The organism is Clostridioides sp. ZZV15-6388 (genome assembly GCF_020657755.1).
Classification (GTDB): domain Bacteria; phylum Bacillota; class Clostridia; order Peptostreptococcales; family Peptostreptococcaceae; genus Clostridioides.
On the sequence record NZ_JAGWCU010000002.1, the window covers coordinates 57,672 to 115,342 of the forward strand.

At 29.2% G+C, this 57,671-nt stretch carries 38 protein-coding genes (2 of these 38 cut by a window edge); 4 read left to right on the top strand and 34 right to left on the bottom strand.

Annotated features, from left to right (window positions below; genetic code table 11):
• From KGF48_RS02170 to KGF48_RS02180, 3 genes are all read right to left on the bottom strand, one after another.
• A protein-coding gene (locus KGF48_RS02170; protein ID WP_227861080.1) for a GGDEF domain-containing phosphodiesterase crosses the window boundary here: on the bottom strand, positions 1-1,191 show its 5' portion. It extends 360 nt beyond the left edge of the window; only the first 1,191 of its 1,551 coding nucleotides appear in the window; it begins with the start codon at positions 1,189-1,191; the stop codon falls past the left edge of the window.
• A gap of 324 nt (positions 1,192-1,515) precedes the next feature.
• Positions 1,516-2,340 (bottom strand): N-acetylmuramoyl-L-alanine amidase, encoded by an 825-nt coding sequence (locus KGF48_RS02175; protein WP_227827533.1) that lies wholly within the window; start codon positions 2,338-2,340, stop codon positions 1,516-1,518.
• A gap of 123 nt (positions 2,341-2,463) precedes the next feature.
• The gene (locus KGF48_RS02180) at positions 2,464-3,108 is read right to left on the bottom strand and encodes an undecaprenyl diphosphate synthase family protein (protein WP_227827534.1); all 645 of its coding nucleotides are present in this window, start codon (positions 3,106-3,108) and stop codon (positions 2,464-2,466) included.
• Positions 3,109-3,246: 138 nt separating this feature from the next.
• On the opposite strand from KGF48_RS02180, the gene KGF48_RS02185 reads away from it, so the two are divergent.
• Complete coding sequence (locus tag KGF48_RS02185; RefSeq protein WP_227827535.1) at positions 3,247-3,717, top strand: DUF4358 domain-containing protein; 471 nt, start codon at positions 3,247-3,249, stop codon at positions 3,715-3,717.
• A gap of 138 nt (positions 3,718-3,855) precedes the next feature.
• On the opposite strand, the gene KGF48_RS02190 is transcribed toward KGF48_RS02185, so the two are convergent.
• Positions 3,856-4,644: an HAD family hydrolase gene (locus tag KGF48_RS02190; RefSeq protein ID WP_227840114.1), complete on the bottom strand. Its 789-nt coding sequence runs from the start codon at positions 4,642-4,644 to the stop codon at positions 3,856-3,858.
• A gap of 368 nt (positions 4,645-5,012) precedes the next feature.
• Here KGF48_RS02190 and KGF48_RS02195 point away from each other — a divergent pair, with 368 nt between their 5' ends.
• A complete protein-coding gene (locus KGF48_RS02195) occupies positions 5,013-5,969 on the top strand; it encodes an LCP family protein (protein WP_227827537.1) in 957 nt (318 codons plus the stop codon).
• Positions 5,970-6,303: 334 nt separating this feature from the next.
• On the top strand, positions 6,304-7,269 hold the full coding sequence (locus KGF48_RS02200; RefSeq protein ID WP_227827538.1) for an LCP family protein: 966 nt from the start codon (positions 6,304-6,306) through the stop codon (positions 7,267-7,269).
• A 241-nt stretch (positions 7,270-7,510) separates the two neighbouring features.
• Here KGF48_RS02200 and KGF48_RS02205 read toward each other — a convergent pair whose 3' ends face one another.
• The 21 genes from KGF48_RS02205 to KGF48_RS02305 all read right to left on the bottom strand — a co-directional run bounded on the left by KGF48_RS02205 (position 7,511) and on the right by KGF48_RS02305 (position 36,000).
• Positions 7,511-9,625, bottom strand: coding sequence for a cell wall-binding glycosyl-hydrolase Cwp19 (locus KGF48_RS02205; RefSeq protein WP_227839532.1), 2,115 nt, complete (start codon positions 9,623-9,625; stop codon positions 7,511-7,513).
• 298 nt (positions 9,626-9,923) lie between these two features.
• Entirely contained in the window at positions 9,924-10,628 is a 705-nt protein-coding gene (locus KGF48_RS02210; protein WP_227839531.1) for an SH3 domain-containing C40 family peptidase, read from the bottom strand.
• 201 nt (positions 10,629-10,829) lie between these two features.
• Positions 10,830-12,743: a nucleoside-diphosphate sugar epimerase/dehydratase gene (locus KGF48_RS02215; protein ID WP_227839530.1), complete on the bottom strand. Its 1,914-nt coding sequence runs from the start codon at positions 12,741-12,743 to the stop codon at positions 10,830-10,832.
• Between the two features lie 84 nt (positions 12,744-12,827).
• Complete coding sequence (locus KGF48_RS02220; protein ID WP_227867701.1) at positions 12,828-13,919, bottom strand: glycosyltransferase family 4 protein; 1,092 nt, start codon at positions 13,917-13,919, stop codon at positions 12,828-12,830.
• 5 nt (positions 13,920-13,924) lie between these two features.
• Positions 13,925-15,292 (bottom strand): UDP-glucose dehydrogenase family protein, encoded by a 1,368-nt coding sequence (locus KGF48_RS02225; protein ID WP_413894728.1) that lies wholly within the window; start codon positions 15,290-15,292, stop codon positions 13,925-13,927.
• Entirely contained in the window at positions 15,246-15,998 is a 753-nt protein-coding gene (locus tag KGF48_RS02230) for a glycosyltransferase family 2 protein (protein ID WP_227839528.1), read from the bottom strand. The genes KGF48_RS02225 and KGF48_RS02230 overlap by 47 nt, the downstream gene beginning before the upstream one ends.
• Positions 15,999-16,045: 47 nt before the next feature.
• The gene (locus KGF48_RS02235; RefSeq protein WP_227827544.1) at positions 16,046-16,954 is read right to left on the bottom strand and encodes a glycosyltransferase family A protein; all 909 of its coding nucleotides are present in this window, start codon (positions 16,952-16,954) and stop codon (positions 16,046-16,048) included.
• Between the two features lie 21 nt (positions 16,955-16,975).
• The gene (locus KGF48_RS02240; protein WP_227827545.1) at positions 16,976-17,725 is read right to left on the bottom strand and encodes a glycosyltransferase family 2 protein; all 750 of its coding nucleotides are present in this window, start codon (positions 17,723-17,725) and stop codon (positions 16,976-16,978) included.
• A 28-nt stretch (positions 17,726-17,753) separates the two neighbouring features.
• Positions 17,754-18,929: a CDP-glycerol glycerophosphotransferase family protein gene (locus tag KGF48_RS02245; protein WP_227839527.1), complete on the bottom strand. Its 1,176-nt coding sequence runs from the start codon at positions 18,927-18,929 to the stop codon at positions 17,754-17,756.
• A 14-nt stretch (positions 18,930-18,943) separates the two neighbouring features.
• A complete protein-coding gene (locus KGF48_RS02250) occupies positions 18,944-19,783 on the bottom strand; it encodes a glycosyltransferase family 2 protein (protein WP_227839526.1) in 840 nt (279 codons plus the stop codon).
• 2 nt (positions 19,784-19,785) lie between these two features.
• Positions 19,786-20,943, bottom strand: a complete 1,158-nt coding sequence (locus KGF48_RS02255) for a polysaccharide polymerase (RefSeq protein WP_227839525.1) — start codon at positions 20,941-20,943, stop codon at positions 19,786-19,788.
• Positions 20,944-20,958: 15 nt separating this feature from the next.
• The gene (locus KGF48_RS02260) at positions 20,959-21,681 is read right to left on the bottom strand and encodes a glycosyltransferase (protein WP_227839524.1); all 723 of its coding nucleotides are present in this window, start codon (positions 21,679-21,681) and stop codon (positions 20,959-20,961) included.
• An 11-nt stretch (positions 21,682-21,692) separates the two neighbouring features.
• Entirely contained in the window at positions 21,693-22,766 is a 1,074-nt protein-coding gene (locus tag KGF48_RS02265) for a mannose-1-phosphate guanylyltransferase (RefSeq protein ID WP_227839523.1), read from the bottom strand.
• Between the two features lie 21 nt (positions 22,767-22,787).
• A complete protein-coding gene (locus KGF48_RS02270; protein ID WP_227827551.1) occupies positions 22,788-24,494 on the bottom strand; it encodes a phospho-sugar mutase in 1,707 nt (568 codons plus the stop codon).
• Positions 24,495-24,539: 45 nt separating this feature from the next.
• Positions 24,540-26,096, bottom strand: a complete 1,557-nt coding sequence (murJ, locus tag KGF48_RS02275; protein WP_227867702.1) for a murein biosynthesis integral membrane protein MurJ — start codon at positions 26,094-26,096, stop codon at positions 24,540-24,542.
• A 114-nt stretch (positions 26,097-26,210) separates the two neighbouring features.
• Complete coding sequence (locus tag KGF48_RS02280; protein ID WP_227827553.1) at positions 26,211-27,266, bottom strand: cell wall-binding protein Cwp7; 1,056 nt, start codon at positions 27,264-27,266, stop codon at positions 26,211-26,213.
• Between the two features lie 94 nt (positions 27,267-27,360).
• Positions 27,361-28,047, bottom strand: a complete 687-nt coding sequence (locus tag KGF48_RS02285; protein ID WP_227827554.1) for a sugar transferase — start codon at positions 28,045-28,047, stop codon at positions 27,361-27,363.
• Positions 28,048-28,266: 219 nt separating this feature from the next.
• On the bottom strand, positions 28,267-30,291 hold the full coding sequence (locus tag KGF48_RS02290) for an N-acetylmuramoyl-L-alanine amidase (RefSeq protein WP_227839522.1): 2,025 nt from the start codon (positions 30,289-30,291) through the stop codon (positions 28,267-28,269).
• 248 nt (positions 30,292-30,539) lie between these two features.
• On the bottom strand, positions 30,540-31,691 hold the full coding sequence (locus KGF48_RS02295; RefSeq protein ID WP_227842585.1) for an acyltransferase family protein: 1,152 nt from the start codon (positions 31,689-31,691) through the stop codon (positions 30,540-30,542).
• A gap of 109 nt (positions 31,692-31,800) precedes the next feature.
• Positions 31,801-33,378 (bottom strand): cell wall-binding repeat-containing protein, encoded by a 1,578-nt coding sequence (locus tag KGF48_RS02300; RefSeq protein ID WP_227867703.1) that lies wholly within the window; start codon positions 33,376-33,378, stop codon positions 31,801-31,803.
• A 210-nt stretch (positions 33,379-33,588) separates the two neighbouring features.
• Complete coding sequence (locus KGF48_RS02305; RefSeq protein ID WP_227867704.1) at positions 33,589-36,000, bottom strand: cell wall-binding cysteine protease Cwp84; 2,412 nt, start codon at positions 35,998-36,000, stop codon at positions 33,589-33,591.
• A 231-nt stretch (positions 36,001-36,231) separates the two neighbouring features.
• Here KGF48_RS02305 and KGF48_RS02310 point away from each other — a divergent pair, with 231 nt between their 5' ends.
• Positions 36,232-36,633, top strand: coding sequence for a GtrA family protein (locus KGF48_RS02310; RefSeq protein ID WP_227867705.1), 402 nt, complete (start codon positions 36,232-36,234; stop codon positions 36,631-36,633).
• A gap of 43 nt (positions 36,634-36,676) precedes the next feature.
• On the opposite strand, the gene KGF48_RS02315 is transcribed toward KGF48_RS02310, so the two are convergent.
• From KGF48_RS02315 to KGF48_RS02355, 9 genes are all read right to left on the bottom strand, one after another.
• On the bottom strand, positions 36,677-38,509 hold the full coding sequence (locus KGF48_RS02315; protein ID WP_227867706.1) for a cell wall-binding repeat-containing protein: 1,833 nt from the start codon (positions 38,507-38,509) through the stop codon (positions 36,677-36,679).
• 32 nt (positions 38,510-38,541) lie between these two features.
• Entirely contained in the window at positions 38,542-39,249 is a 708-nt protein-coding gene (locus KGF48_RS02320; RefSeq protein WP_227867707.1) for a PIG-L family deacetylase, read from the bottom strand.
• Between the two features lie 106 nt (positions 39,250-39,355).
• On the bottom strand, positions 39,356-41,233 hold the full coding sequence (locus tag KGF48_RS02325) for a cell wall-binding protein Cwp2 (protein WP_227867708.1): 1,878 nt from the start codon (positions 41,231-41,233) through the stop codon (positions 39,356-39,358).
• 424 nt (positions 41,234-41,657) lie between these two features.
• Positions 41,658-44,003 carry a preprotein translocase subunit SecA gene (secA, locus tag KGF48_RS02330; protein ID WP_227867709.1) on the bottom strand — a complete coding sequence of 782 codons (2,346 nt, stop codon included), beginning with the start codon at positions 44,001-44,003 and terminating at the stop codon, positions 41,658-41,660.
• Positions 44,004-44,250: 247 nt separating this feature from the next.
• Positions 44,251-46,473 carry an S-layer protein SlpA gene (gene slpA, locus KGF48_RS02335; RefSeq protein WP_227867710.1) on the bottom strand — a complete coding sequence of 741 codons (2,223 nt, stop codon included), beginning with the start codon at positions 46,471-46,473 and terminating at the stop codon, positions 44,251-44,253.
• Between the two features lie 212 nt (positions 46,474-46,685).
• Positions 46,686-48,275, bottom strand: coding sequence for a cell wall-binding repeat-containing protein (locus tag KGF48_RS02340; protein WP_227867711.1), 1,590 nt, complete (start codon positions 48,273-48,275; stop codon positions 46,686-46,688).
• A 218-nt stretch (positions 48,276-48,493) separates the two neighbouring features.
• Positions 48,494-50,095 carry a cell wall-binding protein Cwp11 gene (locus KGF48_RS02345; protein WP_227867712.1) on the bottom strand — a complete coding sequence of 534 codons (1,602 nt, stop codon included), beginning with the start codon at positions 50,093-50,095 and terminating at the stop codon, positions 48,494-48,496.
• A gap of 365 nt (positions 50,096-50,460) precedes the next feature.
• A complete protein-coding gene (locus KGF48_RS02350; protein WP_227867713.1) occupies positions 50,461-52,338 on the bottom strand; it encodes a cell wall-binding repeat-containing protein in 1,878 nt (625 codons plus the stop codon).
• Between the two features lie 223 nt (positions 52,339-52,561).
• Positions 52,562-57,671 carry the 3' portion of a M60 family metallopeptidase gene (locus KGF48_RS02355; protein ID WP_227867714.1) on the bottom strand. 845 nt of this gene lie beyond the right edge of the window, so 5,110 of the gene's 5,955 nt are visible here — the last part of the coding sequence; its start codon lies off the right edge, out of view; the stop codon is at positions 52,562-52,564.

Consider the following 57,671-nt stretch of genomic DNA (forward strand, 5'->3'; position numbering starts at 1 on the left):
TGATATATTCATACCTAGAGATTTAATTTCATAAAGTCTCTCACTAATAAACTTTACATCATTTAAAGCTGTTGTTTCTGTTATTTCTATTTCTACAAGTTTTCTAGGAACATTATATGTATCAAACATTGACTTAAAAAAATCTACTAAATCATTCTTATAAAGTTCTACTCTAGATAAATTTATTGAAACTGGTAAAACATTTATCCCTTCTGAAATCCACTTATCAATAGTAATAAAAACTTCCTCAATCACCCATCTACCAATATTATTTATCAAACCACTTTTCTCAGCTATAGGTATAAAATTATTTGGAGCAACCATACCTAAAGTTGGATGAATCCATCTTATTAATGCTTCTGAACCTATAATTTTATTTGTTCTTGAATCAAATTTAGGCTGGTAGTGAATTATGAACTCTTTGTTTTTAATAGCTAAAAATAAATCTTGTTCTATTTTCATAAGTGATTTTATTTCTTTTTCCATAGCATCATCAAATTCCACATATTCTATATGCTTTAATCCTTTTGATTTAATTCTTGCCATATCAGCATTGTCTATAGCTTTTTTTATGTCAATTTCATTACTATTAAATTTATAAATACCAATAGAAGCTTCAATGTTTATATTCATTTTAAAACTATCTATCTGACTCAAGGTCACAATTTTATTTTTAATAAGGTTTACCAAATTATGAATCTTTTCATCTCTATCTTCAAGTTTTATTATTAATACAAAGACATCGCTTTTTAACTTTCCATAAATAGCTTCATTTCCAAAATAATTTTTTAAGTTGTTTGAGATATTGTCTAATACTTCATCCCCTAGCTTATAACCATATATATCATTTATAAGTTTAAGTCTACATAAATCAAAGCATGCTAACACACAATTTTCTCTCTTATTAGCAAATATATAGCTTTGAATATGTTCTAAAAAATTATCATTCTTAGTAATGTTTATAAGTTTATCTGAATTACTTGTGACATCTAAATTAATTTCATCTTCATATGTCTTAACCTTAAGGTATGAAATAAACATACTTATGCTAAATAAGATTAATAAAATCAAAATTTGACTCTTAATGTCTATTCCAATATGCCTTGTAAGTAAAACTATTCCTAAAATCCCAATTATAATAAAAACTATTTTATTTAACCAACAAATTTTCATTATATTTTTTTTATTCATATAAATTCCCCTATATTATTTTTTAAATTATTTTATGAGCAAACTTTTTCTATATTCTATATTAATTATAAGGCACAATTGATAGTAAATCAATCTAACTTAAAATCACATATAAATAACTCTATTTCTACGATTTTATTTCTCTATTTTTTGCAAATACCAACTAATTTTGACAAAAAAACTATGAAATCAGACATATATAAAGTAGTCTGTAGTTTCATAGTTCTTAAATCTAAATAGTATTTTTAGTATGAAATTATACTTTTAATATAATTCACACCTTTGTATTTTTAATTTAATTTTTACATTCAGATAATAATTAAATTATTTATTTCCCTTAGAATCCAAATATGAAAGTATACCTTGAACAATTCCCTCTGTAAGTTGCTCTTGATATTTCTCATTTATTATTTTTTGCTCTTCTGAAGGCGTTGTTAAAAAACCACACTCTATTAATATAGCTGGCATATTTGATTCTCTAAGTACTTCAAAATTATTTTCAATTATTCCTCTATCCCTTACTTTAACATAAGATACTATTGTACTTTGAACTGTTTGTGCAAGTTCTTTTGAGCCATCTGTAGCTTTATTTCTATACCATGTTTCTATACCTGTTGCTGTATTTCCATTTTTTTCTGCATTTAAGTGTATAGAAACAAGTACATCCGCAGAGCTATTTTTTGCTAAGTTTACTCTATCCATCAATGATACATATGTATCATCAGTTCTAGATACAACTACTTGAATGTCTTTTTGCTTAGCTAATTTATTTGCTAATTTCTTTGAAATTTGTAAAGTGAGGTCTTTTTCATATCTGTTACTAGTTTTACTTTGAGTTCCTTTATCATTTCCTCCATGACCTGGATCTATAAATACAGTATATTTTTTGTTTTTATTTTCATTTTCATCACCAAGGTCAAATTGTTCTGAGTCAACTTTTTGTTGTTGATTTGTTTTATTATTTTTATCCATCCCTTTGACCAAAGCTACTACACCTTGAGTAGCCTTAAATGCAATAAATAAAAATAACACTGTAAAGCAAATCAGTAGTACTAACTTTTTTTTATTTATTTTTCTTTTTTTTCTGTTCAGATGGCTGGTATTTTTAGATTTGTTTCTTGAATTATTGTTATTATTGCTTTTTGACATTTCTTCACCCTTCTTGGTATAGATTTTTACATTTTTTCATATTATTAGTGTTATTTTACCACCAAGAAGTTTTTTTTTCAATAATTTAAAATACTCTACAATCTAAAAACTGAAATTTCTTAATTATCCGCCTAGAGTGACATCTTGTGTATCATACCAACTAAAGGCATCTTTTATATCATCACCTTTGAAATCTGGCCAGTAATTATCTATAACATAAAAGTCTGCATAAATTGATTGCACAGGCAGGAAACCGCTTAATCTACGTCTTCCACCCCATCTAATTATCAAGTCCAGTCTTGACACATCAAATGACTGTATGTAATCTTGTATGTTATTCTTATTTACATTTTCTACTCCTGATATATTATTTAAATCCCAATACCATCCATAATTTACCAGTAAGTTTGCTCTTATCTGTCCTTCTTTAGCTTGAATTCGATTTGTATATGGTAATAATTCTTCTGGGAACATTGGAGATTTTGTGTTTCCAACAACTAGTAAGGCTGCACCTTCTTCTATTAGTATATTTGCTGCATCAATACATGCTTTTGTAAACGCTTTCGTCTGAACTGATGGACGTCTTGTATTATCAGTTGTAAACCCATAAAAAGTTACTTCTTCACAACCTAAATCTCTACATAATCTATAAGATTCTAGTCCAGGATCTATTCCACTTTCATATCCTCTATCCTTTGTCATTCCATTTTGACTTGCCCATCTTCTATTTCCATCTGGTATAATTCCTACATGTTTTGGTACTCTCATTTCTAATCACCTCTTAATAGGTATTATTATCAAAATATTACATTATTAATCAAAACTGTAACATTAAATACATTTATTTTTATATAATTATGTAGTAAACTAAATTAAGATAGAGTTAAAAAAACTTGGAGGTTTCTCATGAAAAAAATTTTAATGTTGTTTTTTTCAATAATCTTATCCTTTGGAATGGTTAGTTGTTCTTCAAGTAGCGATTATAAAAACGTTTCTACATCAAAAATTGAAAAAGCATTAAAGTCTTCTGATTTACTTATAAAAGAATCAAAAATTTTTGATGCAAAAGAATTTAATTATTTTAATGATGTGGAAGAAGACATTACACAAGGTTTTGTAATCAATTCTTCTGAAAAATTATATCTAGAAGATATCATTGTCATAAAGACTGATGATGTAAATAAAATCTATAAAACTCTAGAAAATTATAAAAAAGACATGATTCAAGCACCTTTTGGAGAAGGACATGGAGAAAAAAGCAATTCTGAAATAGCAAACAATACTATCGTTGAAAAAGCAGGTAAATATGTTTATTTGATTTCTGCTGAAAATGCATCTCAAATAGAGGAAAAGATATTAAGTATTATAAAAAAATAGATATTAGTTATCTAATATCTACCAAATATCAATGTAATTTTCATTTTAATAATATTGTTTAATGAAAATTACATTGATATTTCTTTATTTCAATTTCTTTAAAATAATCTTTTTCATTTAGATCCCCATCATAGATGGCTATCCAATTTTTATGACTTCTTTTATCTTATCTACAACACCATTTTCAGTATTTCTTTTTGCTCTAAATCTAGCAATTTCTTTCAAATACTCATTGGCATTCTCCATTGCATAGCTATGATAAGCACTCTTCATCATTTCTACATCATTCAATTGGTCACCAAATACCATAGTTTCTTCATATTTTATATCTAACATTCTTTGTACTTTTTTTATGGCACTTCCCTTATTTGCACCTTTTGCAGTTAAATCAAGCCACTCTACCCCAGAAATACATACTTGAGCTCTATCAGAAAACTTGTCAAAGTAGATACTATTGTTATGTTCTGCACCTTTGAAATCAAATATAGCTATCTTTAATATATCACCTTCTACTTTAGTCAAGTCATCTACAACTTTAAACTTTGCATAGTAAGTACTAACTTCTTCTATAAACGCTTCATCTTTGCTCTCTATATAGGCGTATTGTTTACCACTCATTACAATTTTTTTCCCTTTTATACTTCTTGTTGTCTCTATGATTTCATTTACTAACTCTTTATCCAAGGGATTTGATAATATTTCTTTTCCTTTATATACTACTAATGTTCCATTTTCTGAGATAAACATCATATCATCTTTTATATCTTCAAATTTTTTTATAAGATTTTGATACTGCCTGCCACTTGCAGCAGAAAACATTATCCCCCTCTCTCTTAATTTTTTAAATACTTTATAAAACTCTGGATTTATTTCGCTCTTTTCATCTAACAAAGTTCCATCTAAGTCTGTTGCTATTAATTTTATCATACATTTCCTCCCCCAAATTATACAATTTATAATTATTTTTTATTAATTTTTATCAGTTTAATTTTTCAATTCCTATTATACACCAAAAATTCTAAATTACAATTTACACCTTTTGTAAGATGATATAACTACATTCAGGAAAATATTTTTTTCAATATATACACCAATTTATAAAAATTTAAATCTTTATATAATTATATTCCAAGAAAATTAATAATAACTACACGCTTCCTTCTATAAAATATTATAAAAATAATTATATTATGACAAACTTATGCTAATTTATTGTGTTTTTTATTGCTTATGTAACAATTTTTTAATATAATTAACTATGTGTAATTAAAAAATTTAGAAAGTAGGGGATATTATTGTCAGGACTCAAAAAGTTCGTTATATTTCTAGCCCTTTTAGTCATAGCATTTCCTGTTAGTGTATATGGATATGTTTTTACTAAATTAAAAACTATCCAAGATGATAGTATAAATACAGAGGCTCTTAGCAGTAATGACTATAAAAATGAAGAAGATATTACAAATATATTATTATTAGGTACAGATGCAAGACCAGGTGAAGAAGTTTCTCGTTCTGATGCCATGATGATATTAACTATTGATAATAAAAATAAAAGTCTTAAATTAACTTCATTAAATAGAGATACGTATGTCAATATACCAGGACATGGAGAACAAAAATTAACACATGCTTATGTATATGGTCAAGCTAATTTATTAATAGAAACTATAGAAGAAAATTTCCAACTCGATATACAGAATTATGCTGTAGTTGACTTTTTTTCTTTTATGGATATAGTTGATGCTCTAGGAGGGGTTACTGTTACAGTTGATAAGAGTGAAATAAGAGAATTAAACAAATTTATACCTGAAACTTACAAATGGAATAAAAGCTCTGACAAAGGCTCTCTTGAGTATATAAGAAGTTCAGGTGAGCAAAAATTAAATGGATATCAAACACTTGCATTTTCTCGTATAAGAAAAAATGATAGTACAGATGAGAGAGATAGAAGACAAAGAAGTGTTATACAAAGTTTAATAAATGGTGTTAAGGATTTACCAGTTACCAAATATCCTAATCTAGTTAATACTATACTTCCATACGTTAAAACTAATATGAGTCCTAATGAAATAATTTCTCTAGGAACAAAACTTTTAAGTATTGGAAACTTAGACTTAAAATCAATGGAATTCCCTCTTTCTACTGAAAATGGTAGAAAAATTGGTAGTGCAGGCTATGTAATTCCTTTTGAAGAATATGAATTAGATGCAATGCACGATTTCATATTTGAAGATATTATGGTTGAAGAGTAAAATATTTATTTAAAGTAATAAAAAATCATGTACAGAATTTGACAGTAAGTGCATACCTTTCAAGAAGCAAATTATTTTGTAATTGACAGGTGTGTACTTATTTTTATTGTAAAAAATATACAAACCCTATTTTTCTTTAAAATTTTAATTAATTTTTTACATGATATACTACACATACTTTTAATTATATATAAATTGACAAATTTTCTTATAAATTATATCATTGTCTTTTTTTTGTAACTGAAACAAGTATTGAATATATCTCAATACTTTAATATAATTAAGTGTATGCTATTAAAAAATATACAGGAAAAAGAAGAAAGAAGGGGTACTTTTGTCAAAATTAAAGAAATTTGTTATACTACTGGCTTTTTTGGTAGTAATATTCCCTATAAGCGTCTATGGATATTTTTATTATAAATTATCTACCATTCATGACTCGAGCATAAATAGTGATTTATTAAATAATAATGACCATAAAAATGAAAATGGAATAACTAACATACTACTTATGGGAACAGATGCTAGACCAGATGAAGATTCTTCAAGGTCAGATGCTATGATGATATTAACTATTGATAACAAACATAATGATATCAAACTTACATCATTAGCTCGTGATAGCTATGTAGACATCCCTGGTCATGGTAAACAAAAACTTACTCATGCCTATGCTTATGGACAAGCTGATTTGTTAATACAAACAATTGAAGAGAACTTTAATGTTGATATTCAAAATTATGCTTGTGTTAATTTCGAATCATTTATGTATATAATTGATGCTATTGGTGGCGTTGAAGTTACAATTGAAAAAGGAGAAATAAGTGAATTAAATAAATTTATTCCTGAAACTTATGGTTGGAATAAAAGTGATGATAAAGGTAGCATACAATATATTAGGAAATCTGGAGTACAAACTTTAAATGGATATCAAGCATTATCTTTTGCACGTATCAGACATAATGATACTGCCTTTGCAAGAGATGGAAGACAAAGAGAGATTATACAAGCTATAATCAAGAAAACAGAAACTTTACCTGTTACTAAATATCCAAGTTTATTAGATGCTGTTCTTCCATATGTTAAAACTAATATGAAGCCTAATGCAATACTTTCTCTAGGAGCTCAAGTTTTAAAAATGGGCGACTTAAATATTAAACAATTTGAATTCCCTATTGATGATGAAATTCATAGTACAGGTGGTATATATGGAAAAGCTGGTTGGGTTCTTAGATTTGACCCAGATACTTTAGATATATTACATGATTTTATATTTAATGATATAGAATTTAAACAATAATAACACTAAAAAACATTTAACGCAAATATTGTTATAAAATATAAGATTAAATATATAAAAAGAACTATATTACATAATTATTTTCAAGTTATTATACATACTTGATTATAAAATGTATATAGTTCTTTTTTTACTTTCTACTTTAATTTAATACTTTTTAATTTAACATTTTCCAATTTGATACTTTTATTTTAATTTGCCTTTATAGCATTTATAATATAGTATCTTTATTAAATTCTTACTATTGAACTAGGTTTAATAAACTGTTTAATGCAGTTTGATTTATTCCATCTCCAGCTTCATATACTAGGCTTGTCTTTTTAGGCTCTAGAGCAGTTTTCTGAGCAGATGTTACACTATTTCCAAGCATAACTACTGGTGATTTTAATTTTGCTGCTAAAGGTCCTGATGTTAATGCATCTACTAACTGATTACTCTTACTTACAAATATTGATGAATATTCAGCATTTGGATAGAATTTCTGTATTACTTTTCCATTTGTTTCTTCTCTATTTTCTCCAGCTATTCTATTTTTAGATACATCATTTGTAATAACTTTATCTAATTTATTTATTACTGAATCAGATATACTTAAATTACCACCTATAAAGTATGCATCTTTTACATTTAAGTCTGATACCCAATTATAGATTTCATCACTTACATTATCTTTTGATACTAATACGATTGGCTGTTTTTCTTCTCCTGCTTTTGAAGCTATAGAAAGAGAATCTGCTTCACCTGTACCACTTGTTATATATAGTTTGTCTACTGGATTAGTCTTTGCTAATTCTTTTGCTATTAAAAGAGATGTGCTATATCTATCTGAGCCACCCACTCTGTTTATTGATACATTTGATAATGTATCTTTTATCTCACTTTCAACTTTATCTCCAATAGAATTATTTCCTCCTATTAAGATAACTTTACTTGGATTAAGTCTTTTTATTTCATTTTTAGTAGATGTTGGTATATCACCCTTATTTACTAATAATATAGGTGCATCATTTGCAGTAGCAAGTGGAGTTGATGTTATACCATCGACTATAGAATATCCATTTACTAATACTACTGTATCTGAATTTGTAGCCCATCCTTTTTTACTTATTGCAACTGCTGTATCATATCTTTCAGCACCTCTTAATTTTTCCACCTTGACATTAGATGGTGGAGTCACTGGCTGTTCATTACTGTCAGAGTACAAGCTCTTTAAATCATTTTGTATAGATGTACTATTTGCTATATCTTTAGCTGAAAAATACATACTACCCTTTATTTCACTATATTTTCTATTTAATGTCACTTGCTTCACTATTTCTTTTGCTATGTTTTGCCCATTATAACTTGATTGCCCTTGTTTATATATACCTTGTCCTATGTATAAGTCTACATTTGTTCCTTTTACTTCATTTGCCCACCATGAAACTAATTTAGAGTAGTCTGCGGCTTTAAGACCAATTGGCCAGTAAAGTTGTGGAACTACATAATCAACTAATCCTTGTTTTATCCATGCTCTTGTATCTGCATATGTACCTACATAACTTTCATTACCTGATGTATCTGAACCTGTTGGGTCACTACTCTTGTTTCTCCATATTCCAGCTGGACTCACACCAAATACAACTTCAGGCTTTATACTCTTTATAGATGCCTTTACATCTCTAAGTAGAGTATTTACATTTTCTCTTCTCCAATTGTCTTTGTTTTGTCCTTGTCCATATTTTTGATATGTAGCAGTATCGTTAAAACTTACTCCTGGATAGAAATAATCATCAAAATGAACACCATCTATATCATAATTTTGAACTACCTCTGCTATACTATCAACTATGTACTTTCTAACTTCTGGTAAACCTGGGTCATAGTAATACTTATTTCCATGTTTAACTACCCAACTTGGATTTTTCTTTGCTGGATGGTTTGCTGGCAATTTATCTATGCTCTCATCTGCCATAGTTATTCTGTATGGATTAAACCATGCATGGAATTCCATTCCTCTTTTATGTGCTTCTTCTATTAAAAATGGTAATGGGTCATATCCAGGGTCTTTACCTTGAGTACCTGTAAGATATTCAGACCATGTGTTTATCTTTGATTTATATAAAGCATCTGATTTTGGTCTTACTTGAACCACTGCTGTGTTTATTCCTGCACTTTTTAATTTGTCTAATAAGTCTGTGTATTCCTTTTTTTGCTTGGCTTCATTATTTTTAGTCTTAGGCCAATCTAAGTTATAAACTGTAGATATCCAAGCAGCTCTCATTTCCTTATCATTTGACGAATCAGCAAATGAACTTACACTACACATTGTAAGTGTCATTACCAACGATAATAGTAATATACTTATCTTTTTCATTTCATCCCCCTTAATTTCTTAAATTTATTTTTTTCTACAATATACTCCTTACTAAGTATATCTAAAGTTCATATTATCTGTCAAATATTGAATAATATAGTTAATATTTATATTTAATATTTGATTATAATATGAAATAATTTATTATAAAAAAACAGCAAAGAAATTTATATTCTTTGCTGTTTTTATAACGTTCATCACTATTTTAATATTAATTAATACTTCACTTTCTATGTAAAACATTAAACATAACTATATTTAATGTTAATATTCAATCCTATGTAAATTAAATCTATTATTATTGTAAAACACGTGTAGCAGTTATAAGTCTTCTAGCATAATTAGTTCCTGGAGCCATACTAGTAACTTTTACTACATCTCCTGTTTGTGGTGAATGTATAAATTTAGAATCTCCTATATACAACCCAACATGATTTATTGAACCACCTGAACCAAAGAAAACTAAATCTCCTGCTTTTAATTCTGCTCTAGATACTTTCTTTCCTACTGTTGCTTGTGATCTTGATACTCTTGGTAAATTAACTCCTGCTCCATTTTTGTAAACATACGAAGTGAACCCAGAACAATCAAAAGAGTTTGGTCCAGTTGCTCCCCATCTATATGGTTTACCTTGTTGCTTAAATGCTAAGTTTAAAACATTTTGTACCTTTGCGTCTACATTTCCACCTTCAATAGTTAAATAATCTCCATTTACCCATCCTGTAACGTTGTCAACTGTTCTTATTTTTATCCATCCATTTGAATGTAGTTCTAAAACTTCAACTTTGTCACCTGTGTTTATCTTTCCTACTATTGCATCATTTGCACTAGCTCCACTTCTCATGTTTAAGAAATCACATTGATCTACTGTCGCAGTCATAGGTGAATTAGATAACTCTGCTGCACTAGCTGTTATTGCTCCTGCCTCTACTGTAACAACTCCTGCTATTAACACCATCGCTATAAATTTTTTCAATATATGTTTTTTATTTTTAATATTCATCATAATCTCAAATACCTAATCCTTTCGAAAATTTAACATTTTGTTCCTTCGTTTCCAATTCCTAATTAACATTCTAACTTACATCAAAATAAATTGCAACCTTTTTTGTAATCTTTTTGTAATCTTTTTGTAATCTTTTGTTTCTTTTTAGTATATATTTGTTTCTTTTTGCTCCCCCTGGTTACAAATTAGAAATATATTCTACTTCTCTCGAGTTGTTGCAATTTCTTTGATATTAGCATCTTCTGGTTTAATGTAAGTTGGTACTAATTTTCTCATGACACCATCTATTTTTTCAGTCTCTTCATTGTTTGTAATTTCTTTTAAAAGTTTTAAGTATTTTGTTATTTTTTCTCTATCAACATCTATTGGCCTACCAATAAAAATCTTTTTATGCTCTGTATCTAATAGACCTTCTTCTGACATAAGAAGTTCTTCATACAATTTTTCTCCTGGTCTAAGACCAGAAAATTCAATTTTTATATCAACATCTGGTTCAAGCCCACTAAATTTTATTAAATTTTTTGCTAAATCCAATATTTTTACAGGCTCTCCCATATCAAGTACAAATACTTCTCCACCTTTAGCCATAGCTCCAGCCTGTATAACAAGCCCTACAGCCTCTGGTATTGTCATAAAATATCTAATAATATCTGGATGTGTAACAGTTACTGGTCCACCATCTTCAATTTGCTTCTTAAAAAGGGGAATTACACTTCCATTACTTCCAAGTACATTTCCAAATCTAACTGCAACAAACTCAGTCTGACTTTCATCATTCATTGTCTGTATAATCATCTCGGCAGCTCTTTTAGTAGCTCCCATTATATTTGTCGGATTTACAGCTTTGTCTGTAGATATAAGGACAAACTTCTTAGCTCTATATTTTGAAGATAAACCTGCTATATTTAAAGTTCCAAATATATTATTCTTTATAGCTTCACCTGGGCTTGACTCCATAAGAGGAACATGTTTATGAGCTGCTGCATGGAATACCACTTCTGGCTTATATTTATTAAATATTTCATCCATTCTTTTTTCTTCTCTTATTGAAGCTATTATTGCTTTTAAATCCAACTTGTTTTTATATTTTCTAAGCAATTCTTGTTGTATTGCATAAGCATTATTTTCATAATTATCAACTATAATAAGCTCTTTAGGATTAAACCCTGCAATCTGCCTGCAAAGCTCTGAACCAATTGAGCCTCCTCCTCCAGTTACAAGGATTACTTTTCCTTCAATATAGTTACTTATCTCTTTTAAATTTGTTCTTATAGGCTCTCTACCCAATAAGTCTTCTATTTCTACCTCTCTAATCTGTTTTATATCAACTTTTCCATCTATAATTTCATAAATTCCTGGTATTGTCTTTATTTTACAATTAGTATTCTTACACATATCAATAATTTCTTTTTTTCTGTGTTTTTCTATGTTGGCAATAGAAAAAATTATTTCATCTACTTTATATTCTTCAACTATATCATTTATCTTTGAAGTTGTTCCTACAATCTTTACATTATGAATTATTCTTCCGATTTTATTTTTATCATCATCGATTATAGCTACTGCTACTTTTTTAAGTTCTGGATTTCGCTTTAATTCTTGTATAACCATCTCTCCAGCATCTCCTGCTCCAATTATAAGAATGTTAGAAACCTTCCCTCTAGAGTATGTCTTATTCATGACTATTCTTATAGCCCTGTAGCCTATTCTCACTCCACTTGTAAACATTATAATAAATATCGTATTTAATACATAAAGCATTATAGGATAATCGAGTCCCAATATTCTATTTATCACATAAGCTGGAATTAGATAAGCTAAAGTTGCAATAAAAATCGAAATAATTTCTTCTTCTCCTGCATATCTCCATAATGTATTGTAACACTTAAACAATCTAAATGACACTATATGGAGTCCAATATATATACAAACTGAAATTATTACATTATTAACATTGAATACATCTAAATTGCCTGTCAAACTCAAAGACATTCGAAATGCTACTAGCACGCTACAAATATCTAGAATTAATAATGATAGTTGTCTAAATTTATATTTTTTTAAAAGCTTATTAAAAAAGCTTTCTTTCTCTAAATCTATACTTTCTCGCATAACTAGAAGCCCTCCATTAAACAGCAAAAGCTACGCACCTAAGCATAGCCAACAACATCTATCTTTTGCTGTATTTTTCAATTCTTATTTTTTATATTTATCTAATATAGAGTCGTATATTTTTTCTATATCATTAAAATTTAAATTAACTTCATAATTTTCTCTAACAAACTTACGCCCTTTTTTACCCATATTAAGTCTAAGCTCATCATTTTCCATTAGTTTTATTATAGCATTTTTTATTTCTTCTGGTTGCTTTGGCTCTACAATTAGCCCCGTTTCATTTTCCAATACAGATTCTGGATGCCCACCTACATTTGTAACAATGACAGGAACTTCACAAGACTCTGATTCTATTGCAGCTACACCAAAACCCTCTCTCAAAGAAGGAAATACAGTTACATCAAAAGAATTAAAAGTCTTACTGACATCCTCTGGAGATATTCTACCTAAAAATTGAACATCATCTTCCACGCCTAATTCCTTAGTCAGATTCACTAAGTTATCCATTTGACTTCCAGAACCACCTATTTTTAAAATTATTTTCTTTTCTTTATATTCATCTTTCAACATCTTAAATGCTTGTACTAAATATTCAATTCCATATTTTTTTTCCAAACTCTTTATAATTCCTATTACAAAAGCATCTTCTTTTTCTACTTCCATAGGTTTAAATCTATCCATATCTACTCCGAAAAAGGTTACATCTACATGCTTGGCTGTATATTTATTAGCTTCTTTAGCCATGTCTCTACTATTTGAAAATATATAATCTGCTTTTCTAAAGTTATGTTTTATAATTTGTTTTTGTATAAAACCATTGTTTGGGAAATCATAAATATCAGTACCCCAAACAGAAATAATATATGGATGATACCCAAGTAAACTACCTATAAATCCATAACTACTTGCATATTGTGCATGAAGTATATCTGGCTTTATTTCATTTACTAGTTTCTTTATTTGTTTTATTGAACCTAAGTATCCTGTTTTTTTAGAAATATTTTCATTTTTCAGTTCTTCTACATTAGAACCAAAGTCATAAATTTTAATTCCCTCCATGTGACCTCCATTTAAAGAGATAACATGAATGTCGTATCCTTTATTTTTAAAAAAACTACACCATTTCAAAGTATGAGGATTTGACCCATCAGCCAAATAACAAACAGTCTTCATAATATTTACCTTCCTATCGAATAATACTCAATACCTAGTTCTTTCATATCTTCAAGCTTGTAACAATTTCTTCCATCTAGAACTAAAGGATTTTTCATCTTTTCCTTATACTTATGTATATCATAATTTAAGACATCTTTCCACTCTGTCATTATAAAACATATCTCTGCATCTTCTATTGTATCATCTATAGATTTAGCATAAAGTATAGAATCCCCAAATATTTTCTTAGTATTTTCAACTCCTATTGGGTCAAATGCAGTAACTTTTGCTCCTCTTTCAAGTAAATATTTTATATTTGGAATAGATGGGGCTTCTCTTATATCATCAGTATCTGGCTTAAATGTTAATCCTAAAACAGCAACTTTCATATCTTGAAAGCTCTCTACTAGTTTAGATGCCTTTCTAACTAATTTAAGTTTTTGACTTTCATTCACTTCTATAGCAGCCTTTACTGTTTTTAATTCATAACCGTTGTGCTCAGACAGCCAATGAAGGGCTTTTGTATCTTTTGGGAAACAAGAACCTCCATAACCTATACCTGCTTTTAAGAATTTACTTCCTATTCTATCATCATAACTCATTCCTAAAGCAACATCTTCCACATTAGCACCTGCTATCTCACAAAGATTTGCAATATCATTCATAAAAGATATCTTAAGTGCTAAAAAGTTATTTGATGCATATTTTATCATTTCAGCACTATTTCTATTAGTTACTATTATAGGTTGATTAAAAGGTTTATAAATTTCTTCCAGTATTCCTCTTGCCCACTCACTTTCCACTCCTATAACAATTCTTGAAGCATGTAAAGTATCTCTTACTGCACTACCTTGTGATAAAAACTCTGGATTAGATGCAAGTTCAACTTTTACATCATTTTTTAAGTTTTTATTTATATAATCTTCTATTTCTTCATTTGTTCCAATTGGTACTGTAGATTTTATTACTACTAAAGTATCTTTTGTTACAGTTTCAGCTATTTGCTTTGCAACTGCCTTTATATAATCTAAATTAGCTGAACCATCACTTCTTTCTGGAGTTCCTACAGCTATTAGTATTATATCTACATCTTCATAAGCTTTTTTATAATCTGTAGTATAATCTATTCTTCCTTTTTCATAATTTCTAACCATAAGTTCTTCTAGGCCTTCTTCATATATAGGTGCTATCCCAAGTTGCATTGATTTAACTTTATGTTCATCTATATCAACACAAATTACATTTTCATTGCCTACCTCTGCTAGACAAACACCTGTTACTAGCCCTACATATCCAGTCCCAGCTATAGCTATTTTCATTTTTTTACCTCCAAGTATATAAAACTTATACTCTTTTTTTAATGGCATTAAAAACATAGAAACAAAATACATATAGGCTTTTTGGTAAACTTAAATTTTCAACATTTCTATAGGTATTCCAAGTTCGTTTTAATGCTTTTATCTTATTGCTTGATATAGAATTTCCAACTAGCCTATAATTCACTAAATCTTCTTGAATTCCATATGCATATTTTTCCTTTTTAAGTAATTGTAACCAAGTTGCAGTATCTTGTCCTCTTCTTACTAAAGGCATACTAAATTCACCTATGACATCCCTATCGATGACTACAGTAGAACACCCTATAATAGTATTTCTAAGTAATCCTTCATAGTCAATCTTTTTAGGTGCTCTTGCAACTTTACTCGTTTTTGTTCCATCTTGTCTCATATATCTATAAGATGTAAAAGAAAACCCGATATTTTCTTTTAACATATATCCTATCTGAATTTCTAACTTTTTACTATCCCATAAATCATCACTATCTACAAATGCAATAAATCGCCCTTCCGCATTTTCAATACCAACATTCCTAGATACTGCAGCTCCAGAATTTTTTTCAAGCTTTATATATTTTATTCTAGCATCTTCTTTTTGAAAACTTTTTATAATTTCACTTGAATTGTCCTTAGAACAATCATCCACTAATAAAAGCTGCCAATTTTTATAAGTTTGATTTTGGATTGACTTTATTGTCTCTGATAAAAACTCTTCTGAATTATATACAGGAGTAATTATCGATACTAAAGGCTCATTCATATTTTTACTCTCCTTATATAGCAACTAGCAGTACTATACCAACAAGTTTACTTAGATACTAACTTTCTTTGTCCAATATATTTGTAATATCCTAATGGGAACAACACTAAATACAATAATTTATCAGATATTTTTTTGATTTCGCCAAAATAATGACTGTCAGATAACAATGAGTATCTAGCTAAATTTATGTAATTCTTTATCCACATATATGGATATCTACCTAAAGGATATGTATTTTGATTTATTAAATATAAAAACTCTAATGCTCTACCTTTTAATGCATTTTTATTTAATATATTCTTAGTCAAACCATCATCCAAATAATCTCTTATTATCATAGGTTTGTTTACACATTTAACTTTATAGTATTTAGACATTTCATTCCATACTACACTTTCTGGTAAAAATCTCACTTCTTTTCTTTCTGGAAAAGGAAATTTTATAAGCTCATCAGTTACAAATACAATGCTTTTATCTCCCTTAACACCATATTTAAAATATAGGTCTGCAAAGTGACATATTTTTTTATCCTCAGGCATTTCTGTGCCTATTAAATCTCCGCTTGGGTATACACAAAGTCCAACAACCCCACTAAATCCTTCTTTATTTTCTACAGAATTCCATTCATCATTAGCAATTTCAAGAGAATCTTTAATTAAACCATCATCACTATCTACAATGAAAAATAGTTCTCCATCTGCATTTTTCACACCTAAATTTATTGCAGTATGTTTTCCTCCATTTTCTTTGTATATATATCTTATATTTAATTTATCTTCTGATATAAATTTTTCAACTAATTCTTTAGTACCGTCGCTACTTCCATCATCGACAATCAACCATTCAAAGTCGTTGAAATCATATGTTTGAGCTTTTAAATCATTGTACAAATTTTCAAGTAAATGAGCTCTATTGTATGTTGGAGTAAATACAGTAAATTTATATTTATACATTAATTAAATCTTCCTCTCTATCTAACTTTTTTTAATTCCATTTATTCCATAATTAATAAAGTAGTATATAGCTTTGTATAGAGGTATTTTTTCTATATTTCTATATATATTCCAAGTCCACATAGCAGCCTTTATCTTATTACCACTAAGGGAGTTACTAGATTTTCTATATAATGCTAAAACTTCATTTATTCCATGAGCGATATGTCCTCTTTTCAATATAGATAACCACAAGACATAATCTTCATGTCTTACACCACTCATCTTAATTTCAAAATCCAGTTTAGACTTATCAATTACAACAGTAAGACATCCCAAAATATTTCCCTTTAATAACCTTCTGTAATCCACATTAGGTGGCACTTTTATTACTTTATTTAACTTTTTATCATTTTCGTCCATCAGTTCATATGAAGTAAATGAGATTACATAGTCATTTTCTAACATAAAGTTTACTTGTTTTTCTAACTTACTACTATTCCACTGGTCATCACTATCTAAAAAAGCTATAAATTGTCCTGTCGCATTACTTAATGCTAGATTTCTAGCATTAGAGACACCCTTATTAGTCTCAGTCTTTATGCATTTTATTCTACTATCCTGTTGCATATAAGATTTGACTATATTAGGACTATTATCTGTTGAGCAATCATCAATAATTAACATTTCCCATTCTTGATAAGTTTGGTTTAATACTGATTTTATGGTTGCTTCAATAAATTTTTCAGAATTATACATGGGAGTAATTATAGATACTAAATTCTTCTTCATATTACCTTCCTCATCATTTATAAAATATTTATTTAATTTTACTTAATACACAATCATATATCCTCTTGCAGTTCTTATTGTCATTATATCTGAAAAACTTATTTCTTTCATTTTTTTGGTTATCCATAACCTCAAAATTATTTTCAATAATATCAATAAGTTTATTCACAGCTTCATCATTATTATAAGCCAAAGACCCAAACATTTCGCTTTTTAAATCTATATACGAATCAACTTTTTCCATATATTCATCTAAATCAAATTGATAAAATAAAATAGGTCTGTTCATATATAGAAAGTCTATGGCAACACTTGAATAATCAGTTATGTTTACAGCTGATTTTCTTATTTCATTTGCTAGAGTTACCCCTTTATCTAAAAATACAATTCGTTTACCAGTTATGTTTTCTTTTATGTCATCTATAAACTCATGCATAAGATGATGCATATAAATTTTTACATTTATATCTTTCTCATCTAATATTTTATTTAATTTATCATCATTCAAGAAATTCATTATATTTTTAAAATAATCTGTATCTGTAAATTTTCCTGAACTAAATTTTATCCAGTCTCTCCATGTAGGAGTATATAATATATCTCGTGTTTGTGCAACTTCATTTGTTGGTAAATTGTCATATCTTGCATTTCCAATTATATAAACTGAGTCATCTAACATTCCCCAATCATTTACCATGACATTTCTTTCAAACTCAGAACTTGCTGTAACTATATTATAGCTTTTATATAGGTTATCTATAATATTTTTGAACTTTTTATTCATTGGTTTTCTCTTTTTAAAACTTATAGTTCCATGATTTAAGAACACTTTTATCGTCTTTTTATGAAAATAATTAAGAACAGGTACAGCAAAGTTATAAGGTGCTATATCTGCTGATGGCGCATGTGAAAATACTATAGCTTTTGAATTGTAATAATATAGATAGTTTTTTACACTTCCTCTTATTAATTTTTTGCCTGGAATTTTATCAAATACTTTACTATCTTTATTTACTACCCAATAAGTTTCTACATCATTATGCTCTTTCAACATATACTCATAAAAGAACTTGGAATTATCATTGTATATATCTCCTGAATGTCCACCTATAAGCCAGATATTTCTACCATTAAACTTATGCTTACTAAATGGATACATAAAAAAAGCCAAAAGCATATTTATTAAAAATTTAACCTTGTCCATAAACACCATCCTCATTATAACTTATACTGTCTAAATCCATTAATTCTTCCTTTTATAGTGGCACTATGATAATCTCTGTTGGAACTCAATATAAGACCGCCTATATTTCTTACAAGTTTTGATGCCATAACCTTTACAAACTTATAATTCTTTCTATAGACTATTTCTTTTTTGCAAATGGCTCCAAAACCTCTTCCATAGTTATAATCTTTTTGATACTTTTCTTTAGATTTAGAATGTTTTTTTGCAGGATGGTAAATTATATCATTCCCAAAATATTTTCCTTTAAATCCTAAACTCAATAAGTTTAAAACATAATCTATCTCTTCACCAGCACCAAAATCTCCACCAACACCTAATTTTTCATCAAATCTTGTATATTCTTTCTCTCCATAATCAACAAAAAAAGTTATGGATGTTATAGTATTTAAAACGTTGGAACTTGTGATATCACAAGTTCCATCATACATTTTCTTAAATGCATCAATTTTATTTGCATCCATAGTTTTACAACTGTATATTTTATAATCTTTATTTTTATTAAAGAAATTTATAACTTTTTCTAATGTATCATTTTCGTAGACACAGTCATCATCAGGAAAACCTATAATTTGCCCTTTAGCATTGTCTATTCCTACATTTCTATTATAACTTAATCCCATCTTATCGCTTTTTATATACTTTATATCTAACTTATCAACGTATTTATCAACTATCTCCTTAACTTTGCTATTATCGTTTTGATCTACTACTATAAGTTCAAAGTTTTTGTAAGTTTGATTTTCTAGGCTGTCCATAAGTAAATATATATCATCATATCTATTTAATGTTGGCATTATTAATGATATTAACATTACTACCTCCTACTTTTCACTTTCCACAAATCTACCTCTCTTTTATCGTTTAATATTACTTCTTTTATTAGTAATACTATTGTAAAACTAAATGAAGCTTCCAATAATAAATTTTCGGCAAAAGAATATAGTAAAAATATGAATAAAGCTACTAAATACTCTTTTTTATCTTTTTCTATAAAACTTTCTATACCTTTATACATCAAATACATAAATAATATGCAAGCAACTACTCCTAGTACACTAATTATATATATATAAGAACTATCTAGTGGATTAGTTGCTTTTATAGCAGCGCTATATGAATTTCCAAAAGGTTTCATAAAATTTCCCTCTTGAGATAGGTATACATTCCAAAACTTAGGTCTACTCGCTAATAATCTATTTAGTACACTACTTTTAGAAAACATTATACCAATAAGTACACTAGATAAAGTGAGTATTATCGGTGATGTCTTTATAAGCATTGGTAGTCCTTTTACTTTTTTTAGGTCTATCAACCTTATTATTTCTACAAATATTAATCCTGCTAATATAGTAAAAAAACCAGTTCTACTATATGTAGTTTGATAAACAAAAAATGCAGATCCAAATAAAATTATTCTATCCCATTTATTATAGTTTTTATATCTTAAGAATATATATGCTGCATATATAGTAACCATATGATAAAATACCCCATTTGGATTACCAAGTCCAAAATCCATTCTTGTAACAAGCGTATCTAATTTTCCTATATATCTATAGTGGACTTCCTGATTAAATACTAATGAAGGAAATAAATTAAATAATAATATAGCTCCTATTAAAAAACATGCAGATATTATTAAATAACTTTTAACTATATATTTATCATCTATTTGTTTAGCTGATACAGCTAGCAAAACAATTAATAATATAGCCCCTTCTCTATTTAATATATAAAGTAATACACAGGCTCCAACTAGCACCATTTCTGTTATACTTTTTCTCTTATCAAATAAAAAAAGTAGCATTAGTATTCCTATTGAAGAATAAAATAACGCTGATTTAATCATCCCTATACTCATATCTGGGTCAATAAATGATATCATATACTTTCTAAGTAATATGATAAACAAAACAAATATATAAAGATATTTTTTAATCATAATATTTCTATCATCGTTTAAAGTCTTCATTTCACTTTCTCCCTTTTAGCTTCGTAAAGTATTACTTGCAAATATTTTACAACACTTCCATATCTTATTTACACCTGTTAAGTGCTTGCTTTCTAAGAAATAATTTCTTTTCTTAGCCCAACTTTTTCCCCACCAATGTATTCCATAAGTATTTTCTGTAATACATTCTGGTGTAAAGTCTTCTTTAAATCCAAAAGGATAAAAATATTCTTTATCATAGACACGGATACCTTCTTCATAGTTATTTTGGTCAATCTTTTTATAATTTTTTTCCATAAGATAAGTCATAACCTTTGGTATTGTAAACAATGAAGAAGTCAGGATTTCTTTTTCATAGTACTCTAATAAGTCTTTAAAAAAAGGATGTCCTTTTTCTACACCTACTATGGCTGCATTCATGTATTCTCCATCATCTTCATATCCACATATAAGCCTATTATTTTCTAAAAGAGGAGTTATATCCTTTAATATTTGCATATCTGTATCCATATAAACTCCACCTTGTTCATAGAGTACTCTTATTCTTGTATAATCTGATATGAATGCCCAAAGCTTTCTTTTATAACATTCTTCCAAAAACTTATTTCCTTTTATTTCTTTCTCTATATCAAAGTTTTTTTCATTCCACTCTACTATCTCATATTCTGGAAGTTTCTCTTTCCAGGAATTTATACATATATTTTCTATATTTCCTTTTGGTCCACCAAACCATACATAATGTATTTTTTTAGGAATCAAATTAACACCTCCTACATATATTCTTGTCTATCTTCTTCTTTTAATTGCTCTACTATCTTTTTGACATCTTGAGCTTTATCTTTTCTACAAACCATAACTGCATCATTTGTAGATACTACTATTAAATCACTAATACCTATTGTCGATATTAATTTGTCATCTGAATATATAATTGAGTTTTTAGTATCTATAGTAATATTTTCACCTCTTTTGATGTTACCTTCATCATCAGTTGGATATATTGCACCTAGAGAGTCCCAAGAACCAACGTCATTCCACCCAAAATCACCAGGAACTACTATAACATCATTACTTCTTTCCATAATACCATAATCTATAGAAATTGATTGTATTGTTGGATATATTTCTTTTATTTTTCCTATTTCATCTTCTGTTCCTAAGTAATTACTGATTTCCTCTAATTTTTCATATACTTTTGGTAAGTATCTCTTAAAATCTTCCAATATCTTAGATACTTTCCATACGAACATTCCACTATTCCATACATATTTTTTAGAGTTTACATATTCTTTAGCAATTTCATAGTTTGGCTTTTCTACGAACTCCACTACCTCATATGCAACATTTTCTATTGTGTTTTCTCTATTAAAATTTATGTATCCATATCCTGTTGATGGAAATGTAGGAGTTATCCCAATAGTTACTAGTTTATCATTATTTTCTGCTATATAGATAGCTTTTTCTAAAATAGATTTAAATTCTTTTTCATCTTTTATATAATGGTCAGCTGGATATACACACATAACACCATCACCATATTTTTTCATTATGTTAAAGGCTGCAAAACCTATAGCTGCTGCCGTATTTCTGGCACATGGTTCTGGCAAGATATTGCTATCTAAACATTTATCTTTTACTGTATCCTTTAAAGCTTCCAATTGCTTCTCATTAGTTACTATAAATAAATCCTCTTTTTTTGCTAGAGAATCTATTCTATTTATAGTTTCATTTATTAAAGCATCTTCTCCACTTAAATTTATAAGCTGTTTAGGTACTTCTTGTCTACTAAGTGGCCAGAAACGAGTCCCTCCTCCACCAGCCATTATGACATTGTATGCTTTCATTATTTATCTCCCCTTAGCTCTTTATATAGAATCCACCACATTTAATATATAAGATATTAAATTATTCAACTTAGATTCTACATCTTCTTGGTTGTCTGAATTTGCTCCAAAGTAAAATTTAATTTTAGGTTCTGTACCTGAAGGTCTTATAGCTATCCAAGAACCATCTTCAAGTAAAAATTTAAGTACATCTGATTTAGGTAAATCATCGACTCCATCTTTATAATCTAAAATGTTATCTACTTTTACATCAGCCACATTATCTATTTTAACACTTCTAAAGTAAAGCATCATCTCTTTTATTTTTTTTATTCCATCTATGCCTTTTAAAGTCACTGACTTTAAGTCCTCTTTGTAGTATCCAAATTTATTATATGTATCTATCAAAGCTTCATACAAATTCATACCTTTTGAAAAATAATATGCTGCCATTTCACATATCATAAGTGAAGATACAACACCATCTTTGTCTCTAGCATGAGTTCCAATTAAGTAACCATAGCTTTCCTCATATCCCATTATAAAGCTTCTATCATTACTTTCTTCAAACGCTTTTATTTTTTCTCCAATAAATTTGAATCCTGTTAAAGTATTTAAACAATCTACATTATAAGCCTTTGCTATTTTTGCACCTAATTCTGATGTAACTATAGTTTTTATTATTGTAGGATTGTTTTTAGGGAGTTTATTTTCTTCAACTAAACTCTCTAATATATATCTAACTAAAAGTGAGCCAACTTGATTTCCATTTAATACTACATACTCACCACTAGAATCTTTTACAACAACACCCACTCTGTCACAATCAGGGTCTGTTCCTATTATCAAATCAGTACCATTACTCTTTGCCATTTCAATAGCTATATTAAATACTGACTTTTCTTCAGGATTAGGATACTTAACTGTTGAAAAATTAGAATCTGGCAATTCTTGCTCCTTAACCACCATTACATTTTCAAAGCCACATTCATTTAAGACTCTTCTTACTGGTTTATTTCCAGTTCCATGAATAGGTGTATATATTATTTTTAATTTTTTTCCATATTCATCTATTGTATTTTGTCTTAAAACTTGCTTCTTAACAGCCTTTATAAACTCATCATCTACTTCATTATCTAATATAGTTATTAAATTTTTAGATAAAGCTTCTTCAAAATCTACACTTTTAATAATACTGTAATCATCAATCTTATTAACTTCTGCAATTATATCATTTGCCATATCTATACAGATTTGACCACCATCTGAGTCATATACCTTATATCCATTGTACTCTTTAGGATTATGACTTGCTGTTATTACTATTCCCATAGCACACTTTAAATATCTAACAGCAAAAGAAAGTTCTGGTGTAGGTTTTAATTCTTCAAAAATATAAGCCTTTACACCATATGCACTTAAAGTTTTAGCTACTTCTATACAAAACTCTCTTGACATGTATCTACTATCATGTGCTATAATAATTCCTTTTTGCTTTCCTTCTTCACCTTGTGTCTTCATAATATAATTTAAAATTCCAAGTGTTGCACGTCTAACAGTATAAATATTTATTCTATTAGTTCCCGCTCCTATTATACCCCTTAGACCACCTGTCCCAAATTCTAAATTTTTATAGAATCTATCTTGTATTTCTTTTTCATCATCCTTTATATTTAATAGCTCTTCTTTGGTTTGTTCATCAAAATAAGGAGAATTTAACCACATCTCATAATTGTTTTTATAATCCATATTTTCATCCTTTCTGACTCTATTTTAATTTTTTAAGGTAAATGTCTATCTTTTAAGTAGTTTTTGTTTTCCTTTTCTCAAAAACTCAAAAGCTAAATCCATCTCTTCTACCTTAAATAAAACTATCAATATTGTATATACAGAAGCTCCACCTAATACCCCAGCTCCAACTGATATAATTTCTTTAATTGTTCCTGCACCTATAAATGCATATAGATTGTTATATATCAATAAAGTGACTACTGCCATCACACCTGATGCTACCAAACTTTTAAGACCAGTCTTTATGATTTTATCTCCTCCAAAATATCCATTTTTCTTTTTAAGAGATATAAACAATAATATAACTGTAATTATATTAGATGTACTAGTTGATATAGCAATACCTGCATGACCAAGTGGTCTTATCAATATTAAATTAAGAACTATATTTATTATTAAGGCTATACTTCCATTTATCATTGGTGTCTTTGTATCTGAAAGAGAATAGAAGGCTCTATATAAGACATCTCTTACCCCACAAGCCAATAAGCCTAGCGAATATAATCTAAGAGCTATAGATGTAAGGTCTGTTGATAAGGCGTCAAACTTACCTCTTTGGAATAATATTCTAACAAGAGGTTCTGCCAATATAATAGCTCCTATAGATATCGGAAGCACCACCAATATAATACAATTTGATGATTTTACAATAGTGCTTATAAATCCTTCTTTATTATCTTTACCTGACATTTTTGCCAGCTTAGGATATATAACGGTTATTATAGATGTAACAAATAATGCCATAACAAACTCATTCAGTCTATTTGCATAGTTAAGAGCGGACAACTTCCCATCTCCTAAAGTAGTTGCCAATAACCTGTCAACAAATATATTTAACTGTCCAACAGCTACACCTATTAACATAGGCAAGACTAGATTCACTAGTTCTTTTATGGACTCATCCTTTAAATTTATATATGGTTTATACTTGTAGGACTTCTTAAATGCAAATGGAAGTTGAAACAATAGCTGACTTGCCATAGCAACCAGTGCTCCTGCTGGTAGTATCCATATATTTTTTCCTGCACTTAGTGCTATTGCTGCTATTATTATGATATTATATGGAATTCCTATAAGTCCAGGAATTACAAAACTGTCATTCACCTGTAAAAATGAACTAAATATTTTACTTCCACTCAAGAACAAAACTCCTGAAATCATTATTTTAGTAAATAATATTGCTGCTTGAAACTTAGCAAGGTCACTTCTAAATCCTGCTGCAAATACTGTAACAAATTGCTCTGTAAATAAAAGCCCAAAAATAGCTATTATTATAGCCATTATATAGCATATATTTAAAACATTATTAGTAAATTTTAAGGCACCTTCATCTCCGAGTCTTTTCTTCGTCTCAAAGTACATAGGTATATAAGTTGTAGCAATTGCAGAACCTATGACTGCTATGATTAAACCAGGTATATTTAGTGTTAATACAAATACATCTGCATACATACCTGTTCCATAGAAATTTGCAAGTACAAGTTCTCTAAGGAAACCTAATACTTTTGAAAACATAGTGGCGGCCATAATCCACAATGCTGCTTTAGCTGTTTTTGACATTTTATTTCTCCTTATCTAATTTAAACTCTAAAAGTAGAACTTTTAAAACTGCTTATAAACATTATTCTAATTAAGTAAATTTAACCTATGAAAAGCTTCCTTATAAATTAAATACTATATTGACTCATATCTAAGTGCCCTAAATGTAATCAATAGTAATAATAGTATTAATATTATACAAGATAAGAATGTTAGATTAAATATACTCTTAAGTAAACTATAATTACCTACTGTATACCCAACTTCAATTACATCACTTATGTTGTTATCTTTCAAGAATTTATCTTGTGCACGACTTAAATTATCACTACAAATCAGTATTGGCATATTTTCTTTAGCCGATACTACTCCCAAAGAAATATATTCGTTTACATCAGCTCTACTTCCAAAGTCTAATCTAGCAGTATAGATTTTATTTATATCTTTTACATCATAAAACTTCTTTATTAAATCGATATTTGTCGCTGACTTATTTATTTGCTTTATACCTTCTATATTCTTTAAGCTAGAATCAATATCTGCAATAAACTCTTTTGAATCACCTAAGGCATATATTTTTTCAAGGTTTTTACCTTTTAAGAAATCAATTTGTTCTTCAAAACCTTCATCTTGAGCCCATATTATTGGCATTCCACTTTTAGCTGCATAAGAATACACAGATATGGCATTTTCTAATCCTGTAGTTGAGCTAAGTAAAAATGCTTTATCGAATCCTACTGTTCTGTACATTTCTCTAGCTATCTTTAAAGATGTATCATATCTGTCTTTTCCTCTTATTCTTTCTACTTTCATTCCCATTTTTTCTATATTACGTTCAGCATCTTTAGATACTGCCTTTAAACCACCTATTATCGTAACCTTCTCTGGACCTAGTTCTTTTAGATAATTTCTTGTTACTCTACCAAGATTTTTACTCTTAGTTACAACTATTGGAGCATTTTTTGCATATGCTAAAGGTGTTGCACTTATACTGTCTACAATTGACTCTTCATTTACAAGAATTACTTCTTTAGAATTCTTAAATGCTCTTTTATTTAATTCTGTTGAAATCTCTGGTATACTACCTTCTATCAACTCTTTTTTAGGATTTGCATCTGCAAATACTCCTATCGTACTAGAAATAGAGATTAGCAAAACTAACGATAATATAGTAGAAAATTTTTTAATCATAAGTTCTCATTCCTTTTCTTTTTTGTATTTTTTGACAATAAAAAAGCTCTTTTTAAAGAGCTTTTTCATTGATTAGTAATCTAATATTTTAAAATTATCTAGCTCCGTCTCCTGTCAATACTACTTTAACAGTTTTAAAGAGTATCTTAAAGTCAAGTAATATACTCCTATTTTTTATATAGTAAATATCTTCTTTAAGTTTTTCTTCAGGAGTGATTTCGTATCCACCATTTACTTGTGCCCAACCTGTAAGTCCAGGTTTTATAGCAAGCCTGTTGATAAATCCAGGTATTTCCTCATTAAATTGAACAGTAAAGTTTGGTCTCTCTGGTCTAGGGCCTATTAAACCCATGTCCCCCTTTAATATATTAAACAGCTGTGGAATCTCATCAATTCTAGTTTTCCTAATAAACTTTCCAACCTTAGTTATTCTAGGATCATCTTTTTCAGCCCATTGTGCGCCAAATTTTTCTGCGTCTGTTCTCATAGATCTCAATTTATATATATAGAATCTTCTCCCGCATTTTCCTAGTCTTTCTTGCTTATAAGTTATTGGTCCTTTGTCCTCTATTTTAATAAGAATTCCAAATATTGCTATTAAAGGTAAACCTACTACAAGCCCTAATATCGATAAAACTAAATCCATAACTCTTTGGTACAAGTCAAATAAAACTGTCCCTTTTACTATGCTATAGTCAATCTCACTTGCAATTTCTTTATCTGCCCCTGGATAGCTTGTAACTTTAGGTATTTCACATTCATCATTAGTATATCCAGACATAGCTACCTCCATATTGGAATAAAAAATTTTTAAATTCTTAATTTCAACGTATTTCTATCTTATTTTTGACTTATTTCTATATTATACTCAATAATGAGCAGTTTATCAATACAATAAACGTCATTGTAAATAATTTGATTCTTTGCAAAAATATATCATCTCTTGCTATATTTTATATTATAACAGGAGATGATATATTTTGCTTTAATATTTTTTATTTTATTTTACTGTATCTTCTATTCCTATTCCAATTTGAGTTCCCATTGTTTTTACTTTTTCTGCTGTATTTAATTTATCCATATCGCTCTTATTGTCTATAAATGCACACTCTACAAGTATTGCAGGATATTTATTGTTTCTTAATACATATAGGTAATCATTTCCATTTGCAAGTGTTCTTGTCTTGATTCCTCTATTTTTCATATTAAATTTCTCTAATATTCTTTTTAAGATATTTGATGCAGCAGTCTTAGTTGTTCCACCATTTTTATCTTTTACTTTGTAAAAAATTTCCACACCATTACCTGCTCCATTAGATGCATTGTAATGTATACTTGTAAATAAATCTGGCTTTATAGTATTTGATAATGTTGTTCTTTCTCCTAAAGCCATCGTTTTATCTGTATCTCTTGTCATAACAACATTTATACCTTTTGAACGTAAGTATTCAGTAGTTGCTAAAGCTGTATTAAGAGTATATTTCTTTTCTTGAGCTCCACCATTTAGTCCACTAGTTGCACCTGAATCAGAACCCCCATGACCTGGGTCTATCACTACAGTCTTTCCTGCTGCTGAACCAGAATTATCTGGTTCTGTTGGTGCATTGTGTTTTGATAAACTAGATGCTATAGAGCTTATAACACTCTCTTTCATTCCATCACCAATTTGATATACTGTTCCTGCTGTTTTTTCTGATAAGTTTGTACTATGATATGCAGAAACGTAAGTTTTTGGAGTTATAAGTATTGGAGATTTCAACTTAGCTGCTAAAGGTCCTGCTGTTATTGAGTCAACTATTATGTCAGATTTTGCAACTAACATTGCACTCAACTCTTTATCTGGATAGAAAGTCTTAATTACCTTTGCATTAGTTTCATGTCTATCAGCTCCAGACACTCTGTTTTTTGAAGTTGCATTTTTTGCTATCTTAGATATTTGGTCTATAATTTTTGATGATAAACTTTGGTCTCCACCTATGTAGTAAGCTTCTTCTAAACCTTGTGAAGATAACCAATTATATGTACTTTCTGGTACAGAATCTTTATTAGCTAATATTATAGGTTGTTGGTCTTCACCTGCTTTTGATGAAATATTAAGAGCATCATACTCACCAGCATATCCATTTGCTATATATATCTTATTAACATCATGATACTTATCGATTTCTTTTGCTATAAGTAAAGATGTTTCATGTCTATCAACTCCACCAATACGAGTTACATTTACATCTACAGCAGATTTAATTTGAGATACTGCCTTCTGTGAAACTGAACCATCATCACCTATGATTATTACATCACTTGGATTTAGACGTTTTAATTCTGCCTTTGTGCTTTCTGGTATATCATCTTTGTTTGCAAGTAATATTGGTGCATCATATGTAGAAGCAAGTGGAGTAGCTGTTATTCCATCTGCTGCTAGTTCTCCATTAACTATTACAACCTTACTAGCTCCATCTTTCCATCCTTGTTTACTTATCTCAACAGCTGTCTCAAATCTAGTAGCTCCTGCAAGTTTTTTTACTGGTGCAGAAGTTTTTCTCATATATTCATTTACTGCTTTTGTCGAGTTAGCATCACTTATTATAAATTCTTGTGTAACATCATAATCTTTAAGATTTAATCCCATAGATTCTAAGTCTTCTTTGTTTAAAACTTTCTGTTCATCTTTACCATTTACTTTTATGCTTTGAAGTTCCCATACATTTAAATATTCTGGGTCTTTATTGTAATTTATTACACCTTCATATGCATCTGTCTTTTCATTGTAATTTAAAGTAGCTTCAAGTGGCATATCATAACACATAAAATTTAATGTTATTGAATCAGCGTTTAATTTTTCCTTAAATTTTACACTTGCATTCGATTTACTTCCTAACACTACACTTTTTCTTTGTAAATTTATATTAATATCTGAATTAGATTCTGTATTTGCAGTAGTATTTTCTGCTGCTAAAGCCACGTTTGGTGCCACCATTGCTATAGACAACATTCCTGTTGCTAATAATTTTGTTCTTTTTCTCATTGTATCCCCCCTAGATTTTTAGATCTTTAAATCTTATTTAATTCTTCTTGAACTTGTTTTATATTACATAAATTCAATATTATGTAAATCTTTTTTCATTATAGCACAAAAGATTACAAATTGTAATCTTTTTGTAATCTTTTATGGCATGTTTTTTTAATTTTCGCTAGGGAAAAACCGGATTATTCCTGAGAATTTCTGCATATTTGAACAAATTAAAGAAATATTTTTTTAAACAAAATACTACATTAAATTTTAATAAATATTTTCTTTTTATACATAAACGACATTATTATAACCCAAAACAATACATACAAGAGAGAAAATACAAGAGAATCCCACGTTGTACCTGCCCAAGGTGTTATAAGTTCATATGTAGTCCATTCCACCAAGGTAGTGGGATAATCTACTTTATCAGTAAGTTTTGGTAAATTCCAAAACACATGACTCAATATCTCAAGACACATATATGTAAAAATAGGGCTACTTCCAAGTGCTATTATTGGAGTAAATATTTTGCTTTTATTTTTGATGTCACATATAAAGTAAAATATTGCCAATAAAATACCATAACTTCCAGCCATTAAAAGTACAAATGAGCTTGACCATAATCTCTTATTAAATGGAAAATATTGATTAAAAGCAAAAGCACATGTAAGTAAAATGATACTCATAATTAATATTTTAAAGAATTTTTTATACTCTCCTATATTTTCTTTTAGAAGTACACATCCCATAGTACAGCCCAACATTCCTGAGGAAATAGCTACTATACTTGTTAAAAATCCGTCTGGTTCAAACTCTGGCTTGTACAAATGTCCTTTAAAAAAATGGAAATCCACTAATTGTGCAAGAGAACCTTCTAATTCAAATCCATAAGGTTTTGCAACTATGTAATACCCCACTATAATAAATGCAGATATACACAAGAAAGTAATTATAGTTGCAGTGCTTCCTACATTTAGCTTTTTTAGTAGTAAATACACTAAACTAGTTACAAGATACACTAGCCCCATACGTTGAAGCACTCCAAGTATTCTCACAGTACTTAAGTCATGATTTCCTAGGTAATTTAAGAAAAATCCAAACAACATTAGTAAAATACTTCTCTTAAATATACTTAGTATTATTCGTATTGTAGACTTATTATTCTTTAGTTTACTGTTTATTGATATTGGAATTGTAACACCTAAAGATATAACAAAGAAAGGGAATGCAAAATCTGCAAGTGTTACACCATGCCATATAGCATGTCTTAGTTGTGGATACATTCTCATCCAAGTCCCAGGATTATTGCAAACTATCATGAGGGCTATTGATAGCCCTCTTATTATATCTATTGATTTAACTCTACTTTTTATAGTTTTTGTATTTAATTTACCTTCAAATCCACTCTCCATATTACCTCCCCCAAGATTTAACTTTATATTTAGCTTTAGCTATGATTCTATCTAACTATATATCTTCATACATAAGTCTAAAATATAGTTCTCTTAAATATACATCTTTTTAGTTAAGAAATTTCTTTAGAAATCCAAGTTTATCTAGTATGTCTTGTATTTTATTGACTTTCTGGCTTATAGAATCTATAGCTTTTTCAATAGAATCAACCTTAGCCTCTAAATCCTCAACCTGATTTACTTTTTTGTCTATAGTACCATGATTAGTTATATCACTATTAGATGAATTATCTATAAGTTTTCCTATATATCCATCATTAATCAATTTTGTATCATTAGCAGATGCTAATATCATCAACGTATCTATATCTGAACTTCTAGTATTTTCTATAACTCTACCATTTTTGTCGCGAACTGACAATATAGATATTGTATCATGATTATTAAATCCACCTTCACCAATATTTCTCACTATAACATTTACTAAAGTAGCATAGTTATTTACCTCACCATTAGGCATATCAACAGTGATAGTCTTTGAACAATCCCCTTTTATATTCACAGTTATTGGTTTATTTGTTACCATTATAAAAGTTTCATTTACAGTATCCTCTTTTGGATTAAAGTTAATAATGTCATTAGGACTTGCAATATTTATCATATTAGTTAATTCTTCAACAGTTTTAGCTTCAAAGATAGTCTTATCTTGTAAAGTCTTAATCTCATTAAAAGCTTCTTCATTTCCATTTCCACCAACTTGTGTTACAGTACTTAATTTTTTAGTACTAAGTACATCCCTTTGCTTTGTATTTAGTTTATCACCGACCAAAACAACAGGTGATTCATTTTTTGCTGCCAATACTCCAACTGCCAATGAATCAATAAGTTGATTTTCATTTTTACTTCCATCTTTGGTTACATATAGATTATTTAAATCTACATCAGAATAAAACTTTTCTATAACCTTGGCATTAGTTTCATTTCTATCCTTTCCACTCAATCTTTCTGCATTTGGAAGGCTCTTTTCTACAGCTCTTGAAACAGAATTTGTACCTCCAACTACATATGCCTTTATAACTTTCTCATCTTTTATAAATTTTTCAAATGGTTCTACTCCATTCTTTGGACTAGATAAAACTACAGGCATATTATTTTGAGCAGATGGTGCTCCAACACTTACAGCATCACTTAGCCCTTTTTCCCCATTCACAACAGCTATCTCCTTAACATCTTTAATATCTTTTAGTTTATTTGCTAAAAGTAATGAAGTCTCATATCTATCATTACCACTAATTCTTTCCACATTTAATCCATCATTTTTTAATTGATTCTCTATATCCTTATTTAACACAGCAGTCCCACCAATTAAATAAATATCCTTAGCTCCCAAACGCTTTAGCTCTGTTTTAGTTCTATCATCCAGTTTATTACTTTCTGTTAAAAGTATTGGAGCTCCTTTAGATTTTGCAAATGGTGTAGCTGAAAGAGCATCAGCTAAAGAACTATCATTCACTAATACAGCATTATTACTTGAACTATATGCTTTTTGACTTATCTTTACAGCAGTTTCATATCTCCCTTCACCTATTAATTTTTCTTCTGTAAGTGCATATGATGAAGTTATAGAAATCCCACTCAAAGTAAGCGCTATTGTCAATATAGTTAAAATAGTTTTTGGTGCTTTCATTTTATTACCCCCTTATTTCGTTTAAAATCTTACCATCTTATATTATAGAGTATCTTTACACTATTTTACAGTTTAAAATTATTACATTTTTCTCTATAGAAAATTTCTCAAGAAATAAGCCCCAACCATATTAACGGTTAGGGCTTATTTCTTTAATATATCTTTAAAGCTATATTAAATATTTTTTAAATTACAAAATATCTAACATTATTATTTTCCTAAAAGACTATTTAATTCATTAAAAGCACTTTCATTTCCATTTCCACCAACTCTAATTGGAGTTTCAATCTTCTTAGATTTAAGTACAGTCTTTTGACTCTCATCTAATTTATTTCCAACTAAAACAACTGGAGAATCTGTCTTAGCACCCAATGCTCCTACTGCTAGTCCATCTATTAAGTCACCTTGACTTTTTGAACCATCTTTAACAACAAAAGCATATTTTAAATCTGAATTAGTATAGAACTTATCTATTATCTTAGCATTAGTTTCATTTCTATTACTTCCTGCAAGTCTTGTTGGGTTTGAAAGCTTACTTTCTAAGTTTGATGATAAAGTAGCTGTACCACCAATTATATAAGTCTTACTTATTTTTGATGAATTTAAAAACTCATCAGCACCTTGTAACTCACTCTTTTCATTAGTAAGTATTATTGGCATATTGTTGTCAGCTGCTGCTGCACCAACACTTATTGCATCCGCAAGTCCATTGACACCATTTGCCACTGCAACTTGTGAAACAGATTTTATACTATTTAGCTTTTGAGCTAGTGATATACTAGTCTTGTATCTATCACTACCACTAACTCTCTCTATTGATATACCCATACTACTAAGTTGAGTTTGTATATTCTTGCTTAAAGAGTTTTCTCCACCTATTAGATAAACTTTTTTAGTTCCTAATCTTTGTAACTCTGCCTTAGTTTTTGAATCTAAGTTATCTTTTCCTGTTAAAAGAATTGGAGAATCAATTGCTGCCGTAAATGGTGTAGCTGTTAAAGCATCCACTATAGCATTTCCATTTACTAGTACTGCATTTTGTGAAGAAGTCCATCCTTTTTGACTAACTTTAACTGCTGTTTCATATCTATCTGCTCCAGTTAAAGATTCTCCTGAAGTAGCTTGTCCAGAAGATGTTTTTGTTATAGCTTTTATAACAAAGTTACAAGGAGAGAACTCACTGTATGTATTTATATCTTCAAATTTATTATTTTGAAGTATGTAACTTTCACCTAAACTTGCTTTAGCATCATATAAGTAATATCCATCTATGTTAGTTTCATATGCTAAAGTAGATTTTTCTCTATTAGGATTTGCTGAGTTATCTATAACTACTGCTATTGCTCCTTTTCCTTTTGGTAGGTTATAAGAGTTAGTAGGTACATTTATGTATCCAGAGTATGATACTGTTCCATTTGCAAGTTTTGTCATTGAGTTATTTTGAGGAACTCCATTTACTACTGGTGCATAATATACTTCATATTTTGCTCCTACTGAGTCTGTTTCAAACATAACAGAGTCAAGTTTTTCAGAATCTCTACTAAAATCAAATACATTTGCTGCTGTTATCTTATTTGACATTATTTTACTAAGCCCAGCATATTCAAGTTGGTACATTTTTTTGTCACTATCTGGTTTTGATACTGATTTCATTGCATAGTTATCTGTATCTGTAAGTAAAGTTTTATCTTCATAAGAAATCCAGAAGAATCCTTTCATAGAATTGAATTCTCCCCAACTACTTTTTACTAACCATGCTCCATTTGACTCTGGCTTAACATCAGATGCAAAGTTATCTTTTGAATAATTATCATCCCATCCTACTATTGCTACAGCATGATTTAAAGGAGCTCTCTTATTTGTACAGTTATATGCTGTTTCATCTTTATTAAAATATGTTGAATAATGTGCATAACCTGATGTCACTGAACCATATTGCATTATAGCATTTTTTACAGTTTCCTTATCTTTATTAAGACGAACAACATCTGTTACATTAAATTGAGTAGGTGCAGTATCCATATTTGAAGGTTTAGTTGCACCTTGTGCCTCAGATTTAAGATTATATGGTATATCTTTTTCTAACTTAGGACCTGCCCATGCTGTCAGATATCCTATGGCTGTTACATTTGAACTCCCTGACATATCATCTAAGTTCCATCCATATTTTCCACCAGTCGCCCACCATCTTAAATGTTCTTCTGATAAGTCATACGTTCCATATCCTTTTAATTTAAGATATGCTTCTAAAGTTGACATACCTGAAAAAGACCAGCATGTATTAAGACTTCCTTGATTTTTTGCTGGTGTAGTGAGACCAAGATTCATTGGGTTGTATGCTACACTTGATTTATATGCTGATGGAAGACTACTTCTACCCTTATTTCGAAGTGTTGTACCTTCCATTTCATGTGGAAAAGGTATTACTCCATTATATTTTGCTGTGTCTCCATTTTTGACATCTTCTAGGTATTGAAGATAGCTTTCAGAATATTCTGCAGTTTCTACTCCATCTAGAGTTTTATTGTTTTCTGCTGAGACAGGTATTGTTGACACTATTAAAAAGCAAACTGTCAACAATGCCAGTAGCTTTGACAATTTTTTTGATTTATACTTTCTCATGTTTACCCCCTTATATGTATTTAATTTTTATTATATCAGATTTCTAAATCAAGGGGATATTTTATTTTGATAAAATCTGTATTATGAGTGTATATTAGCTGTATAATGTCATAATTCTTTTTTTTATAATATTTTATAATGTATTGATTTATTAATTAATGGATATGTTATACTAAAATGTGTTAGAATCTTCAAGAATGCTTATGTTTAATTAGTTTAGGAGGATTATATTTGATTTTAAAAAAACATAAAGAGACAATATTATATTTATTTTTTGGAGCATTTACTACTCTTGTAAATATAGTTTCGTATTTATTTTTTACTAGAGTTATTTCATTTAATTTTATGGTTGCAAATGCTTTAGCTTGGATACTTGCTGTTTTATTTGCTTATGTTACTAATAAGTTTTTTGTGTTTGAGAGTAAAAGAATTGAAATAAAGTTCTTATTTAAGGAATTTTTCTCTTTTATTAGTTTTAGACTACTTTCTGGTGTCGTTGAAATGTTAATTATGTATGTAATGATTGATTTGCTTTTTGTAAATGATATCATTGTAAAGGTATTTACTAATATAGTTGTTATAGTTCTAAATTACTTGTTTAGTAAAATGATAATTTTTAAAAATAAAAAGTAGACTACTAGAAATAGTAATCTACTTTTAAAATCTTATTTACACTTTAAAGTCCATCATCAGTTGAGCTTGATCTTCCCCATCTAGAGACTCTATTATTTGAAGAATTTATTTCAACAACTTCTATATATGATCCATTCTTAGCTTTTTCAATAAATGAATCATCTGATTTTGATACAGAATACCAATCTCTAGGATTAATTTTTTCCCCTACATACATAGCTGAAGGTTTATCATCGACTACTCTATAATAAATCTCGTAATTTGAGTTTTTAGGCTTAGATGATATTGTTACTATTATATAATTTTTTTGAGGTGTGGAACATGCCTCTGTTTTAACAGATAATCCATGAGCTCTTTCATCATCATATTCAGTATCATTAGTTATTGGTTTTTTTCCACTAATTGCAGGTTCTTCAGTACCAGTCACTAAATTAATCTTTCCTGAGTTTTTTATTATGACATCTGAACAACTATTTGAAATTTTTGATATATCTCCATCATTCACTATATACACACCTCTAGCTTCTGATGCTATTGTTATAAGCCAAATATCTCCATCGCTTTTATTTTCTATTTTACAACCATTTTCAGAATAAATATCAATACCTTGTATACTTCCTTCATTAAGTAAAGTATTTTTTCTTATATTATTTATTTTTATATCATCAGATATTTCACCAAAGTTATTCACATCTCCATTAGGCATATCTATAGTTATTGTCTTTTTAAATATACCATCAAATTCTACAGTTATTGCTTTAGTTGTTTTCACTTCAAAAGAATCATTTATGCTATCATCTTTTTTAGTTTCAAATATTATAACATCATTAGCATCAGCTTTTTTCATTGCAACATCAAATTCTTCTATAGTTTCAACAGTATACTTTGTTTTTTCTTGTATATCTATTATATTATCTACAACATCTTCATTACCCAATCCACCAATTTGAGTAACTTTATCTATAATCTTAGTATTTAGCACATCCTTTTGAGTAGTATCAAGCTTACTTCCTGCTAATACTATTGGAGAACTATTTTTAGCTGCTAGTACACCTACTGCTAAAGAATCTATTAAATCATTCTTATTCCTTGTACCATCTTTTGTCACATAAATATTTTTTATATCAGTATCTTTATAAAATTCTTCTACAATCTTTGCATTTGTCTCACTTCTACTACTACCTGCTATTCTTGTTGCATTTGGTAGATTTCTTTCTACAGAATTAGAAATGGAATATGTACCACCTATTACATACGATTTTTCTATATCTTTACTATCTATAAAATTATCGGCTACTTCAGTTCCATTATCTGAATCAGAAAGTATTATTGGCATATTTTCTTGGGCAGCTATAGCTCCAACACTTACTGCATCAGCAAGTCCCTTTTCTCCATTTACAACAACTATCTTAGATATAGAATTTTCCTTATCCAATTTTTCAGCTAATTTTAAAGAAGTTTCATATCTACTATTTCCAGATATTCTTTCAAAGTTTATATTCTCTGCATCTAACTGCTTTTCAACATTTGAACCTATTGCAATTGAACCACCTATCAAATATACATTTTTTACACCTAGTCTTTTTAACTCTGCTTTTGTTCTACTGTCCAATTTATTACTTTGAGTTAGTAATATTGGTGCATCTTTTGCCTTTGCAAATGGAGTCGCTGATAAAGCATCTGCTATTGAATTGTCATTTACTAATATAGCACTATCAGATTTTATCCATCCAGATTGACTTATTTTTATAGCAGTTTCCCATCTTCCAGAACCTGTTAGTGTATCTTTTGTAGAAGCATTAGATGCACTTCCATATAATGTAACAGATAAAAATGTTATAGCTAATAACGGCACTATCTTTTTTGATATTTTCATTAATTATTACCTCCTAATTATTTAATACTATTTTATGGAGCATGTACATACTGTATTTTATTTGTAGCTAACTCATCAAAGTGAGATGCTACTGAATGGTACCCTATAGCATAATGACCACTTTCCGGATTCCATTTCTTATATGAATTCATTGCACTTAATAACTTCTCTTCTTGACTAGGTAATACCTTCCATACTTCTACATTTGGATTAACTTTTTTAAAGTCATTGTAGTCATATGGTTCTACATAAAACCTTAAATCTTTTATTTTTCCTTCTTGATATAATTCTAAAGCTGCTTCACCTAATGCTCTATGGTCTTCATGTATACCACTAGCCTTAAATGGAGTAACAGTCTTTACTTTCGCATCTGGATATTCTTTTAAGTATTTAAGAATTATTTCCCTTGCTTTTTCTTTACTTAACTCTCCATCATGGGCTCTATTATCTTCTATATGTATATTACTTTCTTTTACACCCATTGCTTCACAACTATCTTTAAATTCTTCATCTCTATCTTTTGAAAACTCACTTTCTGATAGAGAATACTTATGAACATCTTTAATATGATAAGAGCATGACCCTCCATCATCTAATACTTTTCTTATTATCGATTTACTACCATCTGTGCATAATATGACATGTGTATCACTTTTTTCAACATGTTCAATTATAGCACTACCCATGCTTAAAGTTTCATCATCTTGATGTGGTGTAAAAAATAAAGTTGCATCTACCACTACTGTATCCTCCTATTTCATAAAATGTTATAATTTACAATAAATAGCATAACTATAGAAAAAGATTCCTCTATTTATTAAGGAATCTTCTCCACAGTATAATTTATTACCAACCTAGTATCTTAGCTATCTTTTGTATTACTGTCAATTCAACTCCATTACCTATTTGAGTCACTTCTGCACCAAGATTTAATTTTTTGTCAAGAGCATTTTTCTGTGAATTTGTTATGTCATTTTTAGCTAGAAGTATTGGACCTTTTCCTGCTGCTAAAGGTCCTGCTGCCAATGCATCTACTAGCATACCATTATTTCCATACCCATCTTTTGCTATATATAGTTTATCTAATTTTCCATAATATGTTTCTATGACTTTAGCATTGGTATCGTGTCTTGTTTCTCCTTCAACTCTTTGAACTTTTCTATCTTTATCAATATCAGCAAGTTGATTTTCAATTTGGCTAGATACATTATTAGAACCACCTACTATGCCAATCTCTTTTCCATCCATCAATTTGATAGCGTCTGCTGAAAGATCATTCCAACCATTTACTATTATAGGAGCCTTAAGTTCAGCAGCTTTAGCAGCTATACTCATAGCATCAGCTTCTCCTTTTGCACCGACTACAAATGCGTCTTTAAAAGAACCCATAGCTTTTGCTACTGCTACAGAAGTTGTATGTCTATCATCTCCAGCTAGTCTTTCAACATTCTTCGTTACTGATTCTAATTGCTTTTTAGCTGTATTTGATACTGCTGATTCTCCACCTACTATATATATTTTAGCTGATGGGCTTTTCTTAATTATATCTTTTATATAGTCTAAAGTTACTTTTGGTATTTCATTATCAGATGCTAATAATATAGGTGCTTTTTTAGATTGAGCAAGTGGTGTAGCTGCTAATCCGTCAACTAGTTTATTTGAATTAACTATAACTACATTATCAGTATATTTTGTTTGTTTTGCTATAGCCACTGCAGTTGCATATCTATCATCTCCAGCTATCAATTTAACCTTTGAATTACCTTCTAATGCAGCTTTTGCATCTTTTAAATCTTTTTCATTAGTACTTTCTACAGTAAGCTCTATTGCTTTTCCAGATGTATCAGTATACTTAATAGTAAATTTATATTTTCCTGTTTCTGAATCTTTTGCTGAAATATCACTAATTGATTTTGATGTACCATTTGCTACCACATTACCTTTAACAGTTAATCTATATCCATCATATAAATCTTGTGGTGAAACTGTATTTAGGTCACTATTTTTTATAGTTATTTCAGCCAATTGAACATCATCAATATTTTTAGCTCCTGCTACACCTAATTTATTTATTTTATTTACTCTAAATCCTTCTGCAGAAGGGTCTAAGTTTGTTCCAGTTGAATCAACTGGATTTGCTGCTAAATCAACTTTTTCATCGCCAATACCTACATATATAGTTTTAGAAGTTGCTGTTTCTGTTTTATCACTTAAGGTTATAACCAATTTATCTTTAGTACTATCATATGAAGCTTTTACATCTGCAACTCCATAAATTCCATTAGTTTCTGTTTTATCTTTAGCTTTTTCTGTTATAGAATTAGCTTCAGCAGAAAGGTCTGCTGAATTTTCATATTTTTCAATTGCTTCTGCAACTACTTCATTTGCACTATTTGTTACATGCCCTTTATCTGTTATAGTTACAATAAGTTCTTTATTTTCTCCTAATGCATTTACTAATTTCTCTAATTCGTCTATATTAGTTATTATTTTTAATTGTGATGAAGTCTCACCAACTTTTATTTCATATATTGGTTGTCCAACTTGAGAACCTCCAGTGTACTTTTGAGACATTAAGTCTCTAACTTTCGAAACTAATTCTGTAGCTTCTTTTTTAGTTATTGTTTCTTTTTTTACCTGTGTAGTTTCCGCAGCAAAAATTGGAGCTACTGATGTACTTATCATTGCAGCTGCCATAATTACAGAAAGATTTTTTCTATTCATGGTATTTTCCCCCTAAAAAATTCAATTTTTTATTATTTTTTCCTTATTTACCAATTATAATATATATTTGATATTATTTCAATAAATGAGACTTATTGTAATAATTAACCAAAAGATATAATTTTTTTCTGATACTTTAATTTCTTAATATTTATGTATACAAAAAAGTAACAAAATTGTAATTTTTTTTAATAATCCAGTTTATAACTAATAGACTTTTCATCTTCTTTATAGTATAATATTAAATGGAAGAAAGAAATTTCAAGCATCTCTTTTTTCCGTATTTCTCACACAGAAAAAGAAGCTGATTTTCAGCTTCTTTTTCATTTATATGAATTTATTAATTTAATTATAGTCTTATCATATATAAATCAAAATACTTATTATCACCTATTTTTAATGGAGGTAATATAAGTTATCATTTTTAATTAAATTTATATAGGTATTGCACAGTTATTTCCCTTATATTTTTATTTAGTTCTTCAAACATATCATATCCTTCTAAGGCATATTCCTTAAATGGGTCTTTTTGAGCATAGGTTTTTAAACCTACATACTGTCTCAATTGTTCCATAGCATCTATATGATCTATCCAGTATTGGTCAACTACCTTTAAAAGTACTGTTTTTTCTAACTCTACAACCTTATCAATACCAATCATCATCTTTTTCAAGTCATAAACCCTTTTTGAAATTTCATATGTGCTATCAATTATCTCTTGAACGCTTTTTTTATCTATACCAGGTATTAGTAATGTATCTGCTGGCATAAATGTACTATATAAATGTTTAAAATATCCATAATAATCTCTTTTTCTTCCAATTAAATAAGTTTCTCCTGCTTCTTGTATGATGTCTTTAACCATTTTTTGAATATCTTCTTGAATATCCTCATCATTTAGAACTTTATTTCTTTCATTGTATATAACTTTTCTTTGCTCATTTATAGTATCATCATATTTAAGAACATTTTTTCTTATTTCAAAGTTTTTACCTTCTACACCTTTTTGCGCTCTTTCTATAGCTCTTGTAAGTGCTTTACTTTCAATAGATGTATTTTCCTTTGAGCTTGTTCTCTTCATAAGTTTTTCTATAGTTTTTCCGCCATAAAGTTTTATTACATCATCTTCAAGGCTTACAAAAAATCTTGATGTCCCTGGATCTCCTTGACGACCAGAACGTCCTCTAAGCTGATTGTCAATTCTTCTCGATTCGTGTCTTTCTGTTCCTATAACATAAAGACCTCCTAAATTTTTAACTTCTTGTTCTTCTTCTTTATCTCCTGCACCTAGAGAAATATCTGTTCCTCTACCTGCCATATTTGTAGCAATCGTTATAGCATCTAATTTACCAGCTTTAGAAATTATCTCTGCCTCTTTATCGTGTTGTTTCGCATTTAAGACTTGGTGTTTAATACCTTGTTTTTTAAGCATTTTAGATATCTTCTCAGATTTCTCAACAGAAACTGTTCCTACAAGTATTGGTTGTCTAGTTTTATGTATCCTTATTATTTCGTCTATAACAGCATTATACTTTTCTTCTTCTGTCTTAAATACCTTATCATGTAAATCTGCTCTAATAACTGGTTTATTAGTTGGTATTTGAACAACATTTAGTTTATAGATTGACTCAAATTCCCCTTCTTCTGTCTTTGCAGTACCAGTCATACCAGAAAGTTTTTCATATAGTCTAAAGAAATTTTGATAAGTAACAGTAGCCATAGTTTTAGATTCATTTTTTATCTCAACACCTTCTTTGGCTTCTATAGCTTGGTGAAGTCCATCTGTATATCTTCTTCCATCCATTACTCTTCCTGTAAATTCGTCAACTATCATTACTTCTCCATTTGAAATAACATAGTCAACATCTTTTTCCATAAGTTTATAACCTCTTAAAGCTTGATTTATATGATGATATAATTCTATGTTCTTTATATCAGTAAGGTTTGTTATACCAAAAAATGACTCAGCTTTGCTTATACCACTTGCTGTTAATGCTATGGTTTTGTCTTTTCTATCCATCTCAAAATCTTCTTCTTTAACAGTTTTTATAAAACTATTTGCTAATTCATAAAGTTTTAAATCTTCATCACCATCTCCTGCAATGATAAGTGGCGTTCTAGCTTCATCTATTAATATTGAATCTACCTCATCCACTATAGCAAAGTTTAATTCTCTTTGTACTTTATGAGATAAATCTGGCACCATATTATCTCTTAAATAGTCAAATCCAAATTCACTATTTGTTCCATAAGTTATATCACACTTATATTGTCGTTTTCTTATACTTGGCTCTTGATTGGCTATAATTACTCCTACTGTCATATCAAGAGATTCATAAACTGGTCTCATAAGTTCTTTATCACGCTCTGCCAAATAATCATTTACTGTAATTACATGTACACCCTTACCTGTAAGAGCATTTAGATATACTGGTGCTACTTCAACCAACGTTTTACCTTCACCAGTTTTCATTTCTGCTATTTTACCTTGATGTATTACTATACCACCAATTAGCTGTACTCTATATTGACGCATTCCAATTTTTCTTCTTGATACTTCTCTTACCACAGCAAATGCTTCTGGAAGTATATCATCTAGAGTTTCACCTTTTTTAAGTCTATCTTTAAATATCACTGTCATACTTTTTAATTCTTCATCTGATAGATTTTTCATATCATCCTCTAGTGCATCTATTTTATCTACTATAACATTTAATTTTTTTATTTCTTGTTCATCTGCTTTATCAAGTATTGCATCTATAACTGACATATAAATACCTCCTTTTCTATTGTCCAATTACTATTATACATTAAAAATCCATAATAGTAGACAATTATTTTAATTTATAGTATAATGATTTTACTTAAATAAATTGAGCATCTTTTTATTTAGGTATTTCTCACATAAAATAGAGGCTATAGTTAGCCTCTATTTTATTTTCCATTTATTTTTTGTCATAAAAAAAGCTTCTCATATGAGAAGCTTTTTTCTATTTAAAGTTTTATTAAAACTTATATTACATATCTAATAAATCTTTTATTTTGCTTACAACTGAAGTAGCTATACCTTTACCAACTTGAACTAAATTCTTAGTACTAGCATCATCATTTACAGCTTTACTTATAGCTACATTTTGATCAGAAGATAAAGAATCTGTTGCTAAAACAATTGGCGCTGGAGAAGCTTTTGTAACACCATTAGTTATATCTCCATTTTTATCTAATGTCACTCCAAAGTTACCTGCAACTGCAGCACCTGCTAAAGCATCTACTAATTGATCTTCTTTAGTTGAACCATCTTTAGCTACAAAGAAGTTTGTAACCTCTCCATTTTTGAAGAAATCATCTTCTTTTATAACCTTAGCATTTGTTGCTTGTCTATCTTCTCCACTATATCTCTCAGGTGATTTACCAGTAGCATCATCTATTGCTTCCATTACTTCTTTAGAAACACTATTTACTCCACCTATTATATCAACTTGTGAATCATCTAAGAAATCTTTTACTTCAGAATTTATATCTTTAGCTTTTCCATCAACAACTACTATTGGAGTGGCTTCACCTTTTACATCAAGTTCTCCATTTGAGTTTCTTAATTGAGAAGCAACTGGAGCTATACTCATAGCATCTGCTAGTCCTGTTCCTCCAACTACAAAAGCTTTATCATTATCAAGACCTATTTCATCAGCTATAGCTAAAGAAGTTTCATATCTATCATCTCCAGATAATCTTGTAACTTTAAGTCCCATGTCTTTTAATTCACTTTCTACATCTTTAGATATAGAATTTACTCCACCAGCTAAATAAACTTTTTTAGAAGTATTTACACCTGATGTAGATTTTAAATCCATTACTCTTTTTAATTCAGCTTTAACACTTGAATCTAATTTTCCTGCTGAAGTTAATAATAAAGGAGCTTTCTTCTCAGATGCTAAAGGAGATGCTACAAGTCCATCAACTACAGCTTGAGAACCAACTAAAACAACATTATTAACTGGATCTTTAGTTATTGCATTATCATCATCAGAATTATAATATTTGCTACTTAACTCTATTGCTGTTTCTATTCTATCTTCACCTGCTACAACAACAGAATTTGAATATCCATTATTAGCATTTTTTAAATCTTCAACATAATCTTTTAAATCTTTTACTTTATCTGCTTTTATTGTTACTTTAAGAGGAGAATTTTCATCTGCTAAAGTTCCAGTTGCTCCTTTAGTAGTTAATCTCTTTCCTTGAGCAAATAAAACAACTTGATATTTTCCACCATCTTGAGTGATAAGGTTACTTGTTATACCTTCTTTATATAAATCAGTCAGTGCCTCATAAGTTTTATTTACATCTTCTGGTTTAAATACATATTTTTCAGCTAAATCTTCAGCTGTTCTATGTGAGCTTGAGTCAACATCTATAGATTCTTCTTTTGCATTTATTACTTTTATACTTGCTCTAAGAGTAGAAGCTGATGTACCAGCTGGGAATCCACTTATTGTATCAGTATTATCAAATTTAAATGCATTCATAACATCAGAAATACTTACATCTGTTGTTGCAGTTGTACCAGCAGTTAATTTTAATCCTGTAGTAGGAACATTTATTTCAGCACCACTAGTATAGTTAGTTGCTCCAGTATTTCCATATTTTAAATCTTTAACTTTTCCAGAATCTACCTTACTTGTTGGTGTTGCTGTAAGTACTCCACTTTCGTCATCATAACTAAATGAAAATATATCAGATAATTTTAATGGTTCATCAGCTGCAACTGCTGTAGTATTGACACTAGCATCAGCTTTTATAAGACCTTTAGTTCCTGTATCTTGAGGTTCATTTCCTATAAGTATTCTATTTTTAGTAGATTCTAATTGATTATAATAATTTTTTAATTCTGCTTTAGTTATTATAGATTTAGTAGTATAAGTAACATTGAATTGAACATATTTTCCATCGCCTAAATTATCTAACTTATCATCAACTAAACTTTTTAATTTAGCAGCTGCAGCTGCAGCATCAGAACCTGGCGCTACCTCACCAATTGAACTTCCATCAAATATTACATCAATATTTGTTATTTTTCCATTTTTTAAACCATCTTGTAATCCAGTTATAACTTTTTGATATTTTCCTTGCACTACAGTATAATTATAATCTGCTGTAAAACTACTAGCAGCAAATACAGGTGCTGCCGAAGCTAACACTGTTAATCCTGACATAGCTATTGCTATATTCTTCTTATTCATTTCTTAAATTCCTCCCAACATTATATTAAAATTACATCTCTTTATTATGTACATAGAATAATCATCCATATATTCCTAATATTTCTCACATCTCTATAATAATCCATTTTAATTCTTTTTGCAAGGCATTTTTTTGAAATTATTATTTTTCCCAAGCATATGAGTTTTTATACCCTTAAATTTCAATATTTAATAACTTAAAAAATTTAATTTTACTTATTTAAAAATTCTTGAGTAGCATACACTTCTCCATTAGGTAATATATACAATCCAAACCCAGTATATACAAAATCACTATTTAGCATATTTTCATTATATTTATCCGACTTTTTCCAAACTGTAAATATTACATTTGCTACTTCTCTAGCATCCTTTGTTGTATAAGTGCTTTTTGTAACAAGTGGTACAAAAGCTATATTCTCTTCACTTCTCAACCCATATCCAGTAAATACTTCAACAGATTTCTTACCATCTATTACATGTGAAAACTGACCTTTATCTGCCATATACTTAGACCATGAATTAGAAAGACCTTCTAAGTTTTTAGAAACTTGTAGTGACTCTTTACCTTTTTCTTTTCTGTATGAATTTACCAAATTATACATTTCACTAGAAACCATTCTTTTAAACTCACTACTATTCATATCATTAGTCTTATATTCAAGTACATTTACTTCCACATTTATTGATGTAGTCTTTCCACCAATATCAGTAGCTTTTATAGTCACTTTATATTTACCAACCTTATCAGTATTAATATTTCCTATAAGCTCTGGTATCAAATCGTTATCATTGCTATCCTTTGCTACTATATTCAATTTACTTATATCAAACTTATCTCCTTGATATACATTTAAATTCCTAACTGTTATTGTTGGTGCACTTGCATCTAGTGATGATGCACTTAAACATTGTTCTAGTGTCTTTTCATCTATTCCTCCTAGTGCTGTAATTTTATCAGCACTTCTAAGTACAGACTTATCACTATTTCCATCAACCAATACAATAGGTGCATTTTTTGATATAGAAGAACCCGCAACTGCATCCACTAATTGGAATCCTTTAGAAAGATAAAATTCTTTTGCTGAACTATAAAAATGTTTTATAACTTTTTTATTAGTCTCAAATCTATCTTCTCCAGCTAATCTAACTGCATTTGTTTTTTTAACTAAATCATTACTTATTATCTCTTCTGAACCAAGAGCATAACATTGCACACCTTCTTTTTTCTCAAATGGAACATTTTTTCCATCAGTTAAAATTATAGGTGAACCATCTCTTGATGCTACTGATGACGCACTCATAGCATCTGCTTCACCTGTATAACCATTAGTTATAAAAACCTTATCTATAGACTTTATTGAAGCTATTTCTTTTGCTATAAGATAACTTGTTTCTATTCTATCATTACCACCTAATCTTTTAACTTCCATACCTTTTTGCTTTAATTCATTTTCAACTGATTTTCCTATTGAATCTTCAGTTCCTATTATATAAACCTTTTTTACATCTTTTAACATTTTTTCTGTGTCTGATGGTATACTATTTTTTTGTGATAATAATATAGGTGCTTTAACTGCCCCTGCTAATCCACTTGCACTAAGTCCATCTGCTAGAGTATTGTCTGTGTTTACTAATACCACATTTTCATACGTTTGCTTCTGTGCAATTTTGGCTGCTGTCTCATATCTATCTTTCCCTTGTATCTTTTCTATACTTGAAAGTGCATTAATATTTGGTGCACCCGCCATTATTAATGATATGGTCAATCCTATCGATAATATTCTCTTATTTACCTTCATCGAACTCCTCCTACTAATTTTTTATTATAATTCAGCTAATCATAAATTACACCCTCAGTAGTGATTTCCTCAAAATTTATAAATTACTAAAACAAAAAACACCTAAAATACCATAACCTGTAAAGCAATAACAAAACAGATTACAAAAAGTACTTTAGATGTGATTTTCATTTTATAATATCAGTAAATTAACAAAAAAACAAGATTTATGGAATTTTTTACAAACTACCTTCATTGCCATTTAAAAACTCTTGAGTAGCATGTACCTGACCATCAGATAATATATAAAGCCCAAACCCAGTACTAGAAAAATCATCACTAAGCATATTTGCATTGTACTCAGGAGACTTCTTCCACACTTCAAATATAGCCTTTGCCAAATCTTTTGCATCTTGAGTTGTTTGAACACTCTTAGAATCTATATAAATATATGCTATATTTTCCTCACTTCTCATTCCAAACTCAGAAAATACTTGTGGAGCATTTTTGCCATCTATATAATGTTCAAAAACTTTGTTATCCATCATATACTTAGACCATGCATTTGCCATACCTTCTAGCTTACTAGATACTACCAAAGGCTCTTTACCTTTTTCTTTTCTATAGGAATTGATTAAGTTATACATTTCAGTAGACACCATTTTTTTAAATTCTGGGCTATTATAATCATGAGATTTATCATCTAGCACTTTTATTTCTACTCTTTTTTCAGTACTTTTTCCCCATTCATCCGTAGCCTTTAATGTCAATATGTATGTACCTACCCTATTTGTATCTATAAACCCATCAACTTCTATTGGTAATACCTTTCCAGTATTATCTTTAGCTACTATATTCAATTTACCAGTGTCAAACTTTTCACCCTTATATATCTCTGTACTTCCTATTGTAATTGTTGGAGGTTGTCCATTTGACTTTGAAGCATTTATACATTGTTGTATTACCTTCTCATCTATTTCACCTATAGAAGTTATATGCTTAGCTCCTTCTAATGCAGTCTTATCACTACCATCATTTACTAGTACCATTGGAGAATCTTTAGTAAGTGGTGCAGCTGCTATAGCATCTACTAATTGGTATCCATCTGATACATAGAATCCATCTGCACTCTTAAAAAAGTAGTCTATTACCTTTTTATTAGTTTCAAATCGGTCAGTTCCTTCTATTCTTACTGAGTTTGTATTTTTAACTAAAGAATTGCTCATTATCTCCTCTGAGCCTATACAATATGATTGAATATTTTTTACATCAAAAGGAAGGCTCTTCCCATCTGTAAGTATGATTGGAGCTCCATCTCTAGTAGCTACTGATGATACACTCATTGCGTCAGCTTCTCCACTATATGCATTAGTTAATAGCACCTTATCTACTTTTTTTATAGCTGATATTTCTTTAGCTACTAAATAACTTGTTTTTAGTCTGTCTTCTCCACCAATTCTCTTGACTTTTATATTTTTAGAATCTAGTTCTTTTTCTACTGATTTACTTATAGTATCTTCTGTACCTATTATGTATGCTTTTTTGATATTTTTTAGACATTTATTTGTCTCTGCTGGTATCTTATTTTGTTGTGTAAATAGTATTGGTGCTTTTGTGGCACCTGACAATCCACTTGCACTTAATCCATCTGCAAGTGATTTTTCTGTATTTACTAAAATTACTGTTTCATAAGTCTGTCTATCAGCTATCTTTGCTGCTGTTTCATATCTATCTTTACCATATATTTTTTCTACTACTGATGATGCACTTACACTTTTGAAGTTTACCAAGATTAATGATACTGCTAGACCTAATGATAATATTTTTTTGTTCATTTTCATATCCCCCTGATGATTTTTATATTTTATATTTATATTGTAATTATTTTCCATTTATTTTCTCTTTATTTTCCATATATTATAGAGTATATATGATATGAATATATCTCGTCTATATATTAGTGTTTTATTTTATTAAATTTAAAAAATTATTTTTAACTTCTTTTGAACATATTCAAAATTGAATTTATATTTATATATATAAAAGATATCTGCTTTATTTAAAATTAAACTTAATATAGCTCAAATTATTATACATTTTAACCTCAATATTATTAGATTGTTAAGATAATGAAAATAAAATAAGAATGCATTTAAATATATAACTTTATATCTAAATACATTCTTATTTTCTATTTACTTAATATTTATTTTTCAATTAAACTCTTAATCTTATCTATTACAGATGAGGCTATTCCTCCACCTACTTCAAACAACTTTGATGAATTTTTACCTTTTAATGACGATTCTTGTGATTTATCTAACGTATTTGTAGCAAGTATAACTGGTGAATTATTTTTAGCCGCTAATGGTCCAACTGCTAAGGCATCTATAAGTTTATCTTGATTAGCAACTACAACTCCATCAAGTTTAGATTGAGAATAGAATTTATCTATTACTTTAGCATTAGTCTCTTGTCTATTTTGACCTGCTATTCTATTTTTTGATACATCTTTATTTGCTATTTTTCCGACTTGTTCAATAGCCTTGTTAGATATTTTCTCTACTCCACCAATAAAGTATACATTTGACACCTTGTTTGATTTAATAAATTGTTCTGCTTCATTATCTACACCATCTTTTTGTGTAAGTACTATTGGAGTTTTTTCCTTACCAGCTAATGATGCTATTGATAATGAATCTGCTTCTCCATTTCCTGCCCCTATATACAACTTGCTTACATTATTTGTCTTATCAATTTCTTTTGCTATATTAATAGAAGTTTGATACCTTGTATCTCCACCTATTCTTTGTACTGATATTTTTGAATTTATGCCTTTAATAGCTTCAACAACTGAATTTGGCATTGAGTTATTTCCACCTATTACAATTACTTTTGATGGATTTAATCTTTTTAGTTCCTCTACAGTTTTTTGAGGAAGTTTATCATTTGAAGATAAAAGAATCGGTGAGTTTTTTACACTAGCAAGTGGTGTAGCTGTAAGCCCATCTACCATACTTCTATCTTCTCCATTTACTATTACAACTGTATCTGATTTTGTCCAACCACTTTGAGATATTTTAACAGCAGTCTCAAATCTATCAGCACCTTTTAATTTTTTTACTGTGACATTAGATGTAGAATCACTTGAACTTCCTCCGCCAGAGTTTCCACCACTAGATGAACCACCTGAATTGCTTCCTCCACCATTATTGCCACCACTATTATCTGGTGGTAATTCGTCTGGTTTAGATAATTCATTTTCAACTATATACTCTAAGCTTTTTGGAAGTGTAACCTCTACATATTTATTTACTGTAGCTGTTCTTCCTTTACTTGTTTTTTGTGATAATCCAAGTTTTAGTATTATATTTGAGCCACTTTCTTCTGTTTCTTTGCTTACAACAGAATATTTTACTCTAATATTGTTTAACAGGTACTCAAGTGCTTCACTTTTCTCAACCTTATACTTTTCAGGGTCGTTTTTACTAGCTCCAGTTCCTCCTATTGGTTTTACTTCATTCTCATTGATAAGAGTAAATATTAAACCTTCACCAGAATCTATACTTTCATAATCAATTGTTTTATTGTTGTAAGTTACAATTTTTAAAGCTGGCTTATCACCTGTTCCATTCCCCAAAACTTTATAGCCAGCATTTGAATTACTGCCAGATTTTTTTACAGATATTCTTCCTATGTTTAAGCTACTTTCATTTAGCAAATCTTCATTTGATGTAACATATATATCTAATGTTGTTATATTATTTGCTTTATCATATGTTGAAACACAATTAGCATTTGCATTTCCACTTTTTATCTGAGCTTCTATATTATCAGACCACTTAATCTTTTGTCCTTGCTCATTATCTGCCACTTCTACTTCACCTTGTACTTTTATACTAGCTTGAAATGAATATACTATATTCTCTACTGAATCCACAGATATATCTATAGTATTTACTTTTTCATATGTTTTTGTGCCTTGTAATACTGGAGCTGCATATGCACATGTAGCACTACCAGTTATAGCTACTGCCATAGTCGACACTGCCAAAGTTCTTATAAGAGATTTTCCTTTACTCATAACACCCTTCCTTATCTACCACTAGCTAGGTGGATACAATCAAATATCCACCCAACCTTATTTATTTGATTTATAGACTATCTTAATTTCATATCTACATCCATGTACTATATTTACTTCATATTTTATATTTAATTTTTTATTCTTTAAAATTTTTAATAGCTATTAACATTAACTATTAAATACCATAAGTATCATTTTATTATATTTAAATTTCTATTAACTATTTGTCTCTAACAATATTACCTTTTACTTTATTATTTATAGATATAATCTTCTTGTTACTTACATCAATAACATTTCTTGTAGCTTTTCTCGCTTTACTATTACTATCAGTAAGACTTATAGTCTTTAACTCATCATAATTTTTAGCTTCCACAGGTACATACATTGTATCACTTACAAATCTTTGACCTATTGGAGTATCTCCTTGAAGTTCATTATATCTATATAATTCAGCCTTGACCTTATCACTTAAAGAATCAAAGCTTTCTTTTGGCATATAGTAAACCCATGTACCTTTACTTATTTCACCTAATTCACCTTTTTCTGGTATCTCTGCAAATAAGAGTGCTTCTCCAGATATAGTTTTATTGTTTTTATCTATAAGTAATGGTAAATTAAACGCTGGATTTCCACTGTATTCTCCTGTAATTACTATTGAACCAGCTGGAATCTTAGCTTCTTCATTTTCACTTGTATTAGGGTCATCACTTTGATATATATAATCTTCTGCTAGTTTTCCAATTCCATTAGTACGAGTTTGGTCTACACTATTTACTGTTCCAATCTCTATATTGTCACCTGGAGGCCCAACTATATCCAACTCTGCAACTTCTATATTAGACTTATTGTTTGATATTAGTTTTACATATCTAGCTTGGTATGTCCAAAGTTTACCATCTTTATTAAATGTAACTCTAGCTTCATTATCTTGGTCTTTTCCTCCACCAACTAAGTCTTGTCCATATTCAAAAGTTCCTTGGCTAACATCTTCCCAATTCTTTTTATCATTACTTACTTGTATCTTGTAATTAGTTAAAGGGTTATATGTTGTACTAGTATCTTTTCTAAGGTTGAATAATCCTTTTAATGAGAACTTTCTAGCTTCAGTTTTTGGCTTTGTATATTTTAACCCTACTATAGGCAATGTCTCTTTCATGTCTACTATTATATATGGATTTTCTTCTACATTTATATCTGGGTCTTTTTGTGGGTCTTTGTTCCACTCAGCTTTACTAATTCTCTTTCCTTTATATGTTGTACTTGCATCATTATCCTTTATATTATCAATTTCTGGATTTTGTAATGGTCCATGTGAGTCATCTTCAGTCCTAATATCACCATCAGAAACAGTGTTTGTTATAAATGACCATGCTGACTTGTTTATTTTTCCTTCATCTGATAATTTTACAGTACCAACTTCAAACTCATCTGTTGGATTTAGATGATAATCGTACGCAACTACTTTATATGTGAATGCTCTATTGTTAAGAGGAGATATATTATCAGTAAATTTAGCTTGACTATTTCCTTTTGCATCTACAAATCCTACTGTTCTGTATTTTACTTGAGTTCCACTCTCACCATCTAAATAGTTTCCATCACTTCTTATTATCTCATATCCTAATATCTTATCTTTGTCTTTATCAACATCTAGGTCTATAGATATTTTATTAGATTTAACTAGAGAACCACTTTGTACTCCATCAGCAAAGCCAGCACTTACTTTAGTATCTTCTGCCATACTTACTATATTTTCATTTAAAATCTTTCTTCTAGCTTCATCATTTATATATTGTATCTTTCTAGTCTCTTTTTCGTACTTTTTACTATCCATTATACTGTTTAGCTCTGGTGTAATTTCTACTCCCCATGCCTTAAAGTAATCTCTTAAATCTTTTTCAACAACACTTGATGCCATTGCCACTAACATTTGGTCTTTTGGTAAGTTGTTTATTGGGTCACCACTTGAAAGTGCTCTGTATTTTCTTGAAATTTTAGCATAGAATGTGTCATTGCTTAAATCAGCATCTGAGTTATTCTTTAACATTGAACCAGTAAAGTCATTGTCATAAGCTAAATGTAATTGCCACAACATTCCAAGTCTCTCAAATACATTGCTCGGTATACCTAAACTGTTTGAAGTTACATGTTCATATATCTTGTCCATTGTTGAACCTTCAAGTCTTGAATGTGTCTTATCGTCAAATGTTTGAGCAAGTAAAGCAAGTACATTATTACTAGTTTCGCTATATGTCATCTTACCAATATCTGTAACATGTCCTATCTCATGACCTATTCCCCATCCAAATAAACTTCCTCCTGTAGCTTTTCCACTAGCATCTATTTGGAAAGGTACTCCATTCATAAGCCCTGGAACTGAACCATACTCTACTCCTACATGTAAACCAGAAGCATACATAAATGCTCCAATAAACATTCTTTGATATTTTATATTCATACGAGATTTAGGAGCCATATCATTTTTGGTTATGTCAAATTCATTATCATCTACAGTTCCATTACCATCTAAGTCTTGTGTCTTAAATACTCCTCTTTCAGAATATATTAAGTCCATTATTTGTTCCCATGCAAGCATACTATTGTACAATCTATCTACTTGTGTATTTAAATCAGAATTTCCTTTTGATATTCCTTGATATACAGCTGTTGCAGGAACATTTAATGTAACTTTATCACTTTCAATATCTGTAGTGTTTAATACACCAGTGGTTTCTGAATATCCATATGAATTGCCAATATTAGTTCCTGGATAATATGGTTCTCCCTTTATATCATTCTTATATTTAGCTAATTCTTCTATATAGGTTCTTATCTTTTTCTTAGATTCAGAAACTCCTTCAGGACTCTTATCATTTATCATTCCATTTAAGTTAAGATGTGGTATCTTAGTAGCCCCTGCTACACGTACCTTTATATCTCCACCACTTGGAGTATCATAAGGGTATCTTATGTACAAGCTTCCTCCACACTCTACATCTAAACTATGAAGCTTACTTAACTGAATTACATTTTTACCAGTGTTAAGATTTATTTCTCCACTCTTATATGCACCAGACTCTCCATAGTATTGTGTGTATATTAGTTTAGGAGTTCTACCACTTTTACTTCCAACATATATCGTGATTTCATCTCCAGCTCTAGCAGCTACACCCAATGCTTGCCAGTCATTTCCCATACCTAGGTTATTAGACTTAACAGTATAGTTTCCACTCTTGTCTTTATATTTTCCTGAAACATTTATATCTTGATTTACAGTTGTTACATCAGCAAGTGTGGCTCTATCATTATATAGGTCTTGTGCTAATTTTAATTCTCTATCAATAATTGTCCTATATGGATGATATTCGCCACTCACTTTATCAGGAGTGCTAATTCTATCTTTTAATTCTGTTATTTTTTCTTGAGTTACATCTTCTTTTAATTCAACTTGTAAGTCATCTACAAATAGATTTCTTACATCTTTTTCTATACTGTCATACTCATAGAATTTAAGTTCTGATATATTAGCTTTATATGAATAAGAAGAACAAACATTTACTTGTATTTTAGTAGCATTTATTGGTTCCTTTAATCTTACCATTACATATCTATTATTATTTACAGGGTCTGTTTTTGTTTCAAAAGGTACATCCCCTAAATTATGTACTTGACCATTTTCATCCCAGTATTGTATTTCAAAGTCATTAATTGTCTTATCAGAAACATCAAAACGAGGTGTAGCCATAAAAGTATCCATAGTATAAGCTTTATCAAAAGTTATTATTGGACCTCTATTTTTTCCTTCAGCTGCATTATAGCTTGGGAATGTCCAATGTGTTGTAAAATCTCCATCAACTACATTAAATTTATTAAATGGATTTTTATCACTATATTCACTTTTGTCATATCCAGCTGGATAAGTAACATCTACTATATGATTTGTTGGTATTCCAAAGCCTGCATCTAACTTAGGAGTATTAATTAGTCTATAGTTAGGTGTTGTTGGAGCATCCACACTTTCAGTTGTTCCTATATATGTTTTAGACATTCTACTAGTTCCTAAATGATTGGTAGCTGTCATTCTAACTTCATATGTTGTATTATCCTTAAGCCCTTCTATTTTTAAACTTGTTCCACGAATAAGTTTGTCATTATATTTTGTCCAAGAACCATTAGAATTTTTTTCTCTATAATATAAATCAAAGTCTTTAGCTTGTTTATGATTTTTCCAACTTACATCAAGAGCCTTAAATCTACCTTTGACATTTATACCTTCTGGTGGTTCTGGTTTTGTATCTGGAACAACTTGAAATTCTATTATACTATCAGGACTAAATTGTATAGGCTTATAGTTTGAGTCTACATTTTCTGGAACTCCATCCAAGTTTTCTGCTGTTGCATCTTTATATCCACTACTCCAATCTCCATTTAAAGACTGTATGCTAACTCTATATAATCCATATGCTTGTATATCTCTAACATCTATAGTATTTTTACTAGTTTGTAATTTTTTAGTTGATAATACCTTTCCGCTACTGTCAATCGTATCTAATATAAGCTCATATGCTGATACATTTACTTCATTATTCCAATAAAAAGATACCTTTTCATTTCCAACAGCAGTACTAGTTGATATTTTATTGATTTTAGGTATATTCATATCTGGTTTTGGTATTTCTTTATATACATTATTTAAAAATTCAACTTTAGATATTTCTGCAAGATTTCTATCATTTGCTGTTGTAGCTGTTATTTTTATTGTTATCTTTTTTACTGCTACTTGTTTACCAAGATTTATTACTATATCGCTATCTTGAACTTCTGCATATGTTTCTACTGCTGACCTACCGTATGTAGATGTTGTAGAACTATCATATTTGCTGATATTGTCTTCTTGTTTTGATGTATCTTTGTCTGAATCAGACTTATCTGTTGATGAATTTTCTTTATCATTATTTTCTTTATCGTCATTTTCTTTATCAGTTGTATTTGAAGTTGAATCTTCTTTATCATTTTTTTCTTCTTGATTATTGTCTAAATTGTTATTATCAGACTGCTCTATATTTTCATCTTTATTATTTGTTTCTTCTTGTTCATTGTTTACTTCTTCTTGCTTCTGTTCCTCTTTCAAAGTTTCCACATATTCTTTATTTTCATAAGGAACCTGTTGAACATTACCATGTTTATCTGTAACTTCAACTATTCCTTTTGCTGGAGCATTCCCTTCAGGTGCTTTTATATTTATGACTTCCATATCAAGTGCTTCTGATAAAGCTATATCCATTACTGCTGGTTTTTCTTCTGATATCTTATCACCTGCATTTGCT

Bases quoted from the DNA above. Each gene is read 5' to 3' on its own strand.
- KGF48_RS02235 (WP_227827544.1), bottom strand. From the start codon at position 16,954: ATGTATAAATATAAATTTACTGTATTTACTCCAACATACAATAGAGCT.
- KGF48_RS02175 (WP_227827533.1), bottom strand. From the start codon at position 2,340: ATGTCAAAAAGCAATAATAACAATAATTCAAGAAACAAATCTAAAAAT.
- KGF48_RS02295 (WP_227842585.1), bottom strand. From the start codon at position 31,691: ATGGAGAGTGGATTTGAAGGTAAATTAAATACAAAAACTATAAAAAGT.
- KGF48_RS02220 (WP_227867701.1), bottom strand. From the start codon at position 13,919: ATGAAGACTGTTTGTTATTTGGCTGATGGGTCAAATCCTCATACTTTG.
- KGF48_RS02190 (WP_227840114.1), bottom strand. From the start codon at position 4,644: ATGATAAAATTAATAGCAACAGACTTAGATGGAACTTTGTTAGATGAA.
- KGF48_RS02225 (WP_413894728.1), bottom strand. From the start codon at position 15,292: ATGTATTTTGTTTCTATGTTTTTAATGCCATTAAAAAAAGAGTATAAG.
- KGF48_RS02205 (WP_227839532.1), bottom strand. From the start codon at position 9,625: ATGAAAAAGATAAGTATATTACTATTATCGTTGGTAATGACACTTACA.
- KGF48_RS02245 (WP_227839527.1), bottom strand. From the start codon at position 18,929: ATGGACAAGGTTAAATTTTTAATAAATATGCTTTTGGCTTTTTTTATG.
- KGF48_RS02185 (WP_227827535.1), top strand. From the start codon at position 3,247: ATGAAAAAAATTTTAATGTTGTTTTTTTCAATAATCTTATCCTTTGGA.
- KGF48_RS02340 (WP_227867711.1), bottom strand. From the start codon at position 48,275: ATGAAGGTAAATAAGAGAATATTATCGATAGGATTGACCATATCATTA.
- KGF48_RS02250 (WP_227839526.1), bottom strand. From the start codon at position 19,783: ATGTTAATATCATTAATAATGCCAACATTAAATAGATATGATGATATA.
- KGF48_RS02240 (WP_227827545.1), bottom strand. From the start codon at position 17,725: ATGAAGAAGAATTTAGTATCTATAATTACTCCCATGTATAATTCTGAA.
- KGF48_RS02350 (WP_227867713.1), bottom strand. From the start codon at position 52,338: ATGAGTAAAGGAAAATCTCTTATAAGAACTTTGGCAGTGTCGACTATG.
- murJ (WP_227867702.1), bottom strand. From the start codon at position 26,096: ATGTCAAAAACAGCTAAAGCAGCATTGTGGATTATGGCCGCCACTATG.
- KGF48_RS02280 (WP_227827553.1), bottom strand. From the start codon at position 27,266: ATGATTAAAAAATTTTCTACTATATTATCGTTAGTTTTGCTAATCTCT.
- KGF48_RS02230 (WP_227839528.1), bottom strand. From the start codon at position 15,998: ATGAATGAGCCTTTAGTATCGATAATTACTCCTGTATATAATTCAGAA.
- KGF48_RS02300 (WP_227867703.1), bottom strand. From the start codon at position 33,378: ATGAAAGCACCAAAAACTATTTTAACTATATTGACAATAGCGCTTACT.
- KGF48_RS02215 (WP_227839530.1), bottom strand. From the start codon at position 12,743: ATGCGAGAAAGTATAGATTTAGAGAAAGAAAGCTTTTTTAATAAGCTT.
- KGF48_RS02305 (WP_227867704.1), bottom strand. From the start codon at position 36,000: ATGAGAAAGTATAAATCAAAAAAATTGTCAAAGCTACTGGCATTGTTG.
- secA (WP_227867709.1), bottom strand. From the start codon at position 44,003: ATGTCAGTTATAGATGCAATACTTGATAAAGCAGATGAACAAGAAATA.
- KGF48_RS02285 (WP_227827554.1), bottom strand. From the start codon at position 28,047: ATGTCTGGATATACTAATGATGAATGTGAAATACCTAAAGTTACAAGC.
- KGF48_RS02265 (WP_227839523.1), bottom strand. From the start codon at position 22,766: ATGAAAGCATACAATGTCATAATGGCTGGTGGAGGAGGGACTCGTTTC.
- KGF48_RS02180 (WP_227827534.1), bottom strand. From the start codon at position 3,108: ATGAGAGTACCAAAACATGTAGGAATTATACCAGATGGAAATAGAAGA.
- KGF48_RS02210 (WP_227839531.1), bottom strand. From the start codon at position 10,628: ATGAATATTAAAAATAAAAAACATATATTGAAAAAATTTATAGCGATG.
- KGF48_RS02255 (WP_227839525.1), bottom strand. From the start codon at position 20,943: ATGAAGACTTTAAACGATGATAGAAATATTATGATTAAAAAATATCTT.
- KGF48_RS02325 (WP_227867708.1), bottom strand. From the start codon at position 41,233: ATGAATAGAAAAAATCTTTCTGTAATTATGGCAGCTGCAATGATAAGT.
- KGF48_RS02315 (WP_227867706.1), bottom strand. From the start codon at position 38,509: ATGAAAATATCAAAAAAGATAGTGCCGTTATTAGCTATAACATTTTTA.
- KGF48_RS02290 (WP_227839522.1), bottom strand. From the start codon at position 30,291: ATGAGAAAAAGAACAAAATTATTAGCAACAGGAATGTTGTCTATAGCA.
- slpA (WP_227867710.1), bottom strand. From the start codon at position 46,473: ATGAATAAGAAGAATATAGCAATAGCTATGTCAGGATTAACAGTGTTA.
- KGF48_RS02270 (WP_227827551.1), bottom strand. From the start codon at position 24,494: ATGGATTATAAAAACAATTATGAGATGTGGTTAAATTCTCCTTATTTT.
- KGF48_RS02345 (WP_227867712.1), bottom strand. From the start codon at position 50,095: ATGAAAATGAACAAAAAAATATTATCATTAGGTCTAGCAGTATCATTA.